General features: G+C 47.6%; 26 protein-coding genes (2 of these 26 running past the window's edge). 19 read left to right on the top strand and 7 right to left on the bottom strand.

What is annotated here, in order from left to right; translation table 11 throughout:
• The 4 genes in view from K1Y79_RS28480 to K1Y79_RS28465 are tightly spaced (at most 22 nt apart) and all read left to right on the top strand, a layout consistent with a single transcriptional unit that may run on beyond the window.
• Nucleotides 1-617 carry the final stretch of a SusC/RagA family TonB-linked outer membrane protein gene (locus tag K1Y79_RS28480; protein WP_220253631.1) on the top strand. 2,677 nt of this gene lie to the left of the window's left edge, so 617 of the gene's 3,294 nt are visible here — the last part of the coding sequence; its start codon lies beyond the left edge, outside the window; it ends in the stop codon at nucleotides 615-617.
• Nucleotides 618-639: 22 nt separating this feature from the next.
• Nucleotides 640-2,031, top strand: a complete 1,392-nt coding sequence (locus K1Y79_RS28475) for a RagB/SusD family nutrient uptake outer membrane protein (protein ID WP_220253630.1) — start codon at nucleotides 640-642, stop codon at nucleotides 2,029-2,031.
• Between the two features lie 22 nt (nucleotides 2,032-2,053).
• Nucleotides 2,054-2,989 carry a hypothetical protein gene (locus K1Y79_RS28470; RefSeq protein ID WP_220253629.1) on the top strand — a complete coding sequence of 312 codons (936 nt, stop codon included), beginning with the start codon at nucleotides 2,054-2,056 and terminating at the stop codon, nucleotides 2,987-2,989.
• Nucleotides 2,990-2,992: 3 nt separating this feature from the next.
• Nucleotides 2,993-4,147 (top strand): cytochrome-c peroxidase, encoded by a 1,155-nt coding sequence (locus K1Y79_RS28465; RefSeq protein ID WP_220253628.1) that lies wholly within the window; start codon nucleotides 2,993-2,995, stop codon nucleotides 4,145-4,147.
• Nucleotides 4,148-4,309: 162 nt separating this feature from the next.
• Here K1Y79_RS28465 and K1Y79_RS28460 read toward each other — a convergent pair whose 3' ends face one another.
• Together K1Y79_RS28460 and K1Y79_RS28455 are read right to left on the bottom strand one after the other, a co-directional pair.
• Complete coding sequence (locus K1Y79_RS28460) at nucleotides 4,310-6,757, bottom strand: DUF1963 domain-containing protein (RefSeq protein ID WP_236059912.1); 2,448 nt, start codon at nucleotides 6,755-6,757, stop codon at nucleotides 4,310-4,312.
• A gap of 210 nt (nucleotides 6,758-6,967) precedes the next feature.
• The gene (locus K1Y79_RS28455; protein WP_220253627.1) at nucleotides 6,968-7,648 is read right to left on the bottom strand and encodes a hypothetical protein; all 681 of its coding nucleotides are present in this window, start codon (nucleotides 7,646-7,648) and stop codon (nucleotides 6,968-6,970) included.
• A 152-nt stretch (nucleotides 7,649-7,800) separates the two neighbouring features.
• Here K1Y79_RS28455 and K1Y79_RS28450 point away from each other — a divergent pair, with 152 nt between their 5' ends.
• Nucleotides 7,801-8,409, top strand: coding sequence for a hypothetical protein (locus tag K1Y79_RS28450; protein ID WP_220253626.1), 609 nt, complete (start codon nucleotides 7,801-7,803; stop codon nucleotides 8,407-8,409).
• A gap of 920 nt (nucleotides 8,410-9,329) precedes the next feature.
• Nucleotides 9,330-9,866, top strand: coding sequence for a hypothetical protein (locus K1Y79_RS28445; protein ID WP_220253625.1), 537 nt, complete (start codon nucleotides 9,330-9,332; stop codon nucleotides 9,864-9,866).
• Nucleotides 9,867-9,967: 101 nt separating this feature from the next.
• Here the strand turns inward: K1Y79_RS28445 and K1Y79_RS28440 are convergent, their stop codons facing one another.
• Nucleotides 9,968-10,420: a nuclear transport factor 2 family protein gene (locus K1Y79_RS28440; protein WP_220253624.1), complete on the bottom strand. Its 453-nt coding sequence runs from the start codon at nucleotides 10,418-10,420 to the stop codon at nucleotides 9,968-9,970.
• A 28-nt stretch (nucleotides 10,421-10,448) separates the two neighbouring features.
• Nucleotides 10,449-11,288: a hypothetical protein gene (locus K1Y79_RS28435; protein ID WP_220253623.1), complete on the bottom strand. Its 840-nt coding sequence runs from the start codon at nucleotides 11,286-11,288 to the stop codon at nucleotides 10,449-10,451.
• 111 nt (nucleotides 11,289-11,399) lie between these two features.
• Here K1Y79_RS28435 and K1Y79_RS28430 point away from each other — a divergent pair, with 111 nt between their 5' ends.
• From K1Y79_RS28430 to K1Y79_RS28400, 7 genes are all read left to right on the top strand, one after another.
• On the top strand, nucleotides 11,400-11,996 hold the full coding sequence (locus K1Y79_RS28430) for a Crp/Fnr family transcriptional regulator (protein ID WP_220253622.1): 597 nt from the start codon (nucleotides 11,400-11,402) through the stop codon (nucleotides 11,994-11,996).
• A gap of 54 nt (nucleotides 11,997-12,050) precedes the next feature.
• Nucleotides 12,051-14,249 carry a B12-binding domain-containing radical SAM protein gene (locus K1Y79_RS28425; protein ID WP_220253621.1) on the top strand — a complete coding sequence of 733 codons (2,199 nt, stop codon included), beginning with the start codon at nucleotides 12,051-12,053 and terminating at the stop codon, nucleotides 14,247-14,249.
• A gap of 21 nt (nucleotides 14,250-14,270) precedes the next feature.
• Nucleotides 14,271-16,178 (top strand): 7TM diverse intracellular signaling domain-containing protein, encoded by a 1,908-nt coding sequence (locus K1Y79_RS28420; protein ID WP_236059909.1) that lies wholly within the window; start codon nucleotides 14,271-14,273, stop codon nucleotides 16,176-16,178.
• 411 nt (nucleotides 16,179-16,589) lie between these two features.
• Nucleotides 16,590-19,550, top strand: a complete 2,961-nt coding sequence (locus K1Y79_RS28415; RefSeq protein WP_220253619.1) for a SusC/RagA family TonB-linked outer membrane protein — start codon at nucleotides 16,590-16,592, stop codon at nucleotides 19,548-19,550.
• Nucleotides 19,551-19,561: 11 nt separating this feature from the next.
• A complete protein-coding gene (locus K1Y79_RS28410; RefSeq protein ID WP_220253618.1) occupies nucleotides 19,562-21,040 on the top strand; it encodes a RagB/SusD family nutrient uptake outer membrane protein in 1,479 nt (492 codons plus the stop codon).
• A gap of 108 nt (nucleotides 21,041-21,148) precedes the next feature.
• Nucleotides 21,149-22,609 carry a glycoside hydrolase family 30 protein gene (locus K1Y79_RS28405; protein WP_220253617.1) on the top strand — a complete coding sequence of 487 codons (1,461 nt, stop codon included), beginning with the start codon at nucleotides 21,149-21,151 and terminating at the stop codon, nucleotides 22,607-22,609.
• Nucleotides 22,610-23,260: 651 nt separating this feature from the next.
• Complete coding sequence (locus K1Y79_RS28400; RefSeq protein ID WP_220253616.1) at nucleotides 23,261-24,013, top strand: hypothetical protein; 753 nt, start codon at nucleotides 23,261-23,263, stop codon at nucleotides 24,011-24,013.
• A gap of 27 nt (nucleotides 24,014-24,040) precedes the next feature.
• Here K1Y79_RS28400 and K1Y79_RS28395 read toward each other — a convergent pair whose 3' ends face one another.
• From K1Y79_RS28395 to K1Y79_RS28385, 3 genes are all read right to left on the bottom strand, one after another.
• Nucleotides 24,041-25,402, bottom strand: coding sequence for a sugar porter family MFS transporter (locus K1Y79_RS28395; RefSeq protein WP_262903209.1), 1,362 nt, complete (start codon nucleotides 25,400-25,402; stop codon nucleotides 24,041-24,043).
• Nucleotides 25,403-25,492: 90 nt separating this feature from the next.
• The gene (locus K1Y79_RS28390; RefSeq protein WP_220253614.1) at nucleotides 25,493-28,780 is read right to left on the bottom strand and encodes a DUF5107 domain-containing protein; all 3,288 of its coding nucleotides are present in this window, start codon (nucleotides 28,778-28,780) and stop codon (nucleotides 25,493-25,495) included.
• 196 nt (nucleotides 28,781-28,976) lie between these two features.
• Nucleotides 28,977-29,600 (bottom strand): HAD family hydrolase, encoded by a 624-nt coding sequence (locus K1Y79_RS28385; RefSeq protein WP_220253613.1) that lies wholly within the window; start codon nucleotides 29,598-29,600, stop codon nucleotides 28,977-28,979.
• A 640-nt stretch (nucleotides 29,601-30,240) separates the two neighbouring features.
• Here K1Y79_RS28385 and K1Y79_RS28380 point away from each other — a divergent pair.
• The 6 genes from K1Y79_RS28380 to K1Y79_RS28355 all read left to right on the top strand — a co-directional run.
• Entirely contained in the window at nucleotides 30,241-30,765 is a 525-nt protein-coding gene (locus K1Y79_RS28380) for a UpxY family transcription antiterminator (RefSeq protein ID WP_220253612.1), read from the top strand.
• A 33-nt stretch (nucleotides 30,766-30,798) separates the two neighbouring features.
• Nucleotides 30,799-33,165, top strand: coding sequence for an ACP S-malonyltransferase (gene fabD, locus K1Y79_RS28375; RefSeq protein WP_220253611.1), 2,367 nt, complete (start codon nucleotides 30,799-30,801; stop codon nucleotides 33,163-33,165).
• 42 nt (nucleotides 33,166-33,207) lie between these two features.
• A complete protein-coding gene (locus tag K1Y79_RS28370; RefSeq protein ID WP_220253610.1) occupies nucleotides 33,208-34,179 on the top strand; it encodes an acyltransferase domain-containing protein in 972 nt (323 codons plus the stop codon).
• A gap of 37 nt (nucleotides 34,180-34,216) precedes the next feature.
• A complete protein-coding gene (locus tag K1Y79_RS28365) occupies nucleotides 34,217-34,489 on the top strand; it encodes a DUF5952 family protein (RefSeq protein WP_220253609.1) in 273 nt (90 codons plus the stop codon).
• Nucleotides 34,490-34,517: 28 nt separating this feature from the next.
• Nucleotides 34,518-57,221: an SDR family NAD(P)-dependent oxidoreductase gene (locus tag K1Y79_RS28360; protein ID WP_220253608.1), complete on the top strand. Its 22,704-nt coding sequence runs from the start codon at nucleotides 34,518-34,520 to the stop codon at nucleotides 57,219-57,221.
• A gap of 69 nt (nucleotides 57,222-57,290) precedes the next feature.
• On the top strand, nucleotides 57,291-57,671 hold the 5' portion of the coding sequence (locus K1Y79_RS28355; RefSeq protein WP_220253607.1) for an SDR family NAD(P)-dependent oxidoreductase. 17,085 nt of this gene lie beyond the right edge of the window; 381 of the gene's 17,466 nt are visible here — the first part of the coding sequence; it begins with the start codon at nucleotides 57,291-57,293; its stop codon lies off the right edge, out of view.

Genomic DNA, 57,671 nt, shown 5'->3' with positions numbered 1-57,671 from the left:
CTATATGGGGCTGGAAATGGGCGGGTGTAGATCCTGAGACGGGAGAGGAGCTGTTTTATGATCCGACGGGCAAGCTGGTAGATGCTGCCGTCATCAATGCCTTACCTACATCTTCTGGTAGGGTGCTGGGCGACAGGCTGCCGAAGGCACAGGGTGGTCTGATCAACGCCTTTACCCTGGGTAGGTTCTCTCTGACTGCGAATGTGGAGTATTCTTTTGGTTCCAGCGTTTTCCTGAACAAAGATATACAGTCCGACGGCCGTAACCTCAATCACCGTAACCAGATCGTTGATCTGATGGATCGCTGGCAGCAGCCAGGCGATGTAACTGATGTACCGAGGCTCTACTATCCGCGGAGGCTGGTGGCTAACTCTTCCCGCTACCTCAGAGATATCAACTTCCTGAAGCTGTCTAACGTATCCGTAAGTTATCAGTTACCGAAAGCAATGCTGAGAAGGGCAGGGCTGGACAATGTAAACATCTATGCCAACGCGCGTAACCTGTTCTACTGGTACCAGAATGATAATGGTACAGATACCCGTAACGGTATCGCAGCACTTCGTTTTGTATATCCTGAAATGCGCACCTATACTATGGGTGTAAGGATAGGACTTTAAAATGTAATGAACCATGTGTAAAATGATCCGATATATATTACTGGCTGCTGTTGTCTGCATCATGGGCAGCTGCGAAAAACTACTGGATGTAGATCCTTCTGACAAGCTATCCAATGAAACCGTTTTCAGCGATCTGTCAGGTGCACGGGCGGCCCTTGTAGGAGCATACAGTTCACTGCTTACGCTCGACAAATATCACGGCAACAGGATGATCTACCCTGATCTGGTGGCAGGAAATTTACTGTATAGCAAGACGACGAACGTGAGATTAATGGATCTTTATTCGTTTCTGCAGGATGCAGAGACATCCAGTATGAACTCGACATATACTGATTACTATTCTTTTCTCAATAACGTCAATAACATCCTCGCAGCTGCTACCCGCCTCGGAGATACTACTAACGCAGCTGTGAGAAGACTGGAAGCGGAAGCGCGCTGCCTGAGAGCGTTAGGTCATTTTGACCTCTTACGCCTGTTCTCACGGCCATATACCTATACACAAGACGCTTCACATCCCGGTATTGTCATTAATCTTGCCCCGAGGTTATACAACGATCCTTTGCCACAGAGAAGTTCGGCTACCGTTTCCTATAAAGCGGTAACTGATGATCTTGAAACAGCTCTCAGGTATTTTGCCAACACTACTCCGCTGCTTACGGGCGGCTACACACAGAATACCTTCAATGCGGTAAGCGCCGAAGCCCTACTCGCCAAGGTGTACCTCTACCAGGAGAAGTGGCAGCAGGCTTATATGCACGCGGATAATGTTATCAGAACCGGCGGACGTACACTCATGACTAACCAGCAATATGTAGCCAGCTGGACTACCCGCGTGCCCAGCAGCGAGTCTATCCTGGAGCTGGCGCTCGAAGCCAACTTTGCAGGTACCACATTAGGTAACTACTATGGCGATAACGGACCTGAGCAGCAATATGAAGCCCATCCTTCGCTGTATACATTGTACCGGGAAAACGATGTACGCGGACTGGCCACTTTATTCGTTCCTAAAACCATCAGCGGCCGTATAGCTTACTTCACCGCCAAGTACAAAGGCGCTGCTGCCAATGCTACTCCCATCAAGGTATTACGCCTCTCAGACATAGTGCTGATCAGGGCGGAAGCTGCTGCTCATCTCAGCAACCTGCAACAGGGGTACGATGACCTGAACTTAATCAGGATGCGGGCAGATACTTCGGAGGTAAAACTGGGTGTGACTGATATGGCTGATCTGCTTTACTGGATCAGGCAGGAACGGCGGAAAGAATTTGCTTTCGAGGGCGAGTACTTCTTTGACCTGATCAGAGAGAAACGCGGACTGCCAGCTATTCCCTTCGAGGATTACCGCATGGTATTGCCGCTGCCTAAGACTGCTACGGATGTAAACCCCTCGCTGAAACAAAACAACGGATACTAATTCATTAATATAAATGACCAATATGAAACAGCAATTACAATACATGTTGATGGCCGCTGGAATGACGGCAATGGTTGCGTGCAGCAAAACTGAGAATGCAGTGCCCGTAGTGCCGCCTCCTGCAACGGTCTCTTTCAGCAGCACTGTTGCCAATATAGATATGAACGGCAGTACTACCTCTTTCAGCGTCGTGATTCCTGTAAGCGGTGCTACTAAAGCAGACCTTGAAAGCAAATTCAAGCTGATCATGACAGATTCTGCTACCAACAAGGTAGATACCTCGCTGGCAGTAACCAAAACTACCGTTTCTGAAAGCCCGTTACAGGTAACTGTAGAAATCAATGCGAAACATACCTATGATACCGCTAAACGTACTGTATTCGTTACCATCGATTCTACTGCATTACCGGTAGCATCTGGCGCTAATACTAAACTGGCTGTACGCATTATGCCTTTCGCACCGGCGGCTACCTGGTTCAAAAATGAATCATTCTATGCCCCGAATACCTACTATTTTAATGAGGCTACCCAGAAGTGGGCAACCATTCCTGCACACTTCTCCGTACTGGACAGCGCTAACGCTACCGTGTTAGGCTTTGTCAATAACTATGTGGCTGAAAGCGGTGTACCTTTCCTGAATATGATGCGTATCTACAATGCAGAAATGGGTGGCGGCTCTACCAGTGCAAAAACTGCCAAGATCAATGTTCCCAGAGCATTGCGCCTGATCCCTGCTACACCTGGTGCACGGAAAGGCACAGTAGAGGTAATTAACCAGGATGTGGTAGTAACCCGTAAAGATGGCACTACTTTCAACGTCAGCTTTAGTGGTACTGGTACTTTCGATATGGATACCAAACTGATTGAGATCGATGTGAACTTTGACGACTCTGCTTTCGGTGGCGCTGCCGTCAATAAATATAGCTACAAATTCAGTGTAGACAAACTTACGCTCTAATTCATGACATTCTCCCGTATTATTCTATTTTCAGGATTGCTGGCAGGCGGGGTACTTATTGGTGCCGCCGGTATAGATCATACTGCTCCTCACTATACAACTGATGAACTTCGTCAGTTGTATAGCAGCGGAGATCCCGGCAAATGGCCTGCGCCTGATCTGGACAGTGCCACCCGTGCCGGCTTTACAGACATCGGCCGTCTTGGTAAACCTGTGTATCCTGACTACAACCCTTACTCCAAAGAGAAAGAGGTGTTGGGAAAGACACTGTTCTATGATCCGCGGATGTCCCAGTCTATGCAGATCTCCTGTGCCAGCTGCCATGATCCTGAACTAGGCTGGGGCGATGGCCGCAGGGTGTCCTATGGACATAACCGGCAAACGGGTAAGCGTAACGCAATGACCTTGTTCAACGTCGGCTTCTACAAACGTTTCTTCTGGGACGGGCGCGCGGCTACTCTTGAAGCGCAATCCGTATTCCCCGTACAGGATAAAGTGGAAATGGCGCAGACGCTGGCACAGATGGAAACGAATATCAAAGCTGTTCCTGCATACGCAGCCATGTTTAAAGCTGCCTACGGTGATGACGCAGTAACCGTTGAGCGGATTCAATATGCTATCGCAACCTTTGAAAGAAGTATTGTCAGCAATACCAGCCGCTTCGACAAATTCGTCAGTGGTAACAGTACGATCCTTACTGATGAGGAGGTACAGGGCCTGCACCTGTTCCGCACAAAAGCCCGCTGTATCAATTGCCATAACACGCCACTGTTTTCAGATAATCAGTTCCATAACGACGGACAGGCACTGTACGGCTCAAAAATGGAAGACTTCGGCCATTATCACCTGACCAAAAAACAGGAAGATATTGGTGCATTCCGTACGCCATCGCTGCGGGAGGTCGGGCAAACCGGCCCATGGATGCATCATGGCAACTTCCCTACATTACGCGATGTAGTTGAGTACTATAACCTGGGTAATCCTTCTCCGATCCAGAAATCTGTCGTGGTCGATGAAACAAAGCGACCTATCCCTTCACCTATACTTCGTAAACTCAATCTGGATAAGGAAGAATTACAGTCACTGGAGGCATTTCTGAAAACTTTGACCACCCAGGTACGTAAGCCTGCACCGCCGGCATTACCAGGCATGGAATAATATATAAAATAACCGCATAAAGAAATGAGGCTGTCTCAAAAGTATTGAGCAGCCTCATTTTATTCGGGTACCCGATTGGATCAGGTATTCATTTAAGCCATTCTGAAGACGTTCGATTATCTTTGATACTGCCCCTTCTTTTATTATTACAGCGCCTATATATCAACTGCTTTCGAGTCCTGCGTATATATTGGAAAAGTTTGCCTTTGCCAGGTCGCTCTTGTGTATTACAAAGTATATCTCTCCGGCATCCCAGAAAGAGAACCCGGTATTATTATCACTGCTTACCCGCAATAATACCATCCAGTCTTCAGGTTTGCCTCTGAGGGCATGTACGGCCTCTTTTTCAGGCGTATCATGTTGTTTGAATACATAACTGTTAATGCTGTGAACTGGCTCCGTAGCAGGCTTCACTGCGTCTTTAAGTGCCTCTGTCTCATTATCCATCTCTTCCAGTGCTGACAGTTCCGGGGAAACACCTTTATAGTAATCCCGCGCATTATAAAAGGAAGGCACATCCGGATAGCTCTCTGCCACTGCTTTAAACGGCGTGTACAACCCTCTCTCATCGTAAACATCCTCTTCTGTGATATTGAGCGTATTACCCGGTTGTAATGCCGATGCTTCGCCGTTGTAATAGATCACTTTGGGGTTCAGGTCCTCCTGGTCCTCTATAAAGAAATACAGCATGCCTGTACGCGGCAGATAGTCCTGCAGGTGTGCAATGTTGGCACAATTGATCTGTGCTAGGAACTGCATTGCTTTCTGCTCTCCGTTATACGCTTTAAAGTAAGGATAGGGGATGTCCGCAGGCAGATCTGGTAGTCCGCCGAAACGGATATTACCGGGTGTGGCGTAATCATCTTCTTCTGTCGTAGCCAGGGCTACCGCTTTTCTACCCAGCCGGGAAAGTCCGGAAAGATATTCTTCCAGCCCCTGTGCCTTGACCGCCTCTTCCAGCTTCGTAGCGAGTGCAGGATCATTAGCTGAAAAGAATAACGAGTCATCATAGGCCACTGTACCCTGTCCGTCTGCTCCTTTATAACTGTAATCCAGCAACGTCATTTTCTTCTCCAGCTCCAATATCAGCTCATCGATCTTTTCCAGTCCTGCCGGCAGACTGGTAAGCGGATTATCTTCAATGTTCAGCCGCTTCAATGACTTCATTCTGATGAGTACATCCGGTATGGATGTGAACTTGTTATTATCAAGAATCAGCGTTTCCAGGGCATTTGCAGCCTGTGGAGAGATGGACTGTAACTGGTTATGAGAAAGGTAACAGTACTTCAGTTTGGGTAACTGGAACACGTAAGGATGTATACCTTCGATGCTGCTGCCGTTGATGTGTAACGTTTCCAGTTCCTTGAGATCACCTATCCATTGCGGCAGACTATCTACGCCGCTGATCCCTCTCAGGGTAAGCGATTTCAGCGCTTTAAACCGCTTTATGGCTTTGGGCACTTCGCGGAGATCAGCCGCATGTTTATTGTTACTATTGTAGTCTATATTCAGCGATTCCAGCTGCGTGAGCGGGTGTAATACTTCCTGTAGGATGGCCGGATAGGGATCAGTCAGTTGCAGATGATGTACAATGTCTGCAGGGGCTGTTTCCAGTTCATCGGTATGCAGGAAACGGTATTTCGTCCAGTCAAGCTCCTGTACCGGCAGTTTAACTGCTATTCTTACGGGATTGTCGGCAAACTGGCCATTAATGCCCAGCCAACCCTCTTTTAAAGTCGCTTCTCCACTGAAGTTCATGGTATATTCAAACCCGCCTTTCCACAGATACGAGAGGTAGGAACTATCTCTTTCATCTTCAAAGGTAAACACACCTGTAGGTATGCCTGCCTGGTATATCTTCTTAAAGTAGAACTGCATGTATATTTTCCCGTCTTCGTAGTCATTCAGGATATGACCGTATTTTTCATCACTGTAATCTTCAACCATTGCTTCCAGTTTGACATACAATGCACCATCGCCGTCGGAGATGTATACATCTTTCACGGGTAATAACTGGAATGGCAGTCCGGCCATTTCCCAGTATTCCTGCCCGTCTTCCGGAACAGAGAATGGTTCAACTTCCAGCTTTGATTCTGGTGGTTCGTCCTCCGAAGTGTCGTACCGGGAGAATATAGCGTCAATTTCTGCTTTCTGTTTGGTGAGCTCCTGCGCAGGATTCCCGAAGTATTGAAGACTTTGCCAGATATCGTCAAACAGGGGTTCGTAAGTGGCGCTGTCTTCCACATCACAATCGCCAATCATCGTATAGCAGTATTCATTACTGATCTGTACAAAACCAAAATAGTAGAAGAACCCGATATCAGCTTTAGCGGTCCGCACATAGGCGGTTTGTCCTGCTACAGGAAGTGTCTTATCATTGATTAAAGTCACTTCACCCCGCTGTTCCATACAACTGGCTTTGAAGCGGGCTATCAGATCGTTACCGGGGTATTGGTCATAGAAACTGACTTCGTTCAGTCCGAGGGTAACAAATGATACATATTCATTGTCTTTTACCTGTTCACCTTTAATACTTTCCCAGGCAATCTGCACTTTATCATACATATCGGGGAAGGTTACACTGAAGGTTTTTGTGGATGCTGCCTGCATTTTGTTCACATGGGTTTTAAGTTAACAACTGTTGGCAAATATATCAGTATAATCAGGAAATAGAAAGGAAGAATTAGTTACAGGCGGCTACTTATTCAAGTCAGGGCGTATAGCGCTATTATAAACTTACACACGGTATGCAATAACCATGCTTTCCCTATGACTGGTATGATGCCAAGGGATGCCGCTATGTTGGTTAAACATTATCCGTTAAAGCATCACCGGTATGAACCCACCCTGCGTACATCCTGGTATTGGTATCAACAGATCGCCTGTCTGATCGACATATGGCAACTGCGCAGTGCGCTGAAACCAGCTTTTACGGAAAGCCTCGTCAATACTAACAGGATCGATCAATACGTGAAACCCGCCGCGGGTCTCAATTAACTGCACCCTGGCAGAAGGGCCGGTACATGCATAGATCTGTTCTTTCAGGGTCGCTGCAAATCCTGCTGACTTATGATCGAAGTCAAAGTCTACAAAACAACTCCTGCTTTTACTACGCTGAATTTCACTCATTACTTCCTGGTGCGGGTTCACATGCCGTTGCTGTTGCTGGATACACTTAGCCAGGGTGGTGAGTCCACCGAACATGGCATTGTAAAGACTTCTCGGATTAGGTGTGATGTAGATAGCAAGGGCTTCCTGCGGTACCGGTGCCCCTTTATGGGTATATGCGCCATAGGGGCATTCCAGCTGAAGTATCTTGGTATACAGGTCTTCTTTTCTACTGGTGAAGCGTTTTAACTGCTGCTTGTCTGACTTAATGGCGTCGGTATATTTACTTCTTGCCAGCAGCGATACATAATAAGCTTCACCTTCCTGCAGGTCGGGTAACCAATTGATGAATGAGCGTAACATCTGTTCATCCAGGATAATCTGATAATTCATTTCATAGGATATTTCGGTGGCAAAGGTGCCTAACTTTTGATGATAATCAAAAAGCTACCTTGTGTATTTATTTTCATAGACTTATTTCCGGTTATAGAATACCCGTATTATCTTTGATCATGGATTTAAAACCTAATATTCAATCCCTTACTATGAAAAAATTCTTTTTGTTAGCCGCTTTCTGCCTGACTGGCATCACAGTCACACACGCGCAGCGCTTTATTCACGGAGTAGGAACCGGCGTTTTTATCGACGGGTCGGATAGGACTACTACGAAAGCCAGTACTGTACTAACTTACTCTCCCCGTTTCAGCTTTGCAGAAACAGCAAATACATCTGTCTCTGTCGGTATTCCACTGAATGTCGGTGTAAATGGGTCTGCTTACTACGTGTTCGACGGCTACGAGGACTATTATGAAGAAACGTCGCTTGGTTTTATGTTGAACGCGCCCCTGATGGTGAATTTTAACTTCGGCGCAGGTTCTTCAGCAGGTAATAAAAGCAGGGTAGGATTCTTTGTGGGCGCAGGCTATGGGGTACACGTGGGTACGACGGTATACGAATCTTACTTCTTTGAGGGTCGCTATTATGAAAGTGAATCTCATACCGAAACCACTACCGGACCTGCAGGTAATATCGGTATACGTATTGCCGTAGGTGCGAAAAAGCGGCACAACATTGAAATCAATACCTTCTACATGAAGGGAATGAGTGCCCACAAGCCACATATTGGCGGTCTCACCGGTATATTTAATTTCTAAACCGCTATTTGCCGGCCAACGGTTTGCAGATCAATGCCTCCGGGAACTGTCTGAATAGTTATTGCAGAAGTATCCCTGACGCATTGATCTGTGGCGGCCGTACCTGGTGATTACTGGAAATAAATTTTCTTATATCAGGAATATTATCTACTTTTCTATAGACAATATCACAACATTGAACACTGGCCACATATCAGTGTTACACTTCACGACGCACATCCAGCCATTCCCCCACCAATATAAATGAACGGCAACACCGTTGTAACAGCTACCCCGGTAGTCTGCAGGTTCAGATAACATGTTCATGACCATAGGCTGGGGGCAAGGAATACTATTTTGAAACAGTCATTGCTTCAGAATCTGACTTTGTCCCCGTTATGGCCTAATTATGAAGGACTTATATTTCTGGGAGGCCGCAAATATGCGCTTTTTCGAGCCGTCCCATCCGTTTCCGGTCAGCTACTTATCTTCCCGGCATACCCGCTATCCGTCAAACCACCATTGCGTCATTCACAAAGAGCACTCCTAACACTATTACAGTCATCCTATTTAACTGACCGGCATCGGTCGGAACAGGGTCTGTCTTTTATGCTTTCGGGTCACTAAGAGGTCACTAAGAGGTCACTTCAATATCCCCGGGATATTGAGGTGACCTCTTAGTGACCTCTTAGTGATGAGTTGATATGAAACATTGGCCCTTATTTAACCCATGTAGCGTCCAGGGGAATATAAAGGCTGATAATCTGGTTGGCTGACATACGACGGGCCTTTGCTCATAAATAAGCGGCAGCGCCGTGCAATTTCGGATACCTTCCAAAGAAGCAATGTCTAACAGATATGTATTTATTTGTATATTCGGAGTTGCGTCGCCTGTATGGTGGCGTTTTCTTTATTTCCAATAAATCCTGGCAGGCCTGCAGATGAATGCTGACAATATCCTTTTTAACGCCCTGAAACATCACCGGGGCTTTATTCTCCGGCAACTGGCCGGGCTGACGCCGGCAGCGCTGCCAGACAGGCTGAAAATACTGGGCAACTCCCAGATGGATATTTACTATGGCCAACTGGATGTGCCTGCTATTGGTGAAGAAACAATTGCGTTCCTACGGGCTGCCGGCGTCGCCGGAGAGGCAGATTATCTAGCCTGGCTAGCGTTACAGGGCGGCTATGCACAATTTACACTTTCGGATACCTCGTGCTGGATACTTTTGCCGGGTGTGGAACCTGGCAGGTATATACATCTTCATCCGGCCAGGTATTCGCCTCATAGTCTCAGGGTCAAAGCGGCGATACTAAAAACTGCCCTTGCTTGTCTGGCGGTATTACCGGCAGGTACGCTGCCGGATCTGGCAGCATTGAATCATATCAGGGTGTCCATGTTGGATTTGTCGCCGGTAAAAGGGTTGGATCAGTGCGAACATCTCTGGAAGGTGATGGCGATGCTGAGGGAGCGGTAAGGTAATAGCAGTATACTGAGTAATACATGGCATGGAACGCCATAAAAGAAAAGAGCCCGACGTTTCTGCTGCTTTATGAGCAGCAGCGCCGGGCTGTTTATTTACTCGCAACCTGTCGTGGTGCGGGTATCTATGAGATACTGGATTTTCCATCCTTCAGACAGTCGCACGAGTTGAAACGAGTTCACTCCACAGTGTACAAACTGCTCTTTAAAATACAATTTGTAGGGCGTCCAGGCGATAGCAAGATCTCCGTTTATTTTTACAACATCAAACGTGATCTTTTCATCTACGGCCTGCTTCGGCAATTTGCTGATATGACCGGCAAAGTCGCTGATCGCTTCTGTTCTGACAGCCACAACACCCTGTTTATCTTTTGTAACGGTTTGCAGTACAGCGCCAGGAGCAAAGCTCTGCATCAGTGCAGTACTATCTGATTGCTGCATTGCGCTGAAAAGGTGATTAACAGCTTTTTTCACGCTGTCTTCAGTGGTTTGTGCAGATGCGGTGAATGCAGTTATTATCAGGAGGAACAGGCAGGAGAGTATTCTCATTTTTTTACCTGAATTTACTGATTATAAGCTACTGTTTGACCACCTTTTCACCATCCCAGTTATATATTTCGCGTTTAGTTTTCTTGTTCACCACTGTTTCTCCATCTTCACCAAATTCTTCATCCGTTGTGACGCGGATGATCTTGCCTGCTTGTCCGCCGGGTTCTTTTGGAAACAGCAGCACTTCATCATGACTGACAGCGCCTGCGTCGAACATGGTTGTTTTTTCAGGAAGCGGAACCAGCTTGTTACCTGTCCAGGCAAAGTAATAGTAGTTGTTGGGAATACCACAGGCTTCACCACTGAAATACAGGCGGACGATCGTATTCACTTTGTCAAGTCCGAGATGGCCCAGCAGTTTTGCTTCTGAGGAGATAGCGTATTGTCCGCCGTCAACGGCCAGTTCTTTTTTGTCAATCACGTTATGTTTGGTATTCAACGCTTTAAGTTGTACCACATACCGGGGCTCTGCTTCTTTGAAAGCGCCTGGTATTACTTTATCAATGCCGTAGATGAACTGGACGGTATCTTTGGTATACTTGCCTAATGACATCAGTCCGAGCCATACATAGCCTTCTTTCTGTTTGCCGCCTGCTTTGTACTTCACCTGCCACCAGGGTGCGGAAATACCTTTCATAGTCAGCTCAGTTTCATTCAGTTTTGCTGCTATAACGGTGTTGCCTGTAGTCAGTGAATCCAGGATCGTACCTTTGGCAGATGGTGTTTGCCTGATATAGGCTTTCTCGGCGAAGATCATCAGGGTGTCGCCTTTCTGGGGCGCCCATAAGTTATACTCTACATTCCCGCGCAATTGCGCCATGACCGGGGTTGCTGCAAGTAGCAGCAAGGATAGTAAATGGTGTTTCATAGGTTACATTTCGGCTGTAAAGATATTCAAATGTTATTTGCCAAATGGCAAATGTCAGCAGGAAGTGGATGATGTATCTTTGTGGTCAATCAATACCGGTAAAATCATCACATGGAGGAGCTGTTTAACTTCTTACTGCAATTCGGACAACTGAATCAGCAACAGATGGAGCTGATCAGGGATCATGTCTTTGAGAAGACGATTAAAAAAGAGGATTATTTCTCCCAGGCGGGCAGGGTACCCAGGGAAATAGGATTTATGCGCTCAGGGATTATGCGCGTATGTTATTTCAACAACAAAGGGGAAGAGATAACCAAGTACTTCATGGAAGAGCGCAATATGATTGTTGACATCTTCAACTTTGAGGCGAAGACCGCATCTACTGAGTACGTACAAGCCGTAACAGATTGTGAGATGATCATTTTTACATATGATGTGTTGCAGATGTTGTCAGCAACGATCGTAGACTGGGACCGTATACTGGGAAAGATCCGGGAGCGGGCGCTGTTAAGTAAAGTGAACAGGATTTCTCCAATGGTATCAGAAGACGCCACGACACGGTATACGATGTTCATGGAAAAGTACCCTGGTATGGTAAATCGGATCCCATTATCTTACCTGGCATCCTACCTGGGCATTACGCAATCTTCGCTCAGCAGGATCAGGAAACAGCTGTCTGGCAGCAACTCCCGAGCCGGTTACCCTTGATAATTTGCCTCCTTCGGTTATTTATTGATAATTTTGCACCCAAATTAGATTGATTTGGGTGCTTCTGTTTTCCTGATTACACCGCCTTTCACTCAGCTGAATACGCCCTATCCGGCAACAGCTTACCTGAAAGGCTTTTTAAATACCAAAGGTATTACCTCTTTCCAGTCAGACCTCGGCATAGAGGTAACCCTGGCGCTGTTCAGCAAACAGGGCCTGCAGGAACTATTTAACCTGGTCAACAGCCAGGCCGCTGCACATTCAGAGAATATTGCCCGTATCATCGCTTTGCAGGACGATTATATTGAAACAATTGACGATGTCATCCTTTTCCTGCAGGGAAAGAATCCTACGCTTGCTCACCGTATCTGCAAACGTGATTTTCTTCCGGAAGCCAGCCGTTTTGCGCAGCTGGAAGATCTTGACTGGGCTTTTGGCTCCATGGGCAACCAGGATAAGGCCAAACACCTGGCTACCATGTACCTGGAAGATCTGTCAGACCTGATCATGGAATGTGTGGATGAGCATTTCGGGTTCAGCCGTTATGCCGAGAAACTGGCCCGTTCTGCTAACAGCTTCGACGAACTATATGCCGCCCTTCAACGGGAATATACCTTTATAGACCGGATCCTTATTGACCTGTTATCCAGGCATATGGAGGCGGTGCAGCCGAAACTGGTGGCGATATCAGTACCTTTTCCAGGTAATCTGTATACTTCGCTTCGCTGCGGACAATGGATCAAGGCCCACTATCCGGGCGTGAAGATTGCCATGGGCGGCGGATTCGCCAATACTGAATTACGCTCCCTCACAGATACCAGGGTATTTGAGTTTTATGACTTCATCGCCCTCGACGACGGCGAAGCGCCATTGGAAAACCTGGTCGCTCACATCGAAGGACGTAAGGAACTGAATGAGCTGAAGCGCACCTTCACCATGGTAGATGAGCAGGTGACCTATGTGAATGACAAAAGCTGTACTGACTATAAACAATCCCAGGTGGGTACGCCCGACTACAGCGACTTCCTGCTGGACAGCTATATATCCGCCATAGAAGTGGTCAACCCGATGCACCGCATGTGGAGCGACGGCCGGTGGAATAAGCTGACGATGGCGCATGGCTGTTATTGGGGAAAATGTACCTTCTGTGATATTTCGCTGGATTACATCCGGTTGTACGAGCCCATCGCCGCACAGCTGTTATGTGACAGGATGGAAGAGATCATTGCCCAGACAGGTCAGAACGGTTTTCACTTCGTGGATGAAGCCGCACCGCCCGCACTGATGCGCGCACTCGCCCTGGAAATCCTTAAAAGGAAACTGAACGTCAGCTGGTGGACCAATGTACGTTTTGAAAAGAGCTTTACAAGAGACCTTTGCCTGCTGCTGAAAGCTTCTGGTTGCATTGCCGTTTCCGGCGGACTGGAAGTAGCGTCTGACCGGTTACTGGAGCTGATACAAAAGGGTATTACGGTGGCGCAGGTGGCGCAGGTGAACAGGAACTTTACCGATGCCGGCATCATGGTACATGCTTACCTGATGTATGGATTCCCGACCCAGACGGCGCAGGAGACAATTGATTCCCTGGAAATGGTGCGCCAGATGTTTAAAACAGGGATCCTGCAATCCGCCTTCTGGCACCAGTTTACCATGACGGCACATAGCCCTGTAGGGCAGGACCCGGCAAAGTATCATGTGCGGAAAGAGACCGAGGCCATGGGCGCTTTCGCCAATAACGATATTGTACATGTAGACGAAACGGGGGCGGAACATGAGTTATTTGCCTATGGATTGAAGAAATCTTTGCTGAATTACATGCATGGCATCTGTCTGGACGATCCGTTACAGAAATGGTTTGATTTCAAGACACCCAAGACCAGGATAGCGCCTGATTATATAGAGAAGGCATTGCTGGAAGACCAGTATGCTACGCCAAAGCCTACCAGTAAGATCGTATGGCTGGGTAAAACGCCGGAAGTACAGACTATAACTAAAACGAAGAAGGGAAATTCCTGGGAAGTAACGTCCCTGACGTTCCAGAACCGGAAGGAGAGAGCGAGTATCAGCGTGAATAAGGAGGAAGGCATGTGGCTGGCGGATATGCTGGAAAAGTTGTCTATCCGCAACCAGAAGACTTATACACTGAAGGAAGTAATGGATAGTTATGACGCGGCAGGCCTTGAGGATTTTGAGCTGTTCTGGGATAACAAGCCGGTAAATTCGCTGTATAAATTCGGACTTTTGAAATTGTGAATGAATAGAATCAGCAAGGGAATGCAACTGACAGCCCTATACCTGCTGCTGTTTCTGACAGCAGGGTTGTCAGGTCATGCTGTCTACGGGCAGCAGGCAGTACAGATTGACAGCACGTTACGGGAACACATTTTCACCTACCGGGAAATAGAATACCTGGAAGATCTGCCGGGTACACTGACGATACAGGAAGTGAGCAGTGACAGTTTATCTGTACGGTTCCGGCCCAGTGATGTCAGTACGCCTCAGAATCAGCACCTGGGCGAGCCGGTATGGTACAGGGTAAAGATCCGGCATAATCCGGATGCCCAACGGTTTTACCTGCTGGAGTTCTTCGACCAGACAATTGATGACATTACCGCTTATATGCCAGACACCTCCGGCGTATACCAGGAGGTCAGGATGGGAGACCGGTATCCTTTTGTACAACGCTGGTTCCATCACAAGAACTTTGAACTGACACTGGACAATGACCGCCGGGATGAGGTGGTGTATTACTTCAGGATCAGTTCTGCGCAGACCGCCGACGTCATTATTGTAATGCGGTCGATAGACCGGTTTGTATCTTATGCACTGAGTGAATACCTCACTTTCGGGATCTTCTACGGAATGATCTTCATTTTCAGCTTTTATAACCTGATCATGTTTATAGCCATGCGGCAGCGGCAATACCTCTATTATGTATTGTACAACCTGAGCGTGATGCTGTATGAAATGTGCGCCGACGGTATTGCTTATCAATGGTTATGGCCTGGTTCACCCGCCTGGAACCAGTATGCATTTGCCTGGCCATTGTTCAGCATGAGCATATTTGCCTTGTTATTTACCAATAGTCTGTTGCATGTGCGGGCCAGGGCTCCCATATTACATAAGTTAATTCTGTCAGTGATAGTGCTGCGCTGCGGCTATTTCCTGGCTTGTATCTCGATTAATCCTTACTGGTTCAATTATAAGTTTGTCGAACTTATACCCCTGTCGGTGGCCTTTTATACCGGTATACATATCTGGTTGCGGGGATACCGGCCTGCCCGTTTCTTTGTATTGGGGTATAGCTTCCTGTTTGTAGGATTTATGCTGAAGTTTTTCATTATGCTGGGGTATACCTGGTTAAATTTCGGCATTATCAGCTATTACAGTCTGAGTTTCTGTTTTATCCTGGAGATGTTCTTCCTGTCATTTGCGGTGGGTGATAAGGTGCGGCTGCTGAAGAAGAAGCGGGACAAGGCGCATAGGCAGATGATCCGTCAGATGACAGAGAATGCACGCCTGAAGGATAACCAGAACCGGGAACTGGAGGCGCAGGTGCAGGCGCGTACAAAGGAATTGTCAGCGCAAGCGGAGGTGATAGCAGCGCAGAATGAAACACTACTGCAAACCAATGCGTTACTGGAAGAGCAGGCAGCAGAGATCTCACGGATGAACGCCTTGCTGGAGCAGGACAACCGGCAGCTGCAGACGAACGTCGAGAAGGTAACAAGAGCCAGGGCTATGTCCAGCACCCTTGATTTTGAAGAGTTTAGCAAGATATATCCTGATAAGGAAAGCTGTTTGCGGTTCCTGGCAGATCTGAAGTGGACAGGGGCATTCCATTGCCGGAAATGTTCCAATGACCATTATTATGCCGGTCACCAGCCATTTAGCCGCCGTTGCAGTAAGTGCGGATATGAGGAATCGGCTACGGCATATACGATCTACCAGAATATCCGTATCCCGATCAATAAGGCGTTCTATATGACTTTCCTGGTATATTCCACGAAGGGGAAGATTTCTTCGCATAAACTGTCAGAGATACTGGAAATCAGGCAGAGTACCTGCTGGTCATATGCCACCCGGATACTAAAAGTGATGGACGAGCGGAAGAAGGAATTGAAGCAGGCGAATGGGCAGGGGTGGAGTTTGCTGGTACTGGATGAAAGAGAGGCGGGGTGAAATGAAAGGAAATGTAATCTTTTTTGAAAGGTATTGAAGCGTATCAGGGCACTTATATAATATATCCGTTATGAAAGACGCTGATGCTTCACTATCAATGGTTTCAGCCGGAAAAGCAGAATGGTATTGAAGCGTATCAAAAATCTTATAAGACACTAATAATCAGTGTTTTGTGAAAATAATTTATATGGTTGTTTGTGAAAGTACCCGTATCTTTACAATATGAAACCTGGTGGGTGAACAGGCCAGGGTATCGTTATGAAATGGAGATTCATGTTATGTGAGCGATTATGAAAACAATTGATGTGTTATAGAGAATATGGTTCCATCATTTCCGGTTACAGCGTTTATTTAACATCAAAACTGATACTAAGGATTATCCTTATCCGTAAATCAAAGTAGCGTCACATTATGAAAAAAAGGGGAACATTTCTGACAGCATTGCTGTTGGCGCTGTGGAGTTTTGCTATGGCACAGCAGGACATCACAGTGAAGGGACACGTACAGGACAAGCAGGGTAATTCACTTCCCGGCGTATCCATCAAAATCAAGGGAACAACGAAAGGAACTGCTAGTCAGCCTGACGGTAATTTCACGATCCAGGCAGCGGCCAACGCGGTACTGGAGTTATCTTATGTAGGTTACGAACCACAGGACGTAGCAGTAGGTGGCCGTACGCAGATCAACATTACCCTGTCTGACACCAAAACAGACCTGGGCGAGGTAGTGGTAATCGGTTATGGTACACAGAAAAAGAAAGACGTAACCACCGCCGTTGTTGCAGTTGACACCAGAGATATTACTGAGCGGCCTATTACGCAGACAGCTGCCGCCCTTCAGGGTAAAGCTGCGGGTGTACAGGTAACGCAGCCATCGGGCAAGCCTGGTGCTGCATTTTCCGTAAGGGTGCGTGGTGCTACCTCCGTACAGGCAGGTAACGAACCGCTTTATGTGATCGATGGTGTGCCAACCACTGATACAAGAGACTTGAATACCAATGATATTGCCAGCATTACCGTACTTAAAGATGCATCCAGCGCAGCCATTTATGGTGCCAGGGCGTCTAACGGTGTTGTACTGATCACCACCAAAAGAGGACGTTCCGGCGATGCCGTGATCAACTTCAATACCTACTATGGTGTGTCTAAGATCGGTAAGAAAATCAATGTGCTGAACCCAAACCAGTACAATGACCTGATGAGTGAGATGGGGTTCAATGTAGTTACACCGACTACTACTACCAACTGGCTGGATGAAGTATTCCAGACGGGTCAAAACCAAAACTACCAGTTATCTGCTTCCGGTGGTAGTGAAAAGTCCCAGTACTTCATCTCCGGCGCTTACACCAAAGATGATGGTATGGTAAAGCCGGCACAGTATAACCGCCGGGTATTCCGCGCCAACCTGGATAACCAGCTGAAGCCATGGATGAAACTGACCACGAATATCAGTTACTCCAACGTAGACCTGCAGGATGTAAAGGATAATGCCAATGCAGGCCGTAACGCGGCAATTCTTGGTGCATTGAATGCGCCGCCTATTATCGGCATCTATGAAACAGATGCAGAAGGCCGCCGCCGTTATACCATGAATCCTTATAAATCCGGTTGGGATAACCCGCTGGCAGCTATTGAAGGTCCTACACAGGGCACCAAAGATAACCGCGTATTGGGTAATGCAGCCCTGGATATCAACTTCACAAAAGATCTGAAGTTCAGAACCAACTACGGTATAGATTATGCCAATCACAAATACGATTATTACCTGGATTATATCATGACCACTCCGGGCCGCCTGGACCACGGTTATGCCAATTCCCAGCGCTATAATACCATGACCTGGTTATGGGAGAATACGCTGAACTATGACAAGAGCTGGAAAAAGAATAACCTCTCTGCGCTGGCAGGCGTTACCTCTCAGAAGAACAACTATGATGTAACCAACCAGACAGGCCGCGACTTCCCGGCAGATCCAACTGTAAAGACACTGAATGCGGCTAACCAGATTGTTGGCGACACCTATGAATCCCAGTGGTTCCTGATGTCTTACCTGGCCCGCGTGATGTATAACTATGACAGCAAATACCTGCTGACGGTGAATTTCCGCGCAGATGGTTCTTCCAAGCTGGATAAGAAACACAAGTGGGGCTACTTCCCGTCTGTATCTGCCGGCTGGCGTATTTCAGCAGAGCCTTTCCTGAGAGAAGTGAAAGCAATCAGCGATCTGAAACTGAGAGCAGGCTGGGGCCAGAATGGTAACGTAGAAGGACTGAGTCCATATGCCTCTTTGGGTTTGAACAATTTTGTACGCCAGACGCCTACCAGTCCGCTGTCAGGTCCTGGTATTGCGCCGCCGGAGTATGCGCCTAACCCTGATCTGAGATGGGAGACCACTACCCAGACAAACGTGGGTATTGACCTCAGCTTGTTTGATTCCCGTCTTACTTTCTCGGCTGATGCATACATCAAAAGAACTAACGATTTGCTGTTGCGAGTACAGTTCCCTGGTGCGGCAGACTACGATTACATCCTGCGTAACTCCGGTTCTCTGGAGAATAAAGGGCTGGAGTTCCTCGTATCTACCGTCAACTTTGACAAAAAAGACGGCTTACGCTGGAGTACTGACTTCAATATTGCATTCAACCGTAACCGCATCACCAGACTGGAACTGGCCAAAGTATATAACTATGCCGCAGTAGAAAACAGGGATAACATTATCACCCTGAGAGAAGGACTGCCATTAGGTACTTTCTATGGTTATGTATCTGAGGGTGTAGACCCGGAAACCGGCGATTTGATCTACAAAGATGTGAACGAGGATGGAAAGGTAACTCCGACCGACCGTACTATCCTGGGTAATGCACAACCTGCATTCACCTATGGTATGAACAATAATTTAACTTATAAGAACTGGAACTTCTCCTTCCTGCTGCAGGGCTCTCAGGGTAATGAAGTATTCAACGCTTCCCGTATGGAAACAGAGGGTTTGTACGATAGCAAGAACCAGTCAACAGAAGTACTGCGCCGCTGGAAGACGCCGGGTCAGGTAACAGACATTCCGAGAGCTACCAACGGAGACGTGACAAACTCACGTACATCCTCCCGCTTTGTAGAAAACGGCTCCTTCCTGCGTATGAAGAGTGCGACGCTGTCATACAACCTGCCACAGGATGCACTGAGCGCCCTGCGCCTGAGTAAACTGATGGTATATGCAACAGCGCAGAACCTGTTCACGATTACTAAATACAAGGGTTTTGATCCGGAGGTAAATGCCTATGCCGGAGATGCCGCCAATGGGGTTACGCTGGGTATAGATTACGGTACTTATCCTGTAGCGAGAACTTTTGTGCTCGGTTTAAACCTGTCATTCTAAACGTCTGAGTTATGAAAAAAACGAATCGTCTCTTTATCATATCTGCCGCCCTGGTGTCACTGGCGCTGGGCGCATGTAACAAAGACCTGAACCTGACGCCGCCGTCCAATACGATTGTGGGTAACGACGGACAGGGTACTGCGGGTTCTTATATCAAAGATGCCACAACTGCCGAAGCAGCGTTGAACAGCTGTTATGCCTTCTTCCGCAGCGGATCTTCTGAATATTATGTACTTGATTATTTCAACATCGGGGATGCACAGTCTGACAATGCCTATGCCGGCGCAGACAATGCTGCCGGTTTTGAGATTGACGAGTTCCGCTTACTGTCAACCAATGCCTGGGCAAGCCGTGACTGGGGTTATCTGTACAATCAGATCACTGCCTGCAACGCTGTAATTGCTAATGTGCCGAAAGTAACAGATCCGGCGCTGACGGCTAACCGCAAAGCGCAGATAGTAGGGGAAGCACAATTCATCCGTGCACGCGCCTATTTTGACCTTGTCAGAATATTTGGTGACCTGCCGCTGGTGCTGACAGAGCTGCCTACTATCACAGCCGATAACCTGGAAGAGATATATCCGTTGCTGTACCCTGCACGTAAGAGTGCAGACAGTGTATATGCGCAGATTGATGCAGACCTGAAAGCGGCTGCGGAAGTTGTACCTGTATCCGCTGCAAACAAAGGATTTGTAACGAAGGGCGCAGTATATACACTGCTGGCGAAAGTAGCAGCTACGCATAAGCCCATCAACTGGGCTCAAGTAGAAAATTACACCAACCAGGTAACTGCACTGGGCTATACACTGCTACCGGTGTACGACCACCTGTGGGATGGCGCGCATGAAAACTCTGCCGAAGCCATCTTCGAGTTGAACTTCGCTGGCTGGGACACTGGTGGTAACTGGGGCACCAGTATGTTCCTGGGTACAGACTGGAAGAAGTTCTGCAACCCCAGCAATGACCTGATCCGTGCTTACCAGTATGAGAAAGATACTGTGCGCTTCAAATCTACCATCACCTTTGCCAATGTCAATGGTAAGTGGGGAGATGCGCGCTTGTCCCTGGATAGTTTTCCGTTCTTCTACAAGATGCGTAAGACCGATGCTACGCAGAACATCATCATGTACAGGCTGGCCGACGTGCTGCTGCTGAAAGCAGAAGCACTGAACGAACAGGGTAATGTGGGCGCAGCTAATACTATCGTAACACAGATCCGCGAACGCGCACACCTCAAGCCGCTTGAAATCACAGACCAGGCAGCAATGCGCCTGGCTATAGAGAAAGAACGTCGCCTGGAACTGGCATTTGAAGGTATACGCTGGCATGACCTGGTACGCACAGACCGTGCTATTCCGGTAATGCAGGCCGTAACAGACGGCAAAGGCGTCAACCTGGGTTATAGACTTACACCAGAGAGTTTACTATGGCCAATCCCACAGAGCGAGATGGACCAGAATGCCAACCTCGTACAGAACGAAGGCTATTAACAAGTAGGATATAAGATAGCGTTAACGAAAAAGTAAGGTCTCGTCTCCGCAGAGACGGGACCTTCTTTTTGTCTATAAAATCAGTTTTACCGGAAAAATACTGCTATTATGAACAGAAAACTATGGATGTATACCTGTTGCTGCGCCGCATTCCTGGCAGCCTGCAACAGTGGAACACAACAGCAAGGCGATAAGCGAAACAACGACTCTGTCAGTGTATACCTGACAACGGCCGACCAACAGGCCCTGTTTGCACAGCAGGCCGCCTTAGGCAAAGTACCGGATACGGCAACCATCAACATAGTGATGGATAGCAGCCGCCAGTTTCAGGAGATAGAAGGCTTCGGTGCTTCCGTCACCGGCTCCTCCGCCTATGTAATGCAGAATTATATGTCGCCCGATAAGCGGCAGGCACTATTGGAAGAGCTCTTCGGCACCACTACCGGCCTAGGGATGAACTATATCCGTATGTCTATCGGCGCATCCGACTTCTCCACAGGTCCATACACCTATAACGATATACCGGCAGGAGAACGTGATGATTCCCTGCAGCATTTTAGTATCGCCCGTGATGAGAAAGAAGTAGTACCTATTCTCAGGCAGATCAGCGGTATCAACCCCAACATACATATCATGGGCAGTCCATGGAGTGCGCCGGCATGGATGAAAACCAGCGGTAAGCTGGAAGGTGGTTCCTTACGTCCGGATGCATATGACGTGTATGCGCGCTACTTCGTAAAGTACCTGCGCGCCTTTGCAGCGGAAGGCATAAAGATCACGGCGCTTACCATACAAAATGAGCCGCAGTACGAAGCTTTATACCCAACCATGAAGATGACAGCGCCAGAGCAGGGTACGTTTATTAAAGAACACCTGGGACCATTACTGGAAAAGGAAGGGCTGCAGCAACAAACAGCTGTGATGTTATTTGATCACAACTGGAATAGTCCGGAATATCCTATATCCATCCTCGACGACAGCGCTATAGCTAAATACACTGCCGGCGCAGCTTTCCATTGTTATGAAGGTGCGGTAGGTGCAATGTCCCTTGTACATGATGCACATCCCGAGAAAGGATTGTACTTCACAGAATGTTCAGGCGGTAGCTGGTCGCCGGCATTTGCAGATAACCTGCAGTTTATGGTGCGTCAGTTGTTTATCGGTACCGTTAACAACTGGTCTAAGAACGTCCTTTTGTGGAATATGGCACTGGACGAGCGGAATGGTCCTACTACCAACCAGCCGGGCACCGGTGAAGGTAACCGCGGTTGTATGACTTGCAGGGGTGTAGTAACAATCAATTCCAGGGATGGCGCAGTCACCAGGAATGTCGAATATTATGCGATTGCACATTTCAGCAAATTTGTACGTCCGGGTGCTAAACGGATTTATTCATCGGCTGTTGCGGATAAAGGTCTTGAAAATGTTGCGTTCCTGAATACAGATGGTTCACGTGTGATGGTGGTGATGAATACGACGAAAGAAGAAAAGGTGTTTTCGGTGAAGGAGGGGGCGGTAGTGAGTTATGCGCTGAAGCCAGGAGCAGTGGTAACGCTGGTCTGGCAGTAACTGACTTCATTGTGTAGCAGCGCTGGTGGTTTCACTGGCGTCGTTTGCATTTATGGTAGTCGCGTTGGAGGCTGTGATAGGAGTGGTGAGTAGTTATAATTTCGCGTTGGCATCAGATGGTGTCGCAGACTGACGCCCGTTGGAAGTCTATGGTAGGGGGGGTGGTTTTGCAGGCGTTGTGGGGCTATTGGGCAGCACCTTAGTGCAGGGAACGGGCTAAGGTCCGCTTTACCATCTGATGCCGCTGCTTATTATTGGTGGGCTTTGTTGTTAGGAGGGCTGTTAGAAGTGTGTAAATGATAAGGTATTGATAGGGTAGTGATAGGTGGTGATAAGGTATTGATAGGGTAGTGATAGGTGGTGATAAGGTATTGATAAGGTAGTGATAGGAGTGTCTTATGGTGATGCTGGCTGATGCGTATACCATGGAGGATAATTGTAGTTGAGGTAGCTGAGTAGCTGGAGTAGCTGGAGTAGCTGGGTAGGGCAGCATACTTGTTATATTGATGTTTAGTGATCGATGTATTGCTTTAGGGTGGTGTATTCTGATTGATGAGTAAGGGTCAATTATCGTGAGGTATACAAGTGCTTGAAAACTACGTATATTTGTAGTAGCGTATTGCCAGTAAGCGCTGATTAAGATATGAACCTATGAAGAGTCCTTTAGTTCTTGCGATGGCTTCTTGTTTTTCTGCCCTGCAGTTACATGCACAGGATACGTTGGAGAATGCCTTTAATAAATATGGTTTTAGTTGTGAATTACAGTCTGATGGATTTGTTACTACTTACACTTTCAGGAGACCTAAACGCGACCGTGAAGAGATTATCTACCTATATCAGACCATCCATACCAACGGCCAATATAAAGCATTCACCGAGTTTGCCCTGCCTCAGGCACAGATCGCCTTTCATAAGGTAGAAGAGATCCTTAGCAACGCCTCCGGAGTAGCTGCTCATAATAGTTATACCATTCAAGGTAACTGCTTCCGCCAGATGATTGAACATAATACAGGTCTGAACATGAAGAACTATATGCTTGCCGTAAATACCGAACAGGAAAAGATGTATTTTATCAATTACATCCATCAGTTCTATGAGGTATGTGCGAGACAATTCTTCCAGCAGTACACTACCATAGAAAGAGTAGATGCTACACTCTCCAGACTTAGTAATACCGATACGGACGCCGACACTTTTATTTCAGATGCCGGTAATATCAGCGTTCACAGGAAATTAGTGATTAAAGCACTGGCTGATAATCCGGGTGCGTTACGCTATTACGAGTATCTTGAAAAGGAATTGGGCAAAAGAAAGGCGAAGTCTGTCACTTATGCAGATATGTACAACCTGCTGATCCGTATAGGCGACAAGCTGGAAATTAAAGAACCAAAGTGGCATGATTAATAGCACTCACCAGCGACGGGCGGTCCGCTAATGCATCATCACTCCCTCAAGTTCTTCTAACGTCTTTCCTTTCGTCTCGCGCACATTCCGCCAGATAAACACAAAGCCCGCCAGGCAAATTCCCGCATAAATATAAAATGTACTATCTCTGAGTTTGTCAAACAATATCGGGAACGTAAATACTAACACAAAGTAAGCCGCCCACAGACAGAGTACCGCGAAGGAAGTGGCAGTGCTACGGATTTTATTAGGGAAGATCTCTGCAATGAGTACCCAGGTTACCGGCGCAAGTGACATGGCATAAGTACCAATTGCCGCCAGCAGATACCAGGACACGTGCTCAGAACCTGCCGCCAGCATTCTTACAACTACGATATACAGGATAGTCAATCCGCCGGCCCCGATCAGCATCAGCGGTTTACGTCCCAGTTTATCTACCAGGATCATGGCCAGTATTGTAAAGACCAGGTTTACACCACCGATAAAGACGGTCTGCAGTAATTGCCCATCCTGCGACACACCGATACTGCTGAAGATACGGGGGGTATAATTAAATACGACATTGATGCCGCAGAACTGCTGAAAGACAGCCAGGATGATACCTACAATCACCGCAGGCAATACGGCTTTCCGGAAGATATGTCCGTAGCTTACACGCTCATTCCCGGAAAGTGAAACTTTAATTGTTGTTAAGGAAGCATCCGCAAAGTTTTCTCCTCCGATACGCTGCAGAATGGTGCGGGCCTGAGCAGACTTCCCGGCCTGTACCAGCCAACGCGGACTCTCGGGCAGCCAGAGTGCGCCAATGAAGAAGAGAAGAGACGGTATAAGGCCCAGACCAAACATCCATCGCCAGGCATCCTCACCCTGGTTACGCAAGGTATAGTTGATCACATTGGTCACCAGGATACCGGTCACGATTGTCAGCTGGTTAATGGCCACCATGCGGCCACGCAGATGCGCCGGGGACACTTCAGCAATATACATCGGTGATAGCATAGAGGCCATACCGACACCTATACCGGCGACAAAACGAAAGGCAATAAAGATGTTTCTGTCCGGTGCCAGCGCCATAGCGACAGAAGAGAGGCCGAAGATGGCAGAAGCCATTATAAGGCCCTTTTTACGGCCGTATTTGTCAGCCATTGCACCGGCAATGATACAACCGATAATGGCACCTAAGGCTAAACTACCAGTAGCAAATCCCTCCCAGTAGGCATCCAGTCCGAATTGTTGTTGTAGGAAAGGAAGGGCTCCGGCAATGACGGCAAAGTCAAAGCCAAACAGATAGCCCCCCAGGGCAGAAATGAATGATATGCCGAGAATATATGAACTATTGAACGAAGCTTGTTTCATAACGGAAATCCGGTGTACGTTTAAAGTAATCAATTTATCGGAGAGCAACGGCAGGGTAGGGCTATGACTGCTGGCAACAGGCAGCAGCGCGCCTGTGGCTGTTCGTAGTGGGCATGCACCCGACTAAGTGAACGGATGAAAGGTAGCACCCTGGTGATTGAGGTCCAATTTTAGTACTTCATGGATATACTGCTGACCTTCCTGTTCCTGCTGAAGTCCGAGGTATCCCAGGCCTATCAGGTAAAGACAGTGTATACGGTTGCGCTGACTCAGATCAATGTCAAATACCAGCATGTCAGGTAGGGATACAGCAAAGTAGTCTATGCGGATAGTATCATGCAGGTGGGCTTTACCAAACTGTATCAAGCGTTCAAATATTTGTGCCGCTTTGCCGGGCTGACCAAGTTGCTGCCATGCGAGCGCCTGGTATACGATCTTGTCTGGCTGCGGATCATTATAGTAGATAGCCTGTACTGGTTCACTGATACCGACAGTAGCGGCTATAAAGCGTTCTGTGGCGGCAGCTGTTTGTCCGAGACCTGCGTATGCACATCCCAGGAGGTAATTTATATCATTTTCCTGCGCCCCAAAAAGCTTTCCTTCGCCAAGGTTTTCCGGATAACGGTCCAGCGCCTGAAGTAGTGTCAACGCCGTCTCATATTCGTGCCGCTCCAAGGCTTGCCTGGCAAGTGCGGTGTGACAAAGAATAAATTGTCCGACTACCTTTCCTTCCCCGCCTTCCCATGGATGGAATTGTCGTTGCGAAAGCAACCCGCGCGCCTGCTCAAATTGCCCCAGGTTATTATAGAGTGTTATTCTTTCCAGATACAGATCGTCTCTGCTTTCAACCATTGCTAGTTTGTTCTCCAGCAGCGTTAGTCTTTCCTTGGAAGATCTGCCGGTTATCTTATACAGCTGATCCAGTTCCATGAGAATACGTGCGTCGTCAGGCGCAAGTGAGAATGCCTTTTCCATAGCCACGATTGCCGCCGCCGGCTGTTGGAGCTTGTTATAATAAGCAAGTGATAGATTTCTGAATACAGTAGGGTAAGTATCGTCAAGCTCCGCAGAAAGTTCCCAGCAGGTGATAGCTTCTTTATATTGGCGTTTGTCATACCAAAGATTACCCAGGTAATAAGCAGCTTTCGCATCGGATGCATTGTAGTGCATGACATCCTGCAGGATCAGTATTTCTTCTATCTTATTCGGAAAGCAGTAATCCGGCGATTCAGCAGCCCCTTTCTGGTAATAGTCCAATGCTTGTTGCGTATCGTTGTTGTGGGAGGCAAACCAGCCCATATAATAGTACAACAGGGGAGAAGCTGAATGGTGATGGTCGATATACGACTGCAAGAGGGCGATAGCCGTATGATAGCAACCTGCGTAGGCGTAATCGAGCGACAGTTCCAGGTAGTTATTGACAGCGCGGCGCATCAGCTGGTGCATGCGTTTTAAGATGCTGGCGTCCTGCGTGACGCTGAACCATTCAAACAGGCAACCGTAGTTAAAAGGATCTATTTGCAGGGATGCTTTTGCAAAGTCCACTGCTTCAGTAGTCAATCCTTTTTCCCGGAGGATGATCGTTTTCAGGTGACGTGCAGTATGGTTGTGGTAGTTGCGTATAAGTGATTTGTCAACATGGGCGAGCGCATCGTTCCATTTATTCCAGGCCGCCGCTATACGGGCAAGCATCAGGAAGCTGCTAGGCTGCCAGGCATCGTTCCAGGTAGCTTTGAAGAAGGCAGCGTATGCTGCTTCCGGCTGCCCGGTTAATAAGCGTGCGCAACCCAGATTATAGTAAGCCTCACCGTCATATGGGTTTGGATTACGGCTGGTCATAGTGCTGATGGCAGTATCAAAGTAAGGGATCGCTTTGCTGAACTGTCCGTGGCGCAACAGTAGTAGTCCCATGGCATTGTTACAGCGGATGTCTCCCGGACTCCTTCTTAATCCTTCTTCGTAATAGTCTGCCGGACTAAAGGTAGCATGGCGGTATTGTTCCAGGTGATGACCATTCAGGTAGAGATCTTCCACCTGTTCTATATCCTGTGGCAGTTTAGCCGCAGATGCCGGCGCAGGGATTTCCTGCTCCACAGGCTTAGAGGGTTGCCAGGATACGAGCTGGCGTCCATTGTTATCATTTACTATTACTTTCCATTGTTGAGGAACAACAGGTGCATGGCTGTGATGAATAGCCGTAAAGGGTTTGTAAGGAGATAGGTCGGCTAAGAAGCTATCTACTTCATCACCTTCCCGCAACACCTGTATGCGGGCATCCGGGTAAGCAGCAGTCGTGTACACTTTGATATTGAGTTGCTGACCTTCCCATTCCATATTCAATAATGCCTCTTTCGTGGCATTCTTTACCACACCGGTTTGAGCATATGGCATGAAGTATTGCTCAAAGGTTTTGCCTTCATTGGGCTGCAGCCAGGAAAAGTCAGGTTGATTGTCTGTGAACATGCCTGTCATCAGTTCGATATAGGGACCATCTTCGTCTGTCAGGTTCCTGTCCCAGGCATATCCGAAATCACCATTGCCCCAGGTCCACTGTTTTTTACCGGGAGATACATGATGATCGGCTACGTGTAGCATGCCAGCCTGCGTATCATGTTCATAGCAGCCGATAAAGTCGTAGCTGGAACGGATGGCCATATAGGAAGTAGGCACTGGTATAGTATGGTAGCGGGAAATATCCGTACCAGGTGCATAATCTACTTTGTAATAGGTGCCCGTAGCTATAGGGAAATCTGACACATCGCGCTTGCCGTGATCAAATACGGCATACACGTCAGGGGGGAAAACGGACTGGTAGTGGTCATTCACTTTTACGGCCGGATTGGCCCACCAAAGGAAGGTTTGCGGAAACAGTGTACGGTTAAAAAGGCGTCCTTTGATCTCAAGGTATGCCTTGTCTGTATAGAGGGTGAAGCCCGCCATACCTTTGGTGCGAAACATTACTTCCACCTCATTGACCCATACAGTTTTGCTACCGTCAGTATTTTCTTCTACAGTGTAATCTACCGGCTGAAAGGTACTGGGCCGATGGTGTTGTGGCCAGTTGAACTCAATACCGCCTGATATCCAGGGGCCGGCTAGTCCAACCAGTGCAGGCTTGATGACCTGGTTATAATATACGAAGTCGCGTTGCCTGATCTTGTCGTAAGCTCGCTGTATACGTCCGCCGAGTTCCGGCAGGATCATGATAAGCAGAAATTCATTTTCCAGGAAGACAGCAGTGTATTCCTGCGGGCTTTTCTCGTTGGCTATCTGCTCAATAACCGGGTGTGGATATACAACCCCGCTGCTGCCCTGATATACTCTTTTTTCCAGGAACATGGGATGTTTCTCGGGAGTGCCTGTACTGTAAGTGGGGAGGGATACTTTTTCGATCCGGACTGTCACTTCCATATGTGGAATTATAATGATGATTGATATGATCAAATTTCGTTTATCGCAGGAAGCCCGGGAATAGTGATTCTTATTAAATTGATGGATTTTATTACGGCCATGACATGAAAATACCGTCATCAAACCGATACTTCCACATCTTTTGATGGATACATACGGTTTGATGACGGTATAAACGGGGATTGTTTTAGCAAGATTATTCTACTACAAAACCATAGCTGGCAAGGAGGTCTCGGGTAGCTTCGTAAGTTATATGCTGATGACCATTGATGCCCAGTCCTTCTGCCACAGCCACAAACATGGCCCTGTCATCGATGTACAGTACTTCCTCAGGATTGACAAGGGCAATATCCAACGCAATCTTCCAGATATCTGCATCCGGCTTCCTGAAGTGAACGAAGCAGGAAGAGATAAAGAAGTCCACAAATTTGTTGATCCCAAACTGACGGATGCGGTATTCGTTCAGTTCTCTGCCTTCGTTATTGACAATGGCAATCTTAACACCATATTTTTCTTTGATCTTACATACCAGTTCGATCATTTCCGGAATAGGTGTGGTACGTGAATACATGAACATTTTAAATTCGTCTTCCGTGAAGTTTCTGGGTTCGTAAAACACGGTTCTTTTCAAGTATTCATCCAAGGTAAGTTTACCTTCCTCATAAGTGTCAAAAGTCAGGTGATGCCGTTCTTCCAGCTCGGGAAGTTCCAGTGAAAACCTGGTGGCTGCTTCTCTTCTGGCGGCGCGGTCCCATCCATTGCTCAATAGTACGCCGCCTATATCGAGGAACAATGTGGTGATTTGTTTATTCTGCTGCATATATTAAAGGTAAATGACAAATAAATTATAACTGACGCATTCTATAGCAAAATTTATGCAACCTGTTGCTTTTTTCCTAACACCGCGTCAAAATAGTTTCAAAAAATGCGAACGATGATCTGTTTGCAGGCAATTAGATAAAAGCAGGTCAAGTGCGATCCCATTTCATAATGAAGATGATTTTATTTAAATGTGTGTAGTTGAGAAATATATGATGTTAATTTAACGGGAAATCGGATTTATCTACTTGTTTGTTTAATTTTATTATGCTAATTTTAGACTTAGTTGATATTCTGATTAAGCAGCAAGAAGATATCTGTAGTGTAACCCAGTGATGATAACCCAACGTTAGCTGCTTAGGAAATGGAAACCCTGGAAATCAGCAATAATTAAAGATTTCAGCTACCCTATTTTGAACAACTAATATGTCTCTGTGACATAATTGGGCGAAGCATATTTGCCCGGATATCATTAAAGACCAATTGTTACATTGTAATACTGGGAATGAGTAGTACCGCAACTCTTCCGGCCTTAACTTTCTGCGCCGATAATATTTCCCACGCTTTATAAATTCCACCTGCATGATCTTGTGTTGAACAAATCGTGTAGGAGAACTTTATTTTACTGAACCCCTGTTTATATGAAGAACGAAACACCAATTATCACATTAGTAGACACTAAGTGGTATGTCGCTTACACGCGTGCAAATTTTGAAAGGAAGGTAGCAAAGGAAATCATTGACCAGCAGATAGAGCATTATCTGCCTATGCGAAAGGAGATCCGCAAGTGGAGTGACCGGCTAAAAAAGATTGAAATACCACTGTTTCCAAACTACATTTTCGTTAAGATTAAATTGTTGCATAAGGTTGATATTCTGGGTATACCAGGCGTGCTTTCACTGGTTTCTTTCAGCGGCCAGCCAGTAAGCATCAGTGAACGTGAAATAGAGCATATCAGGAAAATAGAAGAAAAGGGTAAAGATATTTCGCTTGAATATTATTACTGTGTTGGCGACCGTGTCAGGATCACGTCGGGCATCTTCACCGGGATGGAAGGTATACTAATGCGAAAATCCGGACAGATGAGATTCGTGTTAAAGCTGGCGGCAATCAGTCAGGCGGTATCTGTAGAAATTGAGAGCGATCAACTTGAAAGATTGGACTAAACATCCATTATTTAATTAACCACAACTTTGTTTATGAAAGCATTTTTATTCCCCGGACAAGGATCACAGCGAAAAGGAATGGGTAAGGAACTCTTTGAAAAGTATCCTGCACAGACAAGCGCTGCAAGTAATATACTAGGCTATGATATTGAACGCCTTTGTGTTGAAAATCCTGACAGATTATTGAATGAAACTACCTACACCCAGCCGGCGCTGTATGTGGTGAATGCCTTGTCATATCTGGACAGGATCGAACAGGAGTCAGCGCCTGAATTTGTATTAGGACATAGTCTTGGGGAATATGTAGCACTATTTGCAGCCAGCGTGTTTTCTTTTGAGACAGGCTTACAGCTCGTAAAACGACGCGCCGAAATAATGGGGCAAGTCAAGAATGGAGGTATGGCGGCGTTGATCGGATTAAAGCTAAACGTAGTAGAGCAACTATTGGCGGATAACGGATACACCAATATGGATATTGCCAATTACAACTCTGCTGAACAGATTGTGATCTCTGGAACAAAGGATGATATTGCTGCAGCGCAGGCGTTGTTTGAGCGTAAGGGTGCTAAATTATATTATCCGCTGAATGTGAGTGGCGCTTTTCATTCCCGTTATATGAAAACGGCTGGAGATGCCTTTCGTCAATATATACAGCAATTTACTTTCAATGCACCGGAGATACCCGTGATTGCCAACTATACGGCAAGGCCCTATACCCCGGCAGTACTGATAGAATGGCTGGCCGCACAGATTACCAGCCCGGTGAAATGGTATGAAAGTGTAAGTTATGTGCTGGCGCATGGCGAAGTAGATCTTTATGAAGTAGGACCGGGAGATGTGCTGACGAAAATGAAGGATTTTATTATTGCAGACCCGATGCCTGCTGCCGGTTTTGGCGTTACGCCAATAGTCAGGAAGCCAGCAGCCGATAACGCTGTAGTCTTTAATACTGCTTACGCCAAATTATTGGGCACTGCTGACAAGGCAGCATTGGAGGCTACCGCTGCTACATTGGGCAGTGAGGCATTCAGGAAAACATATAATACTAAATATGCCTACGCGGCAGGTGCCATGTTTTATGGTATTTCCTCAGTTGCATTTGTCACTCGTATGGCAAATGCAGGTTACATGAGCTACTTCGGTACCGGCGGTTTGTCCATTACGGAAGTAGAGACAGCCATCAAACAGATTAAAGCCGCCGTACGTCCTGGTCAGCCTTACGGAATGAACCTCTGGCATCAGGCCGCAGATCCTGTCGCCGAATTTAAACTGGCAGCGCTTTTTGTACAACAGGAGATACGTTTTGTTGAAGCGGCTGCCTATGTCGGATTGAGTAAAGCTATCGTTTATTACAGGCTGAAAGGATTACAGAAAGATGTCAACGGCAATGTCACTGCTGTTAACAAGGTGATGGTGAAGTTATCCCGTCCTGAAGTAGCACAGGTATTCCTGGAGCCAGCGCCGGAGCAGCTGGTACGGGAATTAGTGGCAGAAGGATTTATTACAGCAGAGCAGGCAGAATGGGCTTCTTCGTTCCCTATGGCGGACGATATCTGTACAGAAGCTGATTCGGCCGGGCATACCGACCGACGTATGCCTTATGCGTTGCTGCCCGCTATGCGTAAGCAAAGAGATGACCTGCAGGCAATACATCAATTCCGGACGCCGGTAAGGGTAGGAGTAGCGGGTGGTCTTGGAACACCTGATACACTGGCAGCTTCATTCATACTTGGCGCTGACTTCGTGCTGACAGGCTCCATCAATCAATGTACAGTCGAAGCGGGCATCAGTAGTGCTGTAAAAGATATGCTGCAGGAGATGAATATTCAGGATACCGATTATGTGCCTGCCGGCGACATGTTTGAATTTGGTGCGAAGGTACAGGTGCTGAAGAAAGGTTTGTTCTTCCCCGCCCGGGCAACTAAGCTGTATGAACTCTATAAAAGATATGATGCTATTGAGCAGATAGATACGAAGGATAAGACGCAGCTGGAAGAACGTTATTTCAGGAGGTCACTGGAATCTGTCTTCCAGGAAATCAAGGGTCAGCTGCCTGCGGCAGAACTGGAAAAAGCATTAAAGACACCGAAGCATAAAATGAGTTTGATCTTCAGGAGATACTTTTCAAATAGTCTGCAGGCAGCTTTGTCAGGTAATGCAGATGCCAAAGTAGATTACCAGGTGCATACGAGCGCTGCCCTGGGGGCATTCAACCAGTGGGTCAAGCATACGCCGCTCAGCACCTGGAGGAACCGCCATGGAGATGAACTGGCCACATTACTGATGCATGGTGCGGCCGCCTGGCTTCAGACTTTTTATGCAGCGCCACCTTTTTCCTCAGGAGCTGCCACAGCAGCAGTTACACCTGGTCCAATCAGGAAGCCTGTTCAGCTGGTGTAGATCATTCAGTCACATTACTGTTTAATCCCAAAAAATAATGTTATGCCTACCATTGTTTTCCTGTTTGCCGGACAGGGTTGCCAGTATTTTAACATGGGTGCTGAGTTGTACAATACAAATGTATACTTCCGGAACACCCTGTTAACCCTCGACAAAGAAGTACGTAAGATGATGGGTGCTTCTGTAGTTGAATATATTTATGACAAGTACCATCATCGTGAACAGGTGTTTGATGACATCCGCTTTTCCAACCCGGCGATCTTTATGATACAATATGCGTTGGCGAGGTACCTGCAGGAAGAAATGCATATACGGCCAGATGGAGTACTGGGTAGCAGTCTCGGTGAAACTGTTGCAGCGGCAGTAAGCGGAATTGTGCGGCCCGTGGACATGTTATATGCACTGATAGAACAGGCACGTATCATTGAACAACAGTGTTGCCGCGGAGGGATGATAACGATACTGGGAGATCCGGCAATGTATGAAGATACACCGCTACTGAGAGATAATGCCGCTTTGATCGCTGTCAGCTATAAAGGTCACTTCACAGTGTCAGCCAGTCAGGGCGCGCTGATTGCAATACAGGCATATCTGGACAGCAAGGAGGTGGCATATAGCATATTGCCGGTGAAGTATCCTTTTCACAATCTGTTGCTTGATGGAGCGAGGGACCACTTCCTGAATACCCTTCGTCAGGTACATTTTTCGCAACCTGCCATATCTTTTTATTCAGGTGTGCAGGCAAAGCAACTTCATAGTGTTGACGCCAGCTATTTCTGGGACGCCGTGCGGGAGCCGATCCGGTTCACAGAGGCCATCAGGCAGCTGGAAGCAAATGGTCCCAGGTTTTATGTAGATTGTAGCCCGTCAGGAGGCTGTATTAATCTACTGACAAAGGTGCTATCACCTTCATCTATATCGACAAGACATACTATCATGAACCCCTTTGGTCAGGAATTGAAAAACCTAAAGCTATTGATTCAGCAAAGACAGGCACTCTCCCTTTACAGCTAGATGTTGTTTCACATTTTTAATGTTTAAATCGTTAGTTATGGAAAAATATACATTAACGATTAACTGTGAGTTTATCAACGAGGTAGGCATTCTCGTAAGCCACACGCTCAGGGCGGACGCCCACACTAAACCCCAGATAGAAGACAAGTACATGTTCATCAGCAGGCATCACTTTAAGCCTATTGTTATCCGGATACAGCAGATACTGGATTATCTGCTGCCAGACACAGAAGTGATCTGCCATGGTGAGGAAGTAGATGAATTTGACAACATCAGAGAAGCTTTCTATTCCCGTTTTACAATTGACTGACGCCACAATTTAATTAAGCAGAGAAGATATGCGAACGGTTTTAAGCAACTACGCGCAGGGATACTTAACCCTGCCGCTGCTATTGCCATGCCTGCGGAAAGGCCTTTGGGATGTCGCAGCAGGGTTACAGCCATTTACAACAGCGGTATTGAGTGATCGTCTGCAGATAAATAAAGTGCCATTGGCAATGGTATTGCATGCGCTGGAATATCTGGGTTATGTATCACAACAGCCAACATCCGGATGGACCCTGATCAGCAAAGACCCACCCTATGTACACACTGCAGGATCACTTGCTGACTGGCTGGAGTTCCCTGTGGAGGAGTATCTGTTGATGAACGATGGTAGTATCACCTTACAGCCTTTACTGGAAGTATTATCGGCGGTTGCAGCAGCGGAAGAAGAGCGGCTGGTACAATACGCTGAAGGGAGATGGCTATTGCCATTACTGCTGCTATTGCATGAGAAGGGGGGACTGCCGCGTGCCGCTGGCCAGGTCTTATTGGCAGAAGGCATATCAGAGACAGCTGTGACGGAGATAACGCAATTGTTCGTTGATCGTCAATGGTTGCACCCTTACGATAAAACACTGACCAACGCTGGTCAGGAGCTTTGTGAGGAGTTAGCTGCGTTAACAGGCATATTGGCGTATGGTCAATTGTTAAGTGAACCAACAGAATGGTTGTCCGGCGATTTTGCCACTACCTTATCTGCCGGACTGGAAACAGTGCTTGCTGATGCCGGCGACCAGCAGCAGCTGGAACAACTGGTTAAAAAGATTGAGACAGAACAACAGCTAAGTAGTGGACAATCATTAACTGTGTACGCATATACTGATCACCGGGACAGTTATCTGAAAGATAATCAGCTCAGTAAGTTAGCACGGATGGCAGATCAGCATGGAGTGGTCATCCTGGAACAACACTGGATGTCTCCGGAATTAACAGGCGCTACTGCAACAACACTTGAGCCGTTGACCGGGTTGCTGCCTGTCACAGCTCATGCTTTTCTAATGAAGGCAGCTGCACAACAACTGATACCAGCGCCGGGATATTCGTTCAAATATCCATCGGCGCTACCTCATACAGCTGCTACACTTACTTACTTCCGTAAGCAGGATTACCAGATACGTCTGGCCACTATTGATGACCTGCCTGTCCTGAACAAACTGGAAGCAGCTTGTTGGCCATCACCATTGCAGATATCCGGGCCAGTGTTAAGAGAGCGGCTGGAGGTTTTTCCTGAAGGACAGCTGGTACTCGTATTACAGGGGAAGGTTGTGGCTGTATGTTACAGCCAGCGTATTGCCGATGAAACACTTTTGTTGCAGCGTACCATGCATGATGTGCATCAGTTGCATATGGCCGATGGACCTGTTGTACAGCTGCTGGCATTAAATGTATTGCCGGAATGGCAACAGCTCTGTCTCGGAGATCAGCTGCTGGAATTTACGCTGCAACGCGCCGCCCTGATGCCTGGAGTGCAGAAAGTGGCAGGCGTAACCAGGTGCAGGGACTACCAGGCGCATAGTCACATCCCCCTGGAAGCATACATCTTCCATACAAATCAGCAGGGGTTCTGCACAGACACAACGTTACGTCTGCATGCGATGCATGGCGCTACCATCACAGCGCTTATTCCTGGCTACAGGCCTGATGACGGAGTCAACCTCGGTGCGGGTGTGCTGGTAGTATATGATGTGTTTAACAGGCAATTACAGCAGCCGGCCGCTGTCAAAGATATACCGGCGGAGAAACCTCCGGTCAGGAAATTTATCACATCTACTATACAAAGATTACTGGGCAACCAGGCAGCTGCTTTTGCGCTGAATAGTCCGCTGATGGAAATGGGATTGGATTCAACAAATCTTATTGATCTGAATGAGACAATCCGCTTTCATTACCAAATCAATCTTACGACCTCTTTCTTTTTTGAATATAACACCGCAGCAGAGGTGATAGCTTACCTGGAAGAATTATTTCCGGGGGAAGAACAGCCTGTTGCCGATAAAGTAATAACCACTATGACACCTGTTTCAGACCATAAAGAAGAAAGTAATGACATTGCCATTATCGGGATAGCCTTACGCTTTCCCGGCGGGGCAACGGATAAGCGCACGTTCTGGGAGCTACTACGGCAGGAACGTTGTGCAATTACAGAGATGCCGGCAGGCAGAGTGCGATGGCCGCAGGAAATTCAGCCTTTGGAAGATCACAGCGGCATAGGCAAAGGAGGTTTTCTGGATGACATCAGCACCTTTGACGCAGCATTTTTCAGAATATCCCCCAGGGAGGCTGAGCTGATGGATCCGCAGCAAAGATTACTGCTGGAACTGAGTTGGGAATGCCTCGAAGATGCAGGTTACAATCCTGCTGCACTCTCAGGAAGTACAACGGGCGTTTTTGTTGGAGCCAGCGGCTCTGACTACCACCTGTTGCTGAATGAGCACTTATCCAGCGTGGAAGGACATATGGGAACAGCCGTTTCCATGTCCGCATTGCCAAACCGCATCTCTTACTTCTACGATTTTAACGGTCCCAGTATACAGGTTGATACAGCCTGTTCCAGTTCATTGGTGTCAGTACACGAAGCAGTCAAGGCTTTACGTACCGGCGAGTGTAATATGGCGCTGGCAGGTGGAATTAATATCATCTGCCATCCTGGTACCAGCATCAGCTACTACAAACTCGGTATGTTATCCAAAGATGCGCTTTGTAAGACTTTTGATCAGGAGGCAAATGGTTATGTCAGGGGAGAAGGGGCAGCATTGTTGTTACTAAAGCCGCTTACTGCTGCGCAACAGGACAATGATCCGATATATGCGGTGATCAAAGGTACAGCTACCAATCACGGCGGACTGGCAAGCGGGTATACGGTGCCTAATCCGGCCCGTCAGGCAGAATTGCTGACCAAGGCATACCAGAATGCCGGTGTTTCAGCCGCAACATTGAGCTATATAGAGGCGCATGGCACTGGTACCTCACTAGGGGATCCGGTGGAGGTGGCGGGCCTGAAAAAGGCATTTTCCGGGTATGAGTTGTCAGGGGCTGTCTGCGGACTTGGATCTGTGAAGACAAATATTGGCCATTTAGAGGCAGCAGCAGGTATAGCGGGGTTGATTAAGGTGATACTGAGCATGCAGGCAAAGACATTGCCGGCATCTTTACACTTTAATACACTGAACCCCCAGATATCACTGGAGGATACGCCCTTTTATATTGTTAATCATACCCGGCCCTGGAATGTAGCAGATGGAACTTCAATACGGAGGGCGGGTGTCAGTAGCTTTGGCTCGGGAGGAGCAAATGCACATGTAGTGTTGGAAGAGTATACAACATTACCGGAAGCAGCAGACAGTGATACGCCGCAGCTAATCCTGTTTTCTGCCAGGAATAGCCGGCAGCTTGAAAGAACAATACACCGGTTCGCCAATTACCTGGAAAACCAGGAACAGCCATTATCGCTGAGGGCCATCGCCCGGACCTTGCAGACGGGTAGGGACGAGATGGATGAGCGGGCGGCATTTATTGCAGGAAGTACGCAGGAACTGTTGCAGCAATTGCAGGATTTTTTAGCTGGTAACACTACACAGCCGCATATGTTTATGGGTCGCCTTAGTCCGGCGCACCGGGATACCGAAGCGGCAGACGATGAGGATATGCAGTTTACTATACAGGCATGGCTGAAGAAACATAAATGGGCCAAACTGGCCGATGCTTGGATAAAGGGTGTCAGGATCAACTGGCAGATGTTGTATGAGGGGCAGCAGCCAGCACGTTTACATCTGCCAGGATATGTTTTTGCTGATACCAGATACTGGGCGATAAAACCCACAGTCTCAGTTGATGAGCCCTCTGTTATTCCAACACTTACGATACCAGCAGTGACTGTGAAGAATGATTTACCAGCGGGTATTAAACCATTGGGTATCACGCTTAAAAGCTCAGCCATTGTTGCCGGTGAGAGGGGTATGACAATAAAAGCTGACGGAATTGCGCCGGCGATACTCGAAGAGTCACTGAAAGCGTCCCTGGCAGAGGCATTATATATGAACGCCGTAGACGTAGACGTTGAAAGGAAGTTTACCGATATGGGCCTGGACTCTGTAGTAGGTGTGGAATGGATACGGGTTGTCAACAAGCAATATGATCTGCACTTACCGGCAACGCGTATTTATGACTATCCAACCATCAGGGAGTTTGCGGCGTTCCTGCATCCTTTACTGCAAACAAGTGTAGCACAGACAGTACCTGTTGTTACTGCATCAGTAACAGATGAGGCAATAGCAACAACGTATACGCGACTGCCGGAAGAACTGCGGCAATCGCTGGCAGCGGTCCTGTTCCTTGAAGCTGTTGATATACCTTATGAAAAGAACTTTATTGAATTAGGCATGGATTCGGTATTGGGTGTGGAATGGGTAAGGGCGTTGAATAAACAGTACGGCACTAACATCCAGGCAACTAAAATATATGATTATCCTACGCTGAACGATTTCTCGGCTTTCTTCGGCAAAATGGTGGCGCAGCAGCCCAAAGCGGCTGTTGTTGCACCGGTAGCACCAACATCTGACACTACACCTGTCTCGTTGCCTTTGATGGAGACATCGGCACATATGCCAGCAGCAGCGTACGGACTTACCGTCTCAGGAGTTCAGACATTGCAGGAGCTGGTATTGTCATCATGGGAGGCAGGTACACCAGGGGAGAATGAAATCTCAATAACAGTGATCGCTTCCGCAATTAATTTCCCCGATGTACTCTGCGTGAAAGGATTGTATCCTACTATGCCTGAATATCCTTTTGTGCCTGGTTTTGAAGTAGCTGGTGTGGTAAAGGCAGTTGGCGCTGGCGTAGAAAGCTTTAAGCCGGGAGACGAAGTAATTGCACTGACGGGTAAGCAGCTGGGAGGTCATGCAGCAGTGGTGAATGTGCCAGCTGATTTAACTGTAAAGAAACCAGCGCTGTGGACCTTTGAAGAAGCATGTAGCATGCCCATGGCATTCGTGACGGTGTATCATGCTTTCGAGTTGGCAAAGGTGACGGCCGGAGAAAAGATCCTGATACATACCGCTAGTGGAGGAGTTGGCATGATGGCATTACAGCTGGCTGCTATCAATGGTCTGCAGGTGTATGCCACAGCAGGAAAGCAGGAGAAACTTGCATTGCTCGAAGGGCTTCATGTGGCGAGCCCAATGAATTATCATCATGACTTTGATAAAGATATACAAGCCGCCGGAGGAGTGGACCTTGTACTGAATATGTTGTCAGGAGTGGCCATACAAAAAGGGCTGAATAGTCTCAGGAAGGGTGGTCGCTACATGGAACTGGCGGTACATGGACTAAAAACAACAGGAACGCTCGACCTATCCCGGCTGTTGGACAATCAATCTTTTTATAGTATTGATCTGCGCAGGTTAAGTTTTGATAAACCACAGGAATGCCGCCGGATGTTAGAAGTAATGGTGGAGCTGGGAGAGAAAGGGCACATCATACCACTGGTGTCACGTATCTATCCGGTAAGCCGTATTACAGAAGCCATGCAATATGTAGAACAGGGGCAGCATATCGGTAAAGTCGTGGTCAGTCATCGGGCAGAGGTAATAAGTGATCTTGCTGTCCACCTGACGGCAACACTAAAAGCGCATTTACATAAACCATTACAGGCTGTTGTCAAACCAGCTTCCACTCCGGAGAACGTGCAGGAAAAGATTGCTATTATTGGCATCAGCGGACAGTTTCCACAAGCGGCTTCGTTGGATATATTCTGGCAGCAATTGCGGGATGGCAAAGACTGTATCACTGAAGTGCCCGCAGATCGATGGCCGGTAGATGCCTTTTATGGCACTGATATGAAAGCACCTGGTAAAACCATCAGTAAATGGATGGGCGTACTGGAAGACGCTGATAAGTTTGATCCGTTATTTTTTAATATTTCTCCGGCAGAAGCAGAACAGATAGATCCGCAGCAACGGCTATTCCTGGAGAGCTGCTGGCATTGTATTGAAGATGCAGGTATACGTCCGGCAGATCTGGCAGGAACAGATTGTGGGGTGTTTGCAGGTGTATCTGCAAATGATTATGCTGCAGGTGTCTCCGGCGATCAGCTGAATGGACAGGGACTGATGGGTAATTCATCAGCTATTCTAAGTGCGCGCATTTCTTATTTGCTGAACCTGAAAGGTCCTTCACTCGCAATTGATACTGCATGTTCCTCTGCTTTGGTGGCAATTGCGGCTGCATGTGATAGTCTGCTGCTCGGACGTAGTAGTCTGGCGCTTGCAGGAGGCGTAAATGTGCTGGCTGGTCCGCAGATGCATATCATGACAAGCCGGTCAGGCATGTTGTCTGCCTCGGGGCGTTGTTATGCTTTTGACAACCGCGCAGATGGATTTGTACCCGGAGAAGGAGTAGGTGTTATTTTGTTGAAGCGGCTGAGCGACGCAGAACGTGATGGAGACCACATATATGGAGTTATTAGTGGATGGGGCGTAAACCAGGACGGCAAAACAAATGGTATTACAGCACCGAGTGTACTGTCACAGGCCGCACTGGAAGAAGATATCTACCGCAGATTCAACATTGACCCAGCCGGTATAGGGATGGTCGAAGCACATGGCACAGGTACACAACTAGGCGATCCGATAGAAGTGGAGGCATTGACAACAGCCTTCAGAAAGTTCACCGATGAAACGTCCTATTGTGCGCTCGGAGCAGTAAAAAGCAATATTGGGCATCTATTGGCTGCGGCTGGTGTTGCCGGAGTTATTAAGGTCTTGCTTGCCTTGAAATACCGGGAAATACCTCCGGCAGTTCATTTTCAAACATGTAACGAGCATATTGCGTTGGAGGGTAGCCCTTTTTATATCAATGCTACGCCCGTATCGTGGGAAACCCGTAGAAGAGCGGCCGTCAGCTCATTTGGTTTTAGCGGCACAAATGCGCATATCGTAATCGATGGATACACCGAGAAAGTAATCGCTCCGTCAAACGTGCAGGCACCGGTATTTGTTTTATCTGCGACTGACAAGTCAGACCTGATCAGGTATGCATGGCAGCTCCGGCATTATATTGCCGGTCATAGCGTACCCTGTGCGGAGATGCTGCATGTATTACAGACAGGCAGGCAACAGCTGGCACACAGGCTTGCGTTTGTTGCACATAACAATACGGAGGTAGTTACACAGCTTGACCGTTTTCTTACAGATGAGCAATCTGCACCTATATATACCGGAATAGCAAAAAGAGCGGCTCCTCCGACAGCTGCTGATATAGAGGATGCTGCTACGTTGCAACAGGCCTGGGTTAACCGCGGGCAGTGGGAGAAGCTGGCTTTAACATGGGCAAGCGGCGGTATCATTGACTGGTCTGCGCTTTACAAAGAAAAGCCGGTACGTGTTTCTCTACCTGGTTATCCTTTCAGAAGGGAACGTTATTGGATCAGTCAGACAAGAATTGTGTCCGGAGCGCCAACCAGTCACCATACACCCCCTTCAACCGTTATCCTGCAGCCAGGGTGGAAACCGGCAATACGCGGGTTGCGACAGGACGTTCCTGCTAAGCACGTATTAATGTATTGTGGGTTGGATGATCAGGCAGCAACAGTATTGCACACCGTTTATCCAGAAGCAGCAATTATAGCGCCGCTGTACCGGGCGCAGGATATAGGTAACCTGTATACCAGGTATGCCACATTGTTGCTGGAGATTGTACAGGGGGCTTGTCACCAGCCCGAACAACTGGTGCTCATACAGGTACTCGTGCCAGGTAAGTCGGAGGAGAGGTTGCTGAGCGGTTTGTCGGGTGTTTTACAAACGGCATCCCGGGAAGCGCCGCATATAAACGGACAGCTGATACTTACTGATGCTGAGGAACGGTTATTTACGCTATTACCGGAGTTGCCTTTTTATTCAACTTATCACTTATTACATCACAAGGACGATGTGCTGCTAACCAGGGATTGGCAACCTTTTACAACAAGCGGCTTACAACATGTAAGCTGGCGCGAGAAAGGCGTATATCTCATCACAGGAGGCGCAAGCGGTCTTGGTTGGCTAATGACAAATGAAGTGACAAAACGCTTGCAGGAAGTAGTCATTGTGCTGGTGGGTCGTAGTGTATTACCGGAAAATAAACAGGTAGCCTTACAGCGGCTGAATACAGGACGAATAAGGGTGGTATATCACCAGGTGGACGTTACCAGCAAGGAAGCCATAAGCGCCCTGGTGAATGATATCATTGCTACTTATGGGGCATTACACGGCATTGTACACAGTGCGGGCGTTATCAGTGATAATTATCTCATCCATAAAACGCCGGAGGTATTTGGCGCTGTGATGGCACCGAAAGTGCAGGGTTTGATTAACATTGATCATGCAACAGCAGGCGTTCCACTGGACTGGCTCTTACTATGTTCCTCTGTAGCAGCTATCAATGGTAATATTGGGCAGGCCGATTACGCAGCCGCTAACGCATTCATGGATGCATATGCTATATATCGTAATGACCTCGTTACGGCCTATCAGCGACAGGGGCGAACCCTGTCCATCAACTGGCCTTATTGGAGAGATGGAGGGATGCAGGTCAATACGGCGGTGCAGCAGGATCTTGAAGAAGAAGGATTATATCCCATGAGTACACCGGAAGGTATGCAGGTGTTGGAATCGTTATTGTCATTGGCAAACGGGCACTTGCTTGTACTGCACGGGCATACCGCAAAACTTCAATCGGCTTTGTCTGGGCAGCCACAGTTACAGCAAGGTATTGCAGCGTCCTCACAATTGCCGGATGCTGGGTTGCTGTACAAGCACACGCTGGTGAAGATGAAGGAATTGTTTGCCGGACTGACCCGCATTGATGCCGGCAGGATAGACGAGGAGGAACCGCTGGAAAGCTATGGCATTGACTCTATCCTGATAACAAATCTTAACAGACAGCTGGTACAGTTATTTGGTAATATATCACGTACCTTATTGTTCGAGTACCAGACTATCGGCGCATTAACTAGATACTTCACAGCGAAATATCCGGAAGCCTGCGTAAAATGGACGGGTATGCAGCTGCAGCAGGGCACAACGGTGGAAACAGTGATCAGTCTGCCGCCCGTACAAGTAGCGCCAAAGGCGGTTCGTGAGCCGATTGCGATCATTGGTGTAAGTGGACGTTATCCGCAGGCGGATAGTCTTGAGGACTTCTGGGAAAATCTTGTTGGCGGAAAAGACTGTATTACAGAAATACCCGCTGAACGCTGGTCGCTTGATGGCTTTTATGAACCGGATAAAGAACAGGCTATTGCAGCAGGAAAGAGTTATAGTAAATGGGGCGGGTTCCTGCAGGACTTCCAGGCGTTTGATCCGGTATTTTTCAATATCACTCCAAAAGAGGCTATAAGCATGGATCCTCAGGAAAGGATCTTCCTGGAGATCTGCTGGCAGGCACTTGAGGATGCAGGCTATACAAAGGAACTCCTGGATAAACAACATCAGCGAAAAGTCGGTGTGTTTGCAGGTATTACAAAAACCGGATTCGATTTGTATGGTCCGGAATTATGGCAGAAAGGTCAACGTCAGTATCCGCGCACGTCATTCAGTTCGGTTGCCAACCGTATATCCTACCTGCTGAATCTGCAAGGCCCCAGCATGCCGGTGGATACGATGTGTTCATCTTCACTGACCGCTGTACACGAGGCATGTGAACATCTGCTTAGAAATGAATGCGACATTGCGATAGCAGGAGGCGTGAATCTATATGTACATCCTTCCAGTTATGTTGTGTTGAGCGCCTACCGCATGCTTTCTGCGGATGGTAGTACGCGCAGTTTCGGAGCTGGCGGTGATGGGTTTGTGCCCGGGGAAGGGGCTGGTGCAATCATATTGAAACGGCTGTCGCAGGCGGAAGCAGATGGAGATCATATCTATGCAATAATCAGAGGTACTGGTATTAATCATGGTGGAAAGACTAATGGTTTCACAGTACCTAATCCTTTAGCACAGGCTGCATTGATCAGAAAGACACTTGATAAAGCAGGTATTAATGCGGCGGCGGTCAGCTACATGGAAGCACACGGTACCGGTACCGAATTGGGAGATCCTATTGAGGTAACAGGAATAACACAGGCATTTGAAACAGATACGAACAGTAAGCAATTTTGTGCATTAGGATCTGTCAAATCGAATATTGGTCACCTGGAAGCTGCTGCTGGTATTGCAGGTATTACAAAAGTACTGCTGCAGATGAAACATGGTATACTCGTACCAGCACTACATGCTGAAGAGCATAATCCTAATATCAACTTTTCCGATACTCCATTGATTTTGCAGCAGAAAATAGGAGCATGGCAGAAACCAGTTTTTGTGAAAGATGGAGTGACGTACGAATACCCCCGGATTGCCGGCGTATCTTCTTTTGGAGCTGGCGGATCCAATGCTCATGTTATACTGGAAGAATATATACCTGCCAGTAAGCCGGTGATTAGTCACCCTACTACCAATGTCATTGTTCTATCTGCGCTTAATAAGGAGCGTTTGCATCTGGTAGCAATACGTTTATTGCATGAATTACAAACGAAGAACTATTCGCCTGAACAGTTCAACAGTATTGCGTGGACGTTGCAGACAGGCAGGGAAGCGATGGCCGAGCGGCTGGCATTTGTAGCCACATCTGTAGCAGATATCGTAGCAAAACTTGAGAGCTACATCACTGACAGTGACCTGCCCTTTATTTACACGGGCAACTATAACAGGTACAGTGAAAACAATGCGGCAGGACTTACTAAAGACGAAATGGACACGCTGTTCCCTGTTTGGGCGAAGTCAGCGTCCTATGACCGGATAGCCGCTGCCTGGATAAAAGGATATCAGCCAGACTGGCGGTTACTCTATGGCGACAGACAACCACAACGGATATCTCTGCCGGCATATCCGTTCATACGGCAACATGTGTGGTGGCCAACAGAACAACCGGCAATGTCGCCTTTACAAACACCGGAAATATTTGCACCTGTAGAAAAGATTTCTCTACAACAATTTGAGACGCCGGTAGAACAGTCTTTAATCTGGCCGGATGAACCAGATTATACAATAGCTGAGATACAAGATGCATTGGTGAAAAGTTTTGCTGAAGCGGTATTATTGTCACCTGCGCATATCGATATTAATAAGCCATTCATAGAAATGGGACTTGATTCCATTGTCGGCGTTGAATGGATGAGGACAGTGAACAATGATTACCAGCTTAATCTGCCTACTACGCGGGTATATGACCATCCAACTATTAAGGAGCTGGCGGCTTTTATATCAGGACATTTGAATGAAAGTGTTGAACCTGGTGAAACAGTTGCTCTGAAGCCGGTGCATTCCATCCTGGTGTATCAGTCAGTCAATATACCGGTTGAAGAAAAGAAGGTTGAACCAAGTAGGCCATCGGCATCTGCGAGTAAGGAGAGTATTGCTATTATTGGTATCAGCGGACAATTTCCTAAGTCGCCAACACTTGAGACGTTTTGGGACAATCTTCAGCAGGGGAGGGACTGTATCAGTGAAATACCCGGTGAACGATGGCCTGTTGATCTCTTTTACGATACTGACCTGAAGGCACCCGGTAAAAGTAATTCCCGGTGGATGGGTGTATTGGAAGATGCTGACAAGTTTGACCCATTGTTCTTCCATATCTCGCCGTCAGAGGCTGCATTGATGGATCCGCAGCAACGACTATTCCTGGAAAATAGCTGGCGTTGTATTGAACATGCAGGCATCCGCCCGCGTAGCCTTTGGGACAGCCGTTGCGGTGTTTTTGCCGGATGCGCACATGGCGATTATGATGATGGTATGCAAGGGAAAGACGTAAATGCCATGGGCCTGATGGGGTGCTCAACCGCTATTCTGAGTGCGCGTATTGCGTATATGCTTAATCTGAAAGGTCCATGTCTTACGATAGATACCGCCTGCTCATCCGCCCTTGTAGCGATAGCAGATGCGTGTAACAGTCTCCTGATGGGACACTGTGATATTGCGCTTGCAGGAGGAGTGCAGGTGATGTCCAATCCCCGCACGCACGCCATGATCAGTAAAGCGGGAATGTTATCTCCGACAGGGCATTGCTATACGTTCGACGACCGTGCAGACGGTTTCGTGTCCGGAGAAGGGGTAGGTGTATTTTTGTTAAAGCGGCTTACTGACGCTGAACGAGACGGCGATCATGTTTATGGTGTTATTCGTGGTTGGGGTGTAAATCAGGATGGTAAGACCAATGGTATCACTGCTCCCAGTGTGAAGTCCCAGGCTGCCCTGGAAGAATATGTTTATCGCCATTTTGACATTGACCCAGCTACTATCACCATGGTAGAAGCGCATGGTACCGGCACACGCCTGGGCGATCCGATAGAGGTAGAAGCATTGACGACTGCGTTCAGAAAGTTTACCAATAAAGCAGAGTATTGTGCCTTGGGATCTGTAAAGAGTAATATCGGACATCTGCTTACAGCAGCAGGCGCTTCCAGCCTGATCAAAGTGCTGTTGTCCATGCAACATAAAGTCCTTCCGCCTACTATTAACTTTAACCAGTTGAATGCGCACATTCAGCTGGATAATACTCCTTTTTATATCAATACAGCAGCGAAGGAGTGGAAGGTCGAAGGCAATACGCCACGTCGTGCAGCGGTCAGCTCCTTCGGCTTTAGCGGAACGAACGTACATCTGGTGATCGAAGAATACGACCGCCAAAGGCCGGTATCGGAAGTGAACACACCATTGTCTTCCGTTTTTGTATTATCTGCAAAAACAGCAGAGCGCCTGACAGCTTATGCGCAGTCGCTAAAAAGCTATTTAGTATCGGGTACGCCTGTTGATTTGCCTTCCTTGGCGTATACACTACAGACGGGGCGTGATGCCATGACGCATCGGCTCATCATGCTGGCTGCTGAAGAAACTACGCTATGTACAATACTTGACCGCTTTGTTGCCGGACAGTCTGATGCTGGGTACTATGCAGGTCAGGTGCTGAAGGAACAACGATCCGCTGCAGCGATTGGAAAGGATAGATTACAAACAGTGCTGAACAATTTCAACGATATACATTTTGCGGAGCTGGCCGCAGCATGGTTAAACGGGGCCGACATAGACTGGGATAGTTATTACCAACATCCCAGGCCGGCCAGAATAGCAGCGCCAACTTACCCATTTGCACGGGAACGTTATTGGCTGACAAACCCTATGTCGCCGTTGTTGGATGTGTTCAATGTACAGCCGGTCAGGTTGCATGTTGATCATTCCACCGGATCTGAAGGAAAGGTGCGTATTACTTTGTATGATGACAGGGATGGGATCTGCGCTACGTTTGATCAGTTGACCTATACCGGGGCAACACCTGCAGCGGCAACTAATCATTCGCTCGTACTTGCTCAGCCATCCTGGAGGTTTGCTATGCCGTCAGATGCTATTACCGGGAAAGCCGTTCGCCGTATACTGGTGCTATGCGACGCCCCGGCCTCAGTAACCATGCAGCTGCGAGGTAATGACCCGCTGTTAGAAGTACACGAACTGAATGGATACTCCCAGGACGAGGCAACCGGTTATGTAAGCCATTCAAAGGCCATTTTTAGCCTTTTACAGACGTTATTATTAGAAAAGGGGAATGAGTCTGTGTTTATTCAAGTAGTAACTGATAATGCGTTGTATGCCGGTCTGCATGCTATGCTAAGAACCGTGAGATTGGAAAATCCGCGCATTGACGGACAATTGTTACTACTGGATAACTGGGATGAGTTGCCGGCGGCGTTGAGTAATGGGGTAGATCACCCTTACGTACATTTTAAGCAACAGGCATCTCAACTACAAACGTTCATTGAGATACCGGTATTGCCGAATATTGCACCTGTTTGGAAGCAGAAGGGCGTTTATCTGATCACGGGAGGAGCCGGCGGACTTGGATTACTGTTCGCCAAAGAGATAGTTAGCAGGCAGCCGGATGTGACAATTATCCTTACCGGCCGATCCACATTAAATAGAGAAAAACAATCGCTGCTTGAAGCATTGCGCAACAAAGGTGCAGTCATCGATTACCAGCACACAGATATTTCAATAAGCGAGGATGTAACCACTCTGGTGACCTATATCCTGGAGCAATATGGCCGGCTCAATGGTATCCTGCACAGTGCAGGACAGATCCGTGATAACTTCATTATCCGTAAAACGGCGGCGGAACTGGAAACCGTATTACAGGCTAAGGCGAAGGGCACAAGATTGCTCGACCACGCTACCAGCCATCTGCCGCTGGACTTTTTTGTAGCTTTCTCTTCAGTAGCTGGTAGTATGGGTAATGCGGGGCAGGTGGACTATGCCGCAGCCAATGCTTTTATGGATAGCTATATGGCTTACCGGAAGACGCTCGTAACAGCCGGGCAGCGCTCAGGGGCCAGCCTATCAATAAACTGGCCACTCTGGCAGGAAGGAGGTATGCAAATAGATGCGGCAACGCTTACCCTCATCGCAAAAGATGGATTTCTGCCAATGGATACGACCTCCGGTATGCAGGCATTTTATCGGGGAATCAGTAGTGGAATGTCACAGCTGGTGGTACTGTATGGCGATGCACAGCTACTAAGGAACCGGATATTGGCTAATAACGTCCGCCGTAATTTGCCAGAGAGCGCTACACGCCATCAAAGCAATGAGGATTTACAGGAAAGGACATTGACAGCTCTGCAGGAGTTACTTGCCAGGTATATACAGCTCGCACCGTCGTTGATAGCGGCGGATGAGCCCTTAGAAAGTTATGGCATAGACTCTATTTTAATTACAACGCTTAATCAGGATCTGTCGGTAATCTTTCCTGATATACCAAGAACTTTATTCTTCGAGTATCAGACACTGGGAGAACTATCTGCACATCTTTCAACCGCTTACCCACAAGCTTGTGCGGAATGGATAGGTGCATCGCCCGCTTTAATAGTTTCACAGGAAGGAGTTGTTGCCAGTAAAGCAACAGCAGGAAGTTACACATATACTTATGAGCCAATTGCGATAGTGGGCATCAGTGGTAGATATCCGCAGGCAGCCAACCTGCGTGAGTTCTGGGATAACCTTTCTGCCGGCAGAGAAAGTATTTCAGAAATCCCGGCGGAGCGCTGGGCTTTAGAAGGCTTTTATGAGCCGGACATGGACAAAGCAATTGCTGAAGGCAAAAGTTATAGCAAATGGGGCGGTTTTATTACAGGATTCGCAGACTTTGATCCGGCATTCTTTAATATCTCTCCCAGGGAAGCGCTGACGATGGATCCACAGGAAAGGATTTTTCTGGAAGTTTGCTGGGAGGCCCTCGAAGATGCAGGATATACTAAGCAGTTGCTGGCTGAAAAGCATCAGCACCAGGTAGGTGTGTTTGCCGGTATTACTAAAACGGGATTTGACTTGTACGGACCCGGCTTATGGGAGAAAGGGGAAAAGATCTTCCCGCATACGTCATTCAGCTCCGTTGCTAATCGTATTTCATATTTGCTCAATCTGCAGGGACCAAGTTTACCAGTCGATACCATGTGCTCTTCCTCACTAACTGCCATTCATGAAGCCTGCGAATCGTTGATCAGAAGAGAGTGTGAAGTAGCCATTGCGGGAGGTGTAAACCTCTATGTGCACCCGTCCTCTTATGCAGGTTTATCTGCACACAGGATGTTGTCTGTTGATGGACACCTGAGAAGTTTCGGTGCAGGAGGTAATGGCTTTGTCCCTGGAGAAGGTGCTGGTAGCGTCATCCTGAAGCGGTTGTCTGATGCAATCGCTGACGGAGATCACATTTACGCGCAAATAAAGGCCACCGGCATTAACCACGGTGGAAAGACTAATGGCTATACGGTGCCTAATCCTGTAGCTCAGGCTAAACTGGTAAGAAAGACGCTTGAAAAAGCTGGTATCAGCGCCAGGATGGTAAGTTATATAGAAGCGCATGGAACAGGCACTGTATTAGGCGATCCAATCGAAGTACAGGGTTTAACACAGGCATTTGAAAAAGATAGTCAGGATAAGCAGTATTGTGCACTAGGTTCAGTGAAGTCAAACATCGGTCATCTTGAAGCGGCGGCGGGTATTGCTGGTATTACAAAGATAGTTTTGCAGCTGCAACACAGACAGCTTGTACCAAGTCTGCATATCGAGCAAATCAATCCTAACATAAATTTCAACAGAACGCCTTTATCACTGCAATATCAGTTGAGCGACTGGAAAAGACCAACAGTCCGCCTTGACGATATGGAGAAAGAATATCCGTTGATCGCCGGAGTATCCTCTTTCGGTGCAGGCGGCAGCAATGCCCATGTAATATTGCAGGAGTATATCGATAATAGTATACCTGCCACATATGACATGCCAGCAATCATTGTTTTGTCCGCTGCTGCACAACATACCTTGCAGCAGATAGTCATCCGTTTGGAGGAAGCAATTATACACAAGGGGTATACAGATAAAGATCTGCACCGCATTGCCTATACATTGCAGACCGGTCGTGAACATATGCAATGGCGGGCGGCCCTGGTTGTAAACAGCATAACGGAATTGAAGGCGGGATTGCGCCAGCTGATAGCAGGAAAAGGCGAGGGCTCAGGAGTGTTTACGGGTAATTTCAACAAATACCGGAAGGATGCAACAGGGTCATTTCCTGTACAGAATATTCGCTCCGCCTTCGCGTCCTGGATATCAGACAAGGCATATGATACCATTGCCGCAGAATGGGTGAGCGGTATGCAATTACCATGGCAGCAACTGTATGGAACTAGATTACCCCAGCGGATCTCACTGCCGGCCTATCCGTTTAATAGACAGCGCTATTGGTGGAATGACGTCGTAGCCCCCGAATCGCTATTACCTGAGAAACCTTCTGGTATCAGACTTGATCTGTCTACTGTATTAGTTGAGGCTAAAGCCCCGGCACAAATAACAGTAGCTATGGAAGAACTGGAAGCTGCCCTGGTAAGTAGTTTCGCTTCCACAATCTTATTGCCGGAAGAAGATATTGATATTGACAAGCCGTTTATAGATATGGGACTGGATTCCATAGTAGGTGTGGAATGGATACGGGCAGTCAATACCCAATATAATACCAGTATTACAGTCACTAAAGTATACGATCATCCAACTATCCGGGAGTTTGCTGCTTACCTGCATACACAATTGTCTGGCAAACAGACGGTCGTTACTGCATCACCAGCAGTTAGTGGTGTATCGGTACCACTGATCAAAGCAGTAGCTGAAACCGTACAGAAGGATATATCTGAGGAAGATTTGGAGCAAGCATTGATCACCAGTTTTGCAGCAACAATATTGCTGCCAAAAGAAGAGATTGATATAGACAAACCGTTTATCGATATGGGACTTGACTCGATAGTTGGTGTAGAATGGATACGGGCTGTGAACAATGAATATAATACCAGCATTACCGTAACCAAAGTGTATGACCATCCGACTATCCGGGAGTTTGCTGCCTATCTGAAAAGCCAGCTTTCCGGCATTACCACGCGCGTAGCCTCTCCGGTAGTTACACCTGCCACTGGAGTATCGGTGCCTCTTATTAAGCCAACACCGAAACCGTCAAATGATACACTACCGGAGCACTATGGCCTGGTCATCAATAAGGTGATGACGCTTGATGAACTGGCGTTGAAACCTTGGCAAGTACCTGCGCCCGGCCCAGGAGAAGTTACTATCAGGGTAATGGCATCAGCAGTAAATTTTCCGGATACGATGTGTGTAAAAGGGCTCTACCCAACGATACCTGATTACCCTTTTGTACCTGGCTTTGAATTAGCTGGTATTGTAACAGCCATAGGGGAAGGGGTTACAAGTTTTCGGTTGGGAGATGAAGTGATAGCATTGACAGGGCGTCAATTAGGCGCACATGCCAGTTATGTCAATGCGGATCAGCAGACAGTAGTGCGCAAGCCGGCAGCATGGAGCTTTGAAGAGGCTTGTAGTTTACCGGTAGTATTTGTAACAGTGTACTACGCTTTTAAACTGGGAAGACTATCGCCTGGTGAGAAGGTGCTAATACATACAGCTACAGGCGGCTGCGGGCTCGCGGCCATACAGATGGCAAGGCTGCTAAATTGTACGCTGTTTTGCACTTCCAGTAAGCAGGATAAGCTAGATATTTTACATCGCATAGGTGTACATCATGCATTCAGTTATAAAGGAGATTTTGACCGGGAAGTAATGTCGCTTACAGATAACAAGGGTGTTGATGTGGTATTAAATATGTTGTCAGGGGAGGCTATACAAAAGGGACTTAATTCTCTGGCTCCTGGTGGCAGATATCTTGAGTTGGCCGTCCACGGTCTGAAGACAAGCGGTAAACTGAATATGTCTGCTTTATTGGCAAACCAGTCTTTCTATAGTATTGATTTACGCCGTACCGGCGCTGACAGTGGGGAAAGCATCCGTGATATGATGTCGGCAGTGGTGGCAATGGCAGAAGCCGGTGAGATCACACCAATAGTCTCGCGCATTTACCCGATAGCAGACATTGCAGATGCTTTGAAGTACGTCGATAAAGGTGCGCATATTGGTAAGGTGGTCATCAGTCATCAGGCGAGGCAGATGCAGGATCTGACAGTTGATTGCATACAGCGTTTGCAACAAGTCAGAAAGCGCGCTCTCAAGGAAACGCCTACAGAAAAACCATTAATGCCCAGGAAGTCGGTGCTGGCATCTGAGGGTATCGCCATTATTGGTATGAGCGGACAGTTCCCGCAGGCACCAGACCTGAAAGTCTATTGGGATAATCTGAAAAACGGACGTGATGCAGTGACTGAGGTTCCAGATCATCGCTGGTCAATAGCAGAATATTACGATGTAGATATTAACGCGCCATTTAAGAGCAATAGTAAATGGATGGGCGTTCTTGACGAGGCAGATAAATTTGATCCTTTGTTTTTTAATATTTCGCCAGCAGAGGCATTGGTAATGGATCCACAACAGCGTCTCTTCCTGCAAAACAGCTGGCACTGTATTGAAGATGCCGGTATTGCGCCGGGAGAACTGGCAGGTAAGCGAGTGGGCGTATTTGCTGGTTGTGCAGCAGGAGACTACAAATCGGAAGCTGACCTGGTGATCACCGGGCAGGGGTTAATGGGGGCAGCAGCTTCTATTCTCAGTGCCCGTATTTCCTATGTACTCAATCTGAAAGGCCCTTGTCTGGCGATAGATACTGCATGCTCTTCTGCACTGGTAGCAATAGCGGATGCCTGCAATAGTCTGCTGCTAGGCGCTTGTGACGTTGCATTGGCTGGAGGTGTTCATGTAATGGCTAACCCTGTAACGCATGTAGTCATCAGTAAAGCCGGCATGTTGTCTCCAACAGGACATTGTTATACGTTTGACGAAAGGGCAGATGGCTTCGTACCAGGAGAGGGAGTTGGTGTTGTGTTGTTAAAGCGGCTTGAGGATGCAGAACGTGATGGGGATCATATATATGGTGTTATTCGCGGATGGGGCGTCAACCAGGACGGAAAGACAAATGGTATGACTGCGCCCAGTGTTAAGTCGCAGATTGCACTAGCGCAAGAAGTGTATGACAGGTTTAACATTGACCCTGCAACAATTACCATGCTGGAAGCACACGGCACCGGTACGAGACTGGGCGATCCTATAGAAGTCGAAGGACTGACTACTGCCTTCCGGAGCTATACAGATAAAATCGCGTATTGTGCGCTTGGATCTGTGAAGAGTAATATCGGGCACCTGTTAACGGCATCCGGTATGGCAGGAATAATGAAAGTCCTGTTATCACTGCGGCATAAAATGATTCCGCCAACTATCCACTTTAACAGGTTAAATGAACATGTAGTCATCGGCAATAGTCCGTTCTATATTAACGACTCACTTCGCTTGTGGGAAACCAACGAAGGCCAATCCCGTAAAGCGGCCGTCAGTGCTTTTGGTTTTAGTGGTACCAATGCGCATATAGTGATTGAAGAATACGTTCCGGTGCAGAAGGATATGGTATCGGTAGATCAGTCGCTGCTCATATTATCTGCCAAGAGTGCGTTGGCATTGCGTAACCATGCTATACAGATCAGGGACTTTCTTATTGCAGATCCTTCAGTGCAGCTGGCCGCCGTCGCGTTCACACTACAGACTGGCCGTGACATGATGGAATACAGAATGGCATTCATTGCAACAGATATTACTTCTGCTATATCCGGGCTGGATGCATTCATAGCAGGTCGCACCCAACCGGAATTATTTGTAGGACAGGTGAGGAAGAATAATGGCCCGGTTGACTTGTCCGCATACAGTAACCGCGTATTAAGGCGTGAAGAGTGGGAACATATTGTCTGGAACTGGATAAACGGTAATACCGTAGACTGGTATCAGCTATATGACTTGCTACCCGCGCGCGTTTCATTGCCAGGATATCCATTTGAAAAGGTGTCTTACTGGATGAAACAGGACATGACAGCATATCTGCCTGTAACGACGTCAGGACAGTTACATCCTTTGATGCATCGTAACGTATCAGGATTAGAAGGTATTTGCTTTGAGAGCCGGTTTGATGGAAACGAATATTTTCTGGCAGATCATGTTGTTGGCAAACAGCGTATCCTACCTGGAGTGGCATACCTGGAAATGGCCTATGCAGCCTGGAAGGAAGCGGGTAAAGGCAAACCTGTAAGCGGACTGCGTAATGTAGTCTGGTTACAACCGTTGGTTGCTGGTAAGACAGGAGTAAACGTCCTGACGAGGATCATTCCCGATGACGGGCAGTATAATTTTGAAATAGTGACTGTCTCAGCAGATGACTTCCAGATTCACAGTAAAGGCACCTACGTACCCGGTGTATTGACGCCCGCAGGTCGGATCAATATCATAAATCTGAAACAGGAGGCCAAACCCTGGAGTCGTATAGATAGTCTGTATCAACAGTACACATTGGCTGGTATAGCTTACGGCGATGCCTACCGCTGTGTAGAGAAAGTATACCAGGGAGACAGGTATGTATTGGCAAGACTTTCTCTGCAGGAGGCACAGCAAACAGACGCAGGTAAATTCACCCTGCATCCATGCTTACTGGATGCTGCTGTACAGGCGTCAGTAGTCTTACTCCCTCCACAGCAGGATAGTTCTACCGCATTGGCTTTTGAACTAGGCGAAATCAGTTTTGATGCGCCGGAATCACTGGGTACGGCATGCTGGGCATTACTTGAATTTAGTGATGAGCATCCTGGGAGCGGCAGGACAGTCCGTATCAATATTACATTGTGTAATGATGCCGGCGATGTTTGTCTTCGGATCAGGAAGTTGTCTTTCCGTGCGTTGACGACGTCTCTAACAACCGCTTCACCTACTAACTCTTCTTCTTCGCTGTGGTTACTGGCACCCGTATGGGATGTCGCAACGCCAGGAGGAACTATTGCAGGGATTTCTCCGGTAGCGCCATTAATTATTGGGGGAACCGAAGCAGAACGCCGGCAGCTGTTGCAGTTGTATCCGGAAGCGTGCATACTCACTTATGCTGCCAGTAGTACTGTAGACGAAATTATAGATAAGCTTAAAACCTTTCATCATATTGCGGCAATCTGGTGGATCGCACCACCCTCTGCGGGGACGCAGGTGGCCCCGTCTGCCTTTATTGCGGCGCAGGACGAAGGGTTACTACCGTGTTTCAGGCTGGTAAAAGCACTATTGGCGCTGGGATATGGTACGCGGGAGTTGCAAATGAATATTGTAACCAGACAGGCACAGGCAGTATTTGAAGAAGAAAGGCCTGACCCTTCACATGCTACCTTGCACGGCTTTACCGGAACAATGGCAAGGGAACATCCGCAATGGAAAGTCAGATTGATAGACCTACCCGGTGAAGCCGAATGGCCGGTGCTTTCAGCCCTGGAGCTGCCACATGATCCTGTCGGTAATGCATGGGCATACCGGGGTGGATTATGGTACCGGCAGCAGTTACTGCCCGTTCAGACGGGGGCTGATGCAAAAGACATTTACCGGCAAGGAGGTGTTTATGTAGTGATAGGAGGGGCTGGCCGTCTTGGATGCGCCTGGAGCGAATACATGATCAGCCGTTATCAGGCGCGGATTATCTGGATCGGCAGGCGAGCGCAGGACGCAGAGATCACAGCCTCCATCCAAAATTTATCTGCTATCGGAGAAGCCCCCTTGTACATCAGCGCAGATGCTACTGACAAAGAAGCTTTACAAAATGCCTGTGACCAGATCAGGGATATATATGGAGATATTCATGGTGTTGTACATTCTGTGCTGATCATGAAAGGCAGAAATCTCCTGACAATGGATGAAGAAGGTTTTGTTGCAGGCGTAAAAGCCAAGGTGGACGTGAGCGTCAGAATAGCAGAAGTATTTGGCCAATACCCCCTTGATTTTATGCTGTTCTTCTCTTCTGTAAACTCATTTATGAAGGCCATCGGCCAGAGTAATTACTCTGCCGGCTGTGTATTCAAAGATACATTCGCACAATGGTTAGGTCATTATGTTTCCTGTCCGGTAAAAGTAATGAACTGGGGCTACTGGGAGGATTTCGGTAAGGTACCTTCATTTGCTGACTTTGAGCAGTGGCTCCATAGCAAAGGTATTGATACCATTTTGCTGCATGAAGCAATGGAACCCCTGATGCATCTGCTGGGAGGTAGTATCCACCAGCTTGCCCTGATGAAAACAATAGATGACAGCGGATTGGCAGATATGAATGTCAATACGCTTGAACATATCAGTATTAATAACTGAACATGTAAACCCTTTGTAGCAACCCCCTGCTGCACACCCCGAATCATTAAGTAGCCAAACATTATTGAAATGAAAGACCCTAAAATTATTACTGATATCGCTGAATATCTGGATCAGGAAAAGCCCGTATGGGAGAAAGCGGCGCACCATTTACGTATTTCCCTGCGCCCCGTAATGGCGGAAATAAATGAGTGGTGGTTAAGATTACTGTGCCGTCAACTTACTGCGGCAGGCTTGTTCAATGACAATCTACTGGTCAAAGCGGTTGTGTTGCAATTGCCAGGCTGGAATCCGCAGCACAACCGGTGGCTGGATGAAACTATATCTATATTACAACGAGAAGGTTACCTGCGGGAAGAGGGCAAGGGTTGGTTGCTGACAGAAAAGGCGCTCCTGCAGATGCAGAATGTATGGGAACTCTGGCAGCAACAGAAAACAGGTTGGACAGCA

It is taken from the genome of Chitinophaga rhizophila (assembly GCF_019492185.1).
Classification (GTDB): domain Bacteria; phylum Bacteroidota; class Bacteroidia; order Chitinophagales; family Chitinophagaceae; genus Chitinophaga; species Chitinophaga rhizophila.
Note: the sequence above shows the minus strand (reverse complement) of the source record. Positions and strands in the feature narration are given on the sequence as shown.

What these genes read in the sequence shown, in the direction of transcription:
- K1Y79_RS28475 (WP_220253630.1), top strand. Translation starts at nt 640, where the DNA reads ATGATCCGATATATATTACTGGCTGCTGTTGTCTGCATCATGGGCAGC.
- K1Y79_RS28470 (WP_220253629.1), top strand. Translation starts at nt 2,054, where the DNA reads ATGAAACAGCAATTACAATACATGTTGATGGCCGCTGGAATGACGGCA.
- K1Y79_RS28360 (WP_220253608.1), top strand. Translation starts at nt 34,518, where the DNA reads ATGCGAACGGTTTTAAGCAACTACGCGCAGGGATACTTAACCCTGCCG.
- K1Y79_RS28405 (WP_220253617.1), top strand. Translation starts at nt 21,149, where the DNA reads ATGAACAGAAAACTATGGATGTATACCTGTTGCTGCGCCGCATTCCTG.
- K1Y79_RS28380 (WP_220253612.1), top strand. Translation starts at nt 30,241, where the DNA reads ATGAAGAACGAAACACCAATTATCACATTAGTAGACACTAAGTGGTAT.
- K1Y79_RS28370 (WP_220253610.1), top strand. Translation starts at nt 33,208, where the DNA reads ATGCCTACCATTGTTTTCCTGTTTGCCGGACAGGGTTGCCAGTATTTT.
- K1Y79_RS28435 (WP_220253623.1), bottom strand. Translation starts at nt 11,288, where the DNA reads ATGAAACACCATTTACTATCCTTGCTGCTACTTGCAGCAACCCCGGTC.
- K1Y79_RS28365 (WP_220253609.1), top strand. Translation starts at nt 34,217, where the DNA reads ATGGAAAAATATACATTAACGATTAACTGTGAGTTTATCAACGAGGTA.
- K1Y79_RS28465 (WP_220253628.1), top strand. Translation starts at nt 2,993, where the DNA reads ATGACATTCTCCCGTATTATTCTATTTTCAGGATTGCTGGCAGGCGGG.
- K1Y79_RS28390 (WP_220253614.1), bottom strand. Translation starts at nt 28,780, where the DNA reads ATGGAAGTGACAGTCCGGATCGAAAAAGTATCCCTCCCCACTTACAGT.
- K1Y79_RS28400 (WP_220253616.1), top strand. Translation starts at nt 23,261, where the DNA reads ATGAAGAGTCCTTTAGTTCTTGCGATGGCTTCTTGTTTTTCTGCCCTG.
- K1Y79_RS28430 (WP_220253622.1), top strand. Translation starts at nt 11,400, where the DNA reads ATGGAGGAGCTGTTTAACTTCTTACTGCAATTCGGACAACTGAATCAG.
- K1Y79_RS28420 (WP_236059909.1), top strand. Translation starts at nt 14,271, where the DNA reads ATGCAACTGACAGCCCTATACCTGCTGCTGTTTCTGACAGCAGGGTTG.
- fabD (WP_220253611.1), top strand. Translation starts at nt 30,799, where the DNA reads ATGAAAGCATTTTTATTCCCCGGACAAGGATCACAGCGAAAAGGAATG.
- K1Y79_RS28460 (WP_236059912.1), bottom strand. Translation starts at nt 6,757, where the DNA reads ATGCAGGCAGCATCCACAAAAACCTTCAGTGTAACCTTCCCCGATATG.
- K1Y79_RS28385 (WP_220253613.1), bottom strand. Translation starts at nt 29,600, where the DNA reads ATGCAGCAGAATAAACAAATCACCACATTGTTCCTCGATATAGGCGGC.
- K1Y79_RS28440 (WP_220253624.1), bottom strand. Translation starts at nt 10,420, where the DNA reads ATGAGAATACTCTCCTGCCTGTTCCTCCTGATAATAACTGCATTCACC.
- K1Y79_RS28410 (WP_220253618.1), top strand. Translation starts at nt 19,562, where the DNA reads ATGAAAAAAACGAATCGTCTCTTTATCATATCTGCCGCCCTGGTGTCA.
- K1Y79_RS28415 (WP_220253619.1), top strand. Translation starts at nt 16,590, where the DNA reads ATGAAAAAAAGGGGAACATTTCTGACAGCATTGCTGTTGGCGCTGTGG.
- K1Y79_RS28455 (WP_220253627.1), bottom strand. Translation starts at nt 7,648, where the DNA reads ATGAATTATCAGATTATCCTGGATGAACAGATGTTACGCTCATTCATC.
- K1Y79_RS28450 (WP_220253626.1), top strand. Translation starts at nt 7,801, where the DNA reads ATGAAAAAATTCTTTTTGTTAGCCGCTTTCTGCCTGACTGGCATCACA.
- K1Y79_RS28445 (WP_220253625.1), top strand. Translation starts at nt 9,330, where the DNA reads ATGAATGCTGACAATATCCTTTTTAACGCCCTGAAACATCACCGGGGC.